General features: G+C 63.5%; 41 protein-coding genes. 20 read left to right on the forward strand and 21 right to left on the reverse strand.

Features of this window, described 5'->3' with window-relative positions; all coding sequences use genetic code 11:
* Positions 1-274: 274 nt before the first annotated feature.
* A complete protein-coding gene (locus NKK51_RS28530) occupies positions 275-547 on the reverse strand; it encodes an usg protein (protein WP_352555457.1) in 273 nt (90 codons plus the stop codon).
* 302 nt (positions 548-849) lie between these two features.
* On the opposite strand from NKK51_RS28530, the gene acs reads away from it, so the two are divergent.
* Positions 850-2805, forward strand: a complete 1956-nt coding sequence (gene acs / locus NKK51_RS28535) for an acetate--CoA ligase (RefSeq protein WP_352555459.1) — start codon at positions 850-852, stop codon at positions 2803-2805.
* Positions 2805-3548, forward strand: coding sequence for an MOSC domain-containing protein (locus tag NKK51_RS28540; RefSeq protein WP_352555461.1), 744 nt, complete (start codon positions 2805-2807; stop codon positions 3546-3548). Before acs ends, NKK51_RS28540 begins: the two co-directional genes overlap by 1 nt.
* A 1-nt stretch (position 3549) precedes the next feature.
* Here the strand turns inward: NKK51_RS28540 and NKK51_RS28545 are convergent, their stop codons facing one another.
* The 3 genes from NKK51_RS28545 to NKK51_RS28555 form a co-directional block, all read right to left on the reverse strand.
* The gene (locus NKK51_RS28545) at positions 3550-4818 is read right to left on the reverse strand and encodes a class I SAM-dependent methyltransferase (protein ID WP_352441020.1); all 1269 of its coding nucleotides are present in this window, start codon (positions 4816-4818) and stop codon (positions 3550-3552) included.
* A 382-nt stretch (positions 4819-5200) separates the two neighbouring features.
* Complete coding sequence (locus tag NKK51_RS28550; protein ID WP_352555463.1) at positions 5201-6679, reverse strand: TadE/TadG family type IV pilus assembly protein; 1479 nt, start codon at positions 6677-6679, stop codon at positions 5201-5203.
* A 341-nt stretch (positions 6680-7020) separates the two neighbouring features.
* A complete protein-coding gene (locus NKK51_RS28555; RefSeq protein WP_352555465.1) occupies positions 7021-7890 on the reverse strand; it encodes a transglutaminase-like domain-containing protein in 870 nt (289 codons plus the stop codon).
* A gap of 169 nt (positions 7891-8059) precedes the next feature.
* Here NKK51_RS28555 and NKK51_RS28560 point away from each other — a divergent pair, with 169 nt between their 5' ends.
* Positions 8060-8725, forward strand: a complete 666-nt coding sequence (locus tag NKK51_RS28560) for an HAD-IA family hydrolase (RefSeq protein WP_352555467.1) — start codon at positions 8060-8062, stop codon at positions 8723-8725.
* 8 nt (positions 8726-8733) lie between these two features.
* Here the strand turns inward: NKK51_RS28560 and NKK51_RS28565 are convergent, their stop codons facing one another.
* Complete coding sequence (locus NKK51_RS28565; RefSeq protein WP_352555469.1) at positions 8734-8955, reverse strand: DUF1674 domain-containing protein; 222 nt, start codon at positions 8953-8955, stop codon at positions 8734-8736.
* 137 nt (positions 8956-9092) lie between these two features.
* Here NKK51_RS28565 and htpX point away from each other — a divergent pair, with 137 nt between their 5' ends.
* From htpX to purH, 4 genes are all read left to right on the forward strand, one after another.
* A complete protein-coding gene (gene htpX, locus NKK51_RS28570; RefSeq protein ID WP_352555471.1) occupies positions 9093-10112 on the forward strand; it encodes a zinc metalloprotease HtpX in 1020 nt (339 codons plus the stop codon).
* Positions 10070-11500: an RsmB/NOP family class I SAM-dependent RNA methyltransferase gene (locus tag NKK51_RS28575; protein WP_352555473.1), complete on the forward strand. Its 1431-nt coding sequence runs from the start codon at positions 10070-10072 to the stop codon at positions 11498-11500. Before htpX ends, NKK51_RS28575 begins: the two co-directional genes overlap by 43 nt.
* A gap of 148 nt (positions 11501-11648) precedes the next feature.
* A complete protein-coding gene (locus NKK51_RS28580; protein WP_352555475.1) occupies positions 11649-13373 on the forward strand; it encodes a heparinase II/III family protein in 1725 nt (574 codons plus the stop codon).
* Between the two features lie 350 nt (positions 13374-13723).
* Positions 13724-15340, forward strand: a complete 1617-nt coding sequence (gene purH, locus NKK51_RS28585) for a bifunctional phosphoribosylaminoimidazolecarboxamide formyltransferase/IMP cyclohydrolase (protein ID WP_352555477.1) — start codon at positions 13724-13726, stop codon at positions 15338-15340.
* A gap of 255 nt (positions 15341-15595) precedes the next feature.
* Here the strand turns inward: purH and NKK51_RS28590 are convergent, their stop codons facing one another.
* A complete protein-coding gene (locus tag NKK51_RS28590; RefSeq protein WP_023811732.1) occupies positions 15596-16972 on the reverse strand; it encodes an MFS transporter in 1377 nt (458 codons plus the stop codon).
* Positions 16973-17326: 354 nt separating this feature from the next.
* On the opposite strand from NKK51_RS28590, the gene NKK51_RS28595 reads away from it, so the two are divergent.
* Positions 17327-19471 (forward strand): TonB-dependent siderophore receptor, encoded by a 2145-nt coding sequence (locus tag NKK51_RS28595; RefSeq protein WP_352555479.1) that lies wholly within the window; start codon positions 17327-17329, stop codon positions 19469-19471.
* A gap of 84 nt (positions 19472-19555) precedes the next feature.
* Here the strand turns inward: NKK51_RS28595 and NKK51_RS28600 are convergent, their stop codons facing one another.
* Positions 19556-24346: an NAD-glutamate dehydrogenase gene (locus NKK51_RS28600; protein ID WP_352555481.1), complete on the reverse strand. Its 4791-nt coding sequence runs from the start codon at positions 24344-24346 to the stop codon at positions 19556-19558.
* 135 nt (positions 24347-24481) lie between these two features.
* Between NKK51_RS28600 and NKK51_RS28605 the strand changes: the two genes are divergently transcribed.
* Both NKK51_RS28605 and NKK51_RS28610 read left to right on the forward strand, forming a co-directional pair.
* Positions 24482-25045: a peroxidase-related enzyme gene (locus tag NKK51_RS28605; RefSeq protein WP_352555483.1), complete on the forward strand. Its 564-nt coding sequence runs from the start codon at positions 24482-24484 to the stop codon at positions 25043-25045.
* Between the two features lie 136 nt (positions 25046-25181).
* Positions 25182-25508: a YciI family protein gene (locus NKK51_RS28610; RefSeq protein ID WP_352555485.1), complete on the forward strand. Its 327-nt coding sequence runs from the start codon at positions 25182-25184 to the stop codon at positions 25506-25508.
* Between the two features lie 9 nt (positions 25509-25517).
* Here the strand turns inward: NKK51_RS28610 and NKK51_RS28615 are convergent, their stop codons facing one another.
* On the reverse strand, positions 25518-26132 hold the full coding sequence (locus tag NKK51_RS28615; protein WP_352555486.1) for a LysE family translocator: 615 nt from the start codon (positions 26130-26132) through the stop codon (positions 25518-25520).
* Positions 26133-26739: 607 nt separating this feature from the next.
* Here NKK51_RS28615 and NKK51_RS28620 point away from each other — a divergent pair.
* A complete protein-coding gene (locus tag NKK51_RS28620) occupies positions 26740-27366 on the forward strand; it encodes a DUF1062 domain-containing protein (protein WP_352555488.1) in 627 nt (208 codons plus the stop codon).
* A gap of 17 nt (positions 27367-27383) precedes the next feature.
* Here NKK51_RS28620 and NKK51_RS28625 read toward each other — a convergent pair whose 3' ends face one another.
* Positions 27384-27590, reverse strand: coding sequence for a hypothetical protein (locus NKK51_RS28625; RefSeq protein WP_352555490.1), 207 nt, complete (start codon positions 27588-27590; stop codon positions 27384-27386).
* A 16-nt stretch (positions 27591-27606) separates the two neighbouring features.
* Entirely contained in the window at positions 27607-29436 is a 1830-nt protein-coding gene (gene typA, locus NKK51_RS28630; RefSeq protein ID WP_352555492.1) for a translational GTPase TypA, read from the reverse strand.
* A gap of 197 nt (positions 29437-29633) precedes the next feature.
* Between typA and NKK51_RS28635 the strand changes: the two genes are divergently transcribed.
* The gene (locus tag NKK51_RS28635) at positions 29634-29915 is read left to right on the forward strand and encodes a hypothetical protein (RefSeq protein WP_352442147.1); all 282 of its coding nucleotides are present in this window, start codon (positions 29634-29636) and stop codon (positions 29913-29915) included.
* A 90-nt stretch (positions 29916-30005) separates the two neighbouring features.
* Here NKK51_RS28635 and NKK51_RS28640 read toward each other — a convergent pair whose 3' ends face one another.
* A complete protein-coding gene (locus tag NKK51_RS28640; RefSeq protein ID WP_502902514.1) occupies positions 30006-31565 on the reverse strand; it encodes an alkaline phosphatase D family protein in 1560 nt (519 codons plus the stop codon).
* A 301-nt stretch (positions 31566-31866) separates the two neighbouring features.
* Positions 31867-33150, reverse strand: coding sequence for an MFS transporter (locus NKK51_RS28645; protein WP_352555496.1), 1284 nt, complete (start codon positions 33148-33150; stop codon positions 31867-31869).
* Between the two features lie 72 nt (positions 33151-33222).
* On the opposite strand from NKK51_RS28645, the gene NKK51_RS28650 reads away from it, so the two are divergent.
* Positions 33223-33840 carry a TetR/AcrR family transcriptional regulator gene (locus NKK51_RS28650; protein ID WP_352555497.1) on the forward strand — a complete coding sequence of 206 codons (618 nt, stop codon included), beginning with the start codon at positions 33223-33225 and terminating at the stop codon, positions 33838-33840.
* A gap of 45 nt (positions 33841-33885) precedes the next feature.
* Positions 33886-34479 carry a hypothetical protein gene (locus NKK51_RS28655; protein WP_127294143.1) on the forward strand — a complete coding sequence of 198 codons (594 nt, stop codon included), beginning with the start codon at positions 33886-33888 and terminating at the stop codon, positions 34477-34479.
* 320 nt (positions 34480-34799) lie between these two features.
* Here NKK51_RS28655 and ppa read toward each other — a convergent pair whose 3' ends face one another.
* The 6 genes from ppa to NKK51_RS28685 all read right to left on the reverse strand — a co-directional run bounded on the left by ppa (position 34800) and on the right by NKK51_RS28685 (position 39249).
* Positions 34800-35333 (reverse strand): inorganic diphosphatase, encoded by a 534-nt coding sequence (gene ppa / locus NKK51_RS28660; RefSeq protein ID WP_013528997.1) that lies wholly within the window; start codon positions 35331-35333, stop codon positions 34800-34802.
* Between the two features lie 113 nt (positions 35334-35446).
* Positions 35447-35953, reverse strand: a complete 507-nt coding sequence (locus NKK51_RS28665) for a GNAT family N-acetyltransferase (protein ID WP_352442145.1) — start codon at positions 35951-35953, stop codon at positions 35447-35449.
* 117 nt (positions 35954-36070) lie between these two features.
* Positions 36071-36709 (reverse strand): TPM domain-containing protein, encoded by a 639-nt coding sequence (locus NKK51_RS28670; RefSeq protein ID WP_352555499.1) that lies wholly within the window; start codon positions 36707-36709, stop codon positions 36071-36073.
* 8 nt (positions 36710-36717) lie between these two features.
* Complete coding sequence (locus NKK51_RS28675) at positions 36718-37587, reverse strand: TPM domain-containing protein (RefSeq protein WP_352555501.1); 870 nt, start codon at positions 37585-37587, stop codon at positions 36718-36720.
* A 4-nt stretch (positions 37588-37591) separates the two neighbouring features.
* Positions 37592-38410 carry a TPM domain-containing protein gene (locus tag NKK51_RS28680; protein WP_352555503.1) on the reverse strand — a complete coding sequence of 273 codons (819 nt, stop codon included), beginning with the start codon at positions 38408-38410 and terminating at the stop codon, positions 37592-37594.
* Between the two features lie 200 nt (positions 38411-38610).
* Positions 38611-39249: a LemA family protein gene (locus NKK51_RS28685; protein ID WP_023811716.1), complete on the reverse strand. Its 639-nt coding sequence runs from the start codon at positions 39247-39249 to the stop codon at positions 38611-38613.
* A gap of 162 nt (positions 39250-39411) precedes the next feature.
* Between NKK51_RS28685 and NKK51_RS28690 the strand changes: the two genes are divergently transcribed.
* The 6 genes from NKK51_RS28690 to NKK51_RS28715 all read left to right on the forward strand — a co-directional run bounded on the left by NKK51_RS28690 (position 39412) and on the right by NKK51_RS28715 (position 44704).
* Positions 39412-39663 carry a hypothetical protein gene (locus tag NKK51_RS28690; RefSeq protein WP_352555505.1) on the forward strand — a complete coding sequence of 84 codons (252 nt, stop codon included), beginning with the start codon at positions 39412-39414 and terminating at the stop codon, positions 39661-39663.
* 13 nt (positions 39664-39676) lie between these two features.
* The gene (gene pdxY, locus NKK51_RS28695) at positions 39677-40561 is read left to right on the forward strand and encodes a pyridoxal kinase PdxY (protein WP_352555507.1); all 885 of its coding nucleotides are present in this window, start codon (positions 39677-39679) and stop codon (positions 40559-40561) included.
* Positions 40558-41328 carry a DUF429 domain-containing protein gene (locus NKK51_RS28700; protein WP_352555509.1) on the forward strand — a complete coding sequence of 257 codons (771 nt, stop codon included), beginning with the start codon at positions 40558-40560 and terminating at the stop codon, positions 41326-41328. Before pdxY ends, NKK51_RS28700 begins: the two co-directional genes overlap by 4 nt.
* A 148-nt stretch (positions 41329-41476) precedes the next feature.
* Positions 41477-42121 carry a carbonic anhydrase gene (locus NKK51_RS28705; protein ID WP_023811712.1) on the forward strand — a complete coding sequence of 215 codons (645 nt, stop codon included), beginning with the start codon at positions 41477-41479 and terminating at the stop codon, positions 42119-42121.
* Positions 42118-42552, forward strand: coding sequence for a nuclear transport factor 2 family protein (locus tag NKK51_RS28710; protein WP_352555510.1), 435 nt, complete (start codon positions 42118-42120; stop codon positions 42550-42552). Before NKK51_RS28705 ends, NKK51_RS28710 begins: the two co-directional genes overlap by 4 nt.
* Before the next feature lie 97 nt (positions 42553-42649).
* Positions 42650-44704: a M3 family metallopeptidase gene (locus tag NKK51_RS28715; RefSeq protein WP_352555511.1), complete on the forward strand. Its 2055-nt coding sequence runs from the start codon at positions 42650-42652 to the stop codon at positions 44702-44704.
* A gap of 146 nt (positions 44705-44850) precedes the next feature.
* Here NKK51_RS28715 and NKK51_RS28720 read toward each other — a convergent pair whose 3' ends face one another.
* From NKK51_RS28720 to NKK51_RS28730, 3 genes are read right to left on the reverse strand one after another with little or no spacing between them, the layout of a single operon-like run.
* Positions 44851-46344 carry a M81 family metallopeptidase gene (locus NKK51_RS28720; protein WP_352555513.1) on the reverse strand — a complete coding sequence of 498 codons (1494 nt, stop codon included), beginning with the start codon at positions 46342-46344 and terminating at the stop codon, positions 44851-44853.
* 23 nt (positions 46345-46367) lie between these two features.
* Complete coding sequence (locus NKK51_RS28725) at positions 46368-47192, reverse strand: carbohydrate ABC transporter permease (protein WP_352555515.1); 825 nt, start codon at positions 47190-47192, stop codon at positions 46368-46370.
* Entirely contained in the window at positions 47189-48058 is an 870-nt protein-coding gene (locus NKK51_RS28730) for a carbohydrate ABC transporter permease (protein ID WP_352555517.1), read from the reverse strand. The genes NKK51_RS28725 and NKK51_RS28730 overlap by 4 nt, the downstream gene beginning before the upstream one ends.
* Between the last annotated feature and the right edge of the window lie 202 nt (positions 48059-48260).

Raw genomic sequence — 48260 nt, forward strand, 5'->3', positions numbered from 1 at the left:
TGGTGTTCCCAAATGGCATCGCGAACCTCCCGGCGCAAAGCACGCCAAACTGTTCGCGATGTCCTCGCACACCTGTTCGCGATGTCTCCGGTCCAAACACCCCCTTGCGGGGGAGATGTCCGGCAGGACAGAGGGGGGTGTGAAGGAACGCGACGTTGACTAGAGCCGCCATCTGCGAACGGCTTCATAATAGTTTCTGATGCTGGCGGGACAGCACCCCCCTCTGCCCTGCCGGGCATCTCCCCCGCAAGGGGGGAGATCGGCTGTACCGCGTTCAGTGCAGCACGAACTCGCCATCCACCTTGCGCCATTCATTCGGCGCGATCAGCTTCTGGTGGGTGTAGCTGATCGAATGCAGCGGCCCGTCCAGCTTGGCCTTCCAGAACTCGATGAACTTGATCAGTACCGGAAATTGTGGCGCCAGATCGTAGTCCTGCCAGATGAAGCTCTGCAACAGATGCGGATGATCGGGAAAGTGATAGAGAATCTTGGCCGTGGTCAAGCCATAGCCTTTGAGCATCAGGTCCATTTCGGCATGGTCGCGCATGACGGTCCCCAGGTTGATTCGCCTGTCCTCCCACGGCTGATTGTGCGCGCCGCTGATTAACCGTCTATTGATTTTTTCTTCATCTGACCCGGCTTTAGCATGCGAAAACATGCAGTTAGCAGCGCACCTCTTCGAGTGCTGACAGCCTTGGAGAAGCCCCCTGCGGCATCCCGCCGCGCGAATCCAACGTCTAATGTTGCCGTAACGGCGGAACTGGTAATAATGCCGCCGAATTCGCGGCCGTGCCGCTGCGATCCCGCCGGCATTTCAAGCCGGCGATTGGTTCGGGAGGAAAGTCAGGAATGTCCGAGGTTCATGTCCATCGCGTCCAGCCGGCGTGGAAGAAAAACGCGCTGATCGACAATGACACCTACCTGAAATGGTATTCCGACAGCATCAAGAACCCGGACAAATTCTGGGGCAAGCACGGCAAGCGTATCGACTGGTTCAAGCCCTTCAGCAAGGTCAAGAACACCTCCTTCGACGGCAAGGTCTCGATCAAATGGTTCGAGGACGGACTGACCAACGTTTCCTACAACTGCATCGACCGGCACCTGAAGAAGCGCGGCGACCAGACCGCCATCATCTGGGAAGGTGACAATCCCTACGACGACAAGAAGATCACCTACAACGAACTTTACGAGCATGTTTGCCGGCTTGCCAATGTAATGAAGAAACACGGCGTCAAGAAAGGCGACCGCGTCACCATCTACATGCCGATGATCCCGGAAGCCGCCTATGCGATGCTGGCCTGCACGCGTATCGGCGCCGTCCATTCGATCGTCTTCGGCGGTTTCTCGCCGGATGCGCTGGCCGGCCGCATCGACGACTGCAAGTCGACCTTCGTCATCACATCAGATGAAGGCCTGCGCGGTGGCAAGCCGATCCCGTTGAAGGAAAACACCGACAAGGCGATCGAGATCGCCGCGAAGGCCGGGACGAAAGTCGAAAAGGTGGTGGTCGTGCGTCGCACCGGCGGCAAGACCGGCTGGGTTCCCGGCCGCGACGTCTGGTACCACGACGAGATCGCGACGGTGAAAGCCGAATGCAAGCCCGAGAAGATGAAGGCCGAGGACCCGCTGTTCATCCTTTACACATCGGGCTCGACCGGCAAGCCGAAGGGCGTGCTGCACACCACCGCCGGCTATCTCGTCTACGTCTCGATGACGCACCAATATGTCTTCGACTACCATGACGGCGACATCTACTGGTGCACCGCCGATGTCGGCTGGGTCACCGGCCACAGCTACATCGTCTATGGCCCGCTCGCCAACGGCGCCACCACGCTGATGTTCGAAGGCGTGCCGAGCTATCCGTCGCAGTCGCGCTTCTGGGAAGTCATCGACAAGCACAAGGTCAACATCTTCTACACCGCGCCGACGGCCCTGCGCGCGCTGATGGGCGCCGGCGATGCGCATGTCACCAAGACGTCGCGCAAGTCGCTGCGCGTGCTGGGTTCGGTCGGCGAGCCTATCAATCCGGAAGCCTGGGAGTGGTATTTCAACATCGTCGGCAACGGCAAGGTTCCGATCGTCGACACATGGTGGCAGACCGAGACCGGCGGCATCCTGATCACGCCGCTGCCCGGCGCCACCGACCTCAAGGCGGGTTCGGCGACACGGCCCTTCTTCGGCGTCAAGCCGCAGCTGGTCGACGGCGAGGGCAAGGTGCTGGAAGGTGCCGCCGACGGCAATCTGTGCATCACCGATTCCTGGCCCGGCCAGATGCGCACCGTCTATGGCGATCATGATCGTTTCATCCAGACCTATTTCTCGACCTACAAGGGCAAGTACTTCACCGGCGACGGCTGCCGCCGCGACGCCGATGGCTATTACTGGATCACCGGCCGCGTCGACGACGTCATCAACGTCTCCGGCCATCGTATGGGCACGGCCGAGGTCGAATCCGCACTGGTCAGCCACGACAAGGTTTCGGAAGCCGCCGTCGTCGGCTATCCGCACGACATCAAGGGCCAGGGCATCTACTGCTACGTCACGCTGATGGCCGGCGAGCAGCCGGGCGAGGATCTGCGCAAGGAGCTGATCGCCCATGTCCGCAAGGAGATCGGGGCCATCGCTTCGCCCGACAAGCTCCAGTTCGCGCCCGGCCTGCCGAAGACGCGCTCCGGCAAGATCATGCGCCGCATCCTGCGCAAGATTGCCGAGGACGATTTCTCCGCCCTCGGCGATACCTCGACGCTCGCCGACCCGGCCGTCGTCGAAGACCTGATCGCCAACCGGCAGAACAAGAAGAGCTGATGCAGGCCGCGCTCGGCACTGTCAGTGAGCTTTGGCGCTATCCGGCGAGTTCGCTTGCCGGCGAGCGTCGGGAAACAATCTCGGTCGATATCGAGAGCATCGAGGGCGACCGCATGTTCGGCCTCGTCGACGCGTCCGACAATGAGATCGCGCGACCGGACCGCGACCCGAAATGGCACAAGGTGCCGCGCATCCGCACCCGGCTGTCGCCGACCCTGGAACTCGAGATTGCCGTTCCCGGGGACAACTGGCTGGCTGCGCCAAGTATCGAGAGCGACCGCGCGGTGTCGGCCTATCTCGGCTTCGAGGCCTCGATCCGACCGTTTCGCCGCGAGAATGCCGGACCTGACTATTCCGGCCCGCTGACCGCGGAGCGCTACCGCAAAGCGCCCATCCATCTGTTGACCACCGCCTCGCTGGCACGGCTCAAAGCGTTGCATCCGGAAGGGGTCGCCGACCCACGCCGCTTCCGCCCCAACATCGTCGTCGACATGACGGCAATCGAAGGGTCGTTTCCGGAAACGGAATGGATCGGCCGCAAGCTTGCCATCGGCGATCTCCTGCTGACTGTCTCCGAACCCTGCCGCCGCTGCGGTTTCACCATCGTCGCCCAGGATGGCTTCGACCATGATCCGGCGATCCTGCGCAACCTGGTCCGCCACAACGCCCACAATCTCGGCGTCTACTGCACGATCGACCGGCCGGCGCGCGTCGAAGTCGGCGACGCGATGCGCTTCGTGTAAGCTATCGATACAGATCTGCCCGCGTCGGCGGCAGGCCGCTTGGGCCGCGCGCGCGCTTGGTGACGACGGTCTGGAAAATCTGTGCCGAGGCACGTTCGAAGGTGATCGAACAGCCGGTCAGGTAGAGCAGCCATAGCCGCGCCCTGGCCTCGCCCACCTCGGCGATAGCCTCGTCGAAACGCGCGTGCAGGCGCTCGGCCCACAGGCGACAGGTGCGGGCGTAATGCTCGCGCAGATTCTCGACGTCGTAGACCAGGAAGCCGTGCGCCTCGAGATTGCCTGTTGTCATGCCGATCGTGTCGAGTTCGCCGCCGGGGAAAATGTATTTGATCAGCGCCTTGAACTCCGGCCCCTTGCGCAGGGTCTTCTTCATGTCGCCCTTGCTGCGCCTGGTGATGGCGTGATGCAGATAGATGCCGCCGGGCTTCAGCAGGCGGTGGACAGTTGAGAAATAGGTCGCGTGGTTGGCGAGCCCGAGATGCTCGAACATGCCGATCGACGAGATCTTGTCGAACGAGCCGGTGAGTTCGGCATAGGATTTGATCTCGATGGTGATGCGGTCCTCCAGACCCTCGGCGCGGATGCGTTCACGGGCAAGATTGGTCTGGGCCTGCGACAGCGAGACACCGTGGCCGATGACGCCATAGTTCTTCGCGGCATGGATGAGCATCGCTCCCCAGCCACAGCCGATGTCGAGCAGTCGTTCGCCAGGCTTCAGCCGGAGCTTGCGGCAGATATGGTCGAGCTTGTCGATCTGCGCTTGATCGATGCTGTTGGCGAAATCCTTGAAGTAGCCGCAACTGTAGACCATGCGCTCGTCGAGGAAGAGCCGGTAGAAGGCGTTCGAAATGTCATAGTGATGCTGGATCGCCTCCTGGCTCGAACCGCTGACATAGGGATTGCGCCCCGACAGATCGGTCCGCGCCGTCATCTGCCTGCGTGCCAAAAGCACGGAAGGCAGGTCGCGCAGGATCGCCATTTTCGGCAGCGATTTGAGCTTGGTTCTGAGCTTGCCTTGCGACGGCAGGGCGTAGAAGTCGAAAAACGTCCCGTCTTCGATATCGATCGTCTTGGAAATCCACATTTCGATCAGCGTCGACAGGGATGGTCGCTTCACCACCTGCCAGACGATGTCCTGGTCGTTGATGGTGAGCACCGGACCTGTGGCAGGGCCGATCCGCTCCCCGGTCCACAGCCTGACGGCAAAGCCCGGTTTCAGCGTCTCGACAACCGTCCGCACGATCCGCGCCGCTCTCTCGGCTGCTTCCATGCATTCCTCCCAAGGGGCCGACCCCGGGTTGCCGGCTCGGCTCTATGCCATGATCTTGCCTGCCCTGCCGACAGCCCGCAACCCAGTGTCGTGCCAAAAGCACCTTCCCGACTTTTTCAAACCTGCGCCTTGTCTTTTGCTGCAACGCACCCCATCATGAGTATGTGTTCAACAAATCGAAAGGAGGTGATCCGATGTCGAGTGATTTCGTTTTCCAGAACGTGGCCTCAGCGGATTGCACTTTCGGGAAGCAGTCTTCCCGTTAAGGCGCGAAATGCGCGGCGGGTGACCTCATAGGTCATCGCCATAGGGCCGCGCCACGGACGGAAACACGGAAGGCCGCCGGCTTCGAAAGAAGCGGCGGCCTTTTTCCGTTTGCGGACTACTGGGTCAACGCGACCTTTTCGGTGTTGCGGATGATTTCCTGAAAGGCGGCATCCAATTCTGCTCCGGTGGACACCTCGAAGAAATGTCTCTTGGCGGCGGAGGCGTCCTTCGATGAACAGTCCTTCAGCACCGCCTTTGCCTGGTCCCGCTCGGTTGCCGACATGTCCTTGTTGTTCAGATCGAAGCCGATAGTGAAAATCTCGATGCCGTCATTTTTCATGTTGCCGCACAGCGTTCCGGCGTTGCCGCGCGCAAGGTTGCCCTGGCTGTTGTAGCTGTCCCCAGCACCGGCGAAGGCGGTATTGAATTGGCCATCGGTCATCAGGATCGCGACCTTGGCGATCTTCTTCGGATCGGCGTCCGAGGCGCCTTTGCCGAGACCGGCATTTCTGATCGCAGTGCGCCATTGCGGCGACAGCATATAGTAGGTCCACTGAATGGCGATCGCGCCGGCCGTGTAGCCATCGGCCTGGAAGTCCTCGATCGATTCAAGCAATGCATCGGAATCGGCGGTCAGCGGGATCACTTCCGCATCAGGGCACCTGTTCATGTCCCCGTCACCGAGATGGTCGTCCCGATTGACCAGCGCATAGTATTTCTTGCCGTTCCTGTCGGTGCGAACGGTATCCGGGCCGTCGGCGCTCATATCCGCCTTGCCGTTCTTGTCCTTGCGCTCGGTGGCGCAATTGTCGGGGCGTGGCATCGCCGCGCCGACAATGGAGATGTAGTCGCTGAAGGACGGCAGCAGATTTTTGCCTGTCTTGGCGACGAGAAGCGGACTGCCGGCGATGGGTGGGAGCTCAGAGCTGGCTTGCTTCTCGGCATAGACGTTTTCCGCCAGCTTGCCGGCGTTCACGCCAGATGCATAAGGCACGATCGCGACGCGGATGCGGGGGTTCTGCGGATCCTGGTTCTGCAGCATCGTCTGGACGGCGTTTTTTGCAGCTGCTTTCAAATCGCCGATTTTGTCGACCTTGCCGAGCTTGGCCATCGACCCCGTTATGTCGAGCATCATCGCCACTTCGATGGTCTTGTCCGAATAGAGCGCCGTCGTGGAGGCGGCGACTCGTTTCATGTCGCCCGTGCCAAAAATCGGGAAATACAGCCCGACATCGACATGGGCGTCGGCCTGGACCGTCTTGGCAGTCCTGTTGACGATCAGCTTGTCGAGTACGATCTGGTCGGCCTGCAGAATCCCTGCCTGGCTGTTGGCGTCGAGAAAGGCCTGCACCGATTTGTTGGCATCGGCTTCCTTGATGACACCGGTCGTCAGGTCGCGTGCCGTCGACGTGACCGCGGCGTCGACCACGCCCTGAAGGCTCGTTTTCGCATTGTAGAGCTGCGATACGTTGACCGAAAAGCCCACGGCCAGCGCCAAGACCGAGGCGCTAAGGCCGAACAGGACTGCGAAATTTCCACCGCGATCCCTGGCGAACCCGCCAACCGCGTGAACAAGACCCCCGTAATTTCGCATCCTACAGCCTCCACTCGCCTCGGCCTCGTCGCCGCGGAAAGGGCAATGCAGGATTCCCGCCGGATGACGCCCTAGCTGGGCGGAGAGCTGGCTTTCCAGTAGCAAGTCATTGTTTTTGTTAAATCTTGGAACCAACAAAGGTGAACGGTTGGTAAACGGGAACGCGCCGTGGCGCTGGCGTTTACCGGCCGCTTACCATGACCTGGCCCCGAGGCATCGCGACGCCGTCGACGGCGTCCTGTTGCGGCACAAGCTCACTGTACCGAAGCGGACCATGTGTCCCGAAAGTTGTGCCTGGAGAGAACCTCGCTGCCACCCTGTCGCGTCGGTAGGCCTCGCGACTACGCCAGCATCTGTGCGCTGACGGTCCTGTCGATGCCGTGGTAGGGCGGGTTGAACAGATTGCCTTCCTGTTCGTAGGTCCACACCTTGAACAGGCTGAGCCGGTGGGGGCCGAAACTGTGCAGCAGCGGCACGTCGGTGGCGTCGCGGCCGCGGGCGATGACGATACGGCCGATTCTTGGCGTGTTGTGGCGAGGATCGAACGTGTACCATTTGCCGTCGAGGAACACTTCCAGCCACGCCGAGAAGTCCATCGGCGCCGGATCGGCTGGCACGCCGATGTCACCGAGATAGCCGTTCACGTAGCGTGCCGGAATATTCATGCAGCGGCAAAGCGTGATCGCCAGATGGGCGAAGTCGCGACAGACCCCGACGCGCTCCTCATGCGCCTGCGCCGCGGTGCGGGTCGAGCGCGCATAGCCATAGCCGAACGACAGCCGGTTGTGGACATAATCGACGATCGCCTGCACGCGCGCCCAGCCGGACGGGATGTCGCCGAAGAGCTCCCAGGCCAGGCTGCTCAGATGATCCGTCTCACAATAGCGGCTGCCCAGGAGATAACCGAGAACTTCGTCGGGCAGGTCTGCCACCGGCACTTCCCTGGCCAGCGTGTTGACCTCGTCCGTCTCGCCGCTGTCCTCGACGACCGCGTCATACAGGATGCGAAAACCACCGGCGGGTGCTGTGAAGCGCCGGCAGGCATTGCCATGCAGATCGTGGTACAGTCTTGTCGGCACCGCGGGCGAGGTCAACACCCGCGTCTGCCGCTTGATGTCGGCCTGCCTGTCCCGATGGATCTCGAGCACTGAAATCACCGGCGTCGCGGCTACGCATTCGATGGCGATTTCGTAGCCGAGCCGGATCAGCATCGTTGGTCCCCCCTTCGATCGTTGTTGTGAGAAGCAGTCCTTCCCAAACGCGCGGAGGATACCGTGGTTCCCTGGGCCGATCGAAAAGCCCACCCCGTGTCTTCCCCTGCCGCGGTCGAGACGTTAGGTTCGGCAACCCCACCAGCGCTCCCCGAACTCAAGGAAAATCATGTATTCAGGCAGAAAATTCGCGGCCTTCCTCTTCGACATGGACGGCACGCTCATCAATTCCATCGCCTCGGCGGAACGGGTGTGGAGCGATTGGGCACGTCGCCAAGGCCTCGACGTCGCCGCCTTCCTGCCGACGATCCATGGCGTGCGCGCGATCGAGACCATCACCGGCCTGGCACTGCCGGGCGTCGACCCGGCATACGAGGCTGATCTGCTGCTGAAGGCCGAGGCGGCCGATCTCGATGGCATTCTCCAGATCGCCGGCGCCGTGGCATTTCTCAATTCGCTGCCGCCCGAACGCTGGGCAATCGTCACCTCCGCCCCGCGCGAGCTGGCGCTGTTGCGCATGAAGGCCGCCGGCATCCCCGTCCCGGGCGTCATCGTCGCGGCGGAAGATGTCTCCCGCGGCAAGCCGGCGCCCGATTGCTTCCGGCTTGGCGCGGAACGGCTCGGCTTCGACGCGCGCGATTGCCTCGTCTTCGAGGATGCTCCAGCTGGCATCGCGGCAGCCGAAGCGGCGGGCGCGGCGGTCATGGTCATCAGCGCCACGCACAAGCACCCCTTGCCAACGCAACATGCCGCGATCGCAGGCTACGACATGGTCGGCATCACGGTCGACGAGCGTGGCTGGATCGCGCTCGAGCCGCAGCGCAACGCTGCGTAGGGAGGCATCTAGAAGTCGCTGGTCAGGCCCTTTACTTCCCAGTCGCCGTAGCGCCCTGGCTCCTTGCCGCCGCGGCCGCCGATCTCCTTCGGCAGCGCGGCCTCCTTTTCGCGGTAGTGTTCCCGCCGCGCTGCGGCCTCGGCCAACGCACGGCGTGCGGCCGGCGCTAGCTCTCTTTGCGATGCCGCTTCGGCAGGAGCGGAGCCTGTTTTACTGATTTCGTCGGTCATGCGATAATCTCGGCAGATTGAGTTCAGTCAGCAGATTGAGTCCAGTCAATTGAAACAGGAACTGGCGTTTCCCATCATATAGCCATGAACCCACGACGATCGACCCCTTTTCGCTATCCCCCGGACAGGAGCAGACGATGAACACCATCCGCACCGCCATGCTTCTTGCCGCGATGACCGCGCTGTTCATGGGCGTCGGCTTTTTGATCGGCGGAACCGGCGGCATGATGATCGCGCTGCTGATCGCCGCCGGCACCAACCTGTTCAGCTACTGGAATGCCGACAAGATGGTGCTGTCGATGAACCGTGCCGTCGAGGTCGACGAAAGGAACGCGCCCGAATATTACGCCATCGTCCAGGCAATGGCCAAACAGGCCGGCCTGCCGATGCCGAAGACCTATCTGATCGACAACCCGCAGCCGAACGCCTTTGCCACCGGCCGCAATCCGCAGAATGCGGCGGTGGCTGCCTCCACCGGCCTGTTGCAGGCGCTGACGCCTGAAGAGGTCGCGGCGGTCATGGCGCACGAGCTCGCCCATGTGCAGCATCGCGACACGCTCACCATGACGATCGTCGCCACCTTTGCCGGCGCCATTTCAATGCTCGGCAATTTTGCCTTCTTTTTCAGCGGCAACCGCGACAACAACCCGTTCGGCTTTGTCGGCGTGCTGGTTGCGATGATCGTGGCTCCGTTTGCAGCGATGGTCGTGCAGATGGCGGTCAGCCGGACCCGCGAATACGAGGCCGACCGGCGTGGCGCCGAAATCTGTGGACACCCGCTCTGGCTGGCATCGGCGCTTGACAAGATCGCCCGCGGCGCCGAACGCATCCGCAACCCCGATGCCGAGCGAAATCCCGCGACCGCGCATCTCTTCATCATCAATCCTCTTCACGGCGAGCGCATGGACAGCCTGTTCTCCACCCACCCCGCCACTGAGAACCGCATCGCAGCCTTGCAAGCGATGGCGCGCGACATGGCCGGCAGCGAAACCCGGGCTGCACCGCGCCAGGCCCCAACGTCACGCCAGGCGGACGAACCGCGGCCATCCGGCCCATGGGATCAGGCAGCGCGGCCCGAGCAGCCGGCAGAGCCCGCCAAGCCCAAATCCAACCCATGGGGTCGCAATCCGACCGGGCCCAAGGGCCGGTGGTCGTGAGCGTGGCGGACAGAGGGCCTCGACGCACGGTTTCAGGCGATCAGGAACACAGGGACGGCGGCGACTTCGTTGCCGGCCTCGCCGCCCGCAAGGCGGCGGCGCGCCTGCTTGCCGCCGTCATCGACGCCAGGACGCCGCTTGACGGGCTGACCGATCACGAGAATGGCCACCCGCAATACAAGGCGCTCGACTTGCGCGATCGCGGCCTGGTCCGCGCCATCCTGGTCACCGCGCTGCGCTATCGCATGACCATATCAGGGCTGCTGGCGAGGCGCCTGGAAAAACCGCTGCCGCCCAATGCCACCGCTTTGTCGCACATATTGCATGTGGCCGCAGCACAGATCCTGTTCCTCGATATTCCCGACAGCGCCGCCGTCGACATTGCGGTGACCCATGCCAAGTCCGATCCGCGCACGGTGCGCTTCTCCGGCCTCGTCAATGGCGTGCTGCGCACACTGGCACGGGCCAAGGAAACGGAACTGCCTGCCGCCCTTGCCGCCACCGACGAGGCGCCCAAATGGTTTTCCGACAGGCTGAAGACCACCTACGGCAACGAGAAGGCCAGACAGATCCTCGAAGCGCATCGCGTTGAGGCGCCGGTCGACTTCTCGGTCAAGGCCGATCCCGGACTCTGGGCCGAAAAACTCGGCGGCATCGTCCTGCAGACAGGCACGGTGCGTGTCGAGAATCTTGTCGGTCCTGTCACTGAATTGCCTGGCTTTGCCGAGGGCGCCTGGTGGGTCCAGGACGCCGCGGCCAGCCTGCCCGCCCGGCTGTTCGGCGATGTCACGGGATTGCGGGTTGCCGATCTCTGCGCCGCGCCCGGCGGCAAGACCGCGCAGCTGATCGTTGCCGGCGCGAAGGTCACCGCCGTCGACACGTCAAAAAACCGGCTCGTGCGGCTGACGCAGAATCTCGACCGTCTCGGCCTGTCGGCCGAAATCGTCCAGGCCGACCTGCTCAAATATGAGCCGGAAGAACTCTTCGACGCGATCCTCCTCGACGCGCCCTGCTCGTCGACCGGCACGGTGCGGCGGCATCCCGACGTGCCATGGACCAAGACTTCGGCCGATGTCGAAAAACTGGCCGACCTGCAACGCAGGCTGCTCGCCCGCGCCGTCACCCTGGTGAAGCCCGGCGGCACGATCGTCTTTTCCAACTGTTCGCTCGACCCGCTCGAGGGCGAGGATCTCTATCGCGCCTTTCTGGCCGGCACGCCTGAAGTCGCCAACGATCCGCTGCGGCAAGGCGAGATCGCCGGCATCGATCCGTTCCTGACGACGCAGCAAGGCACGCTGCGCACCACGCCCGCCGACCTGGAGCTCGGCGCGCCGGAACGCTCCGGCCTCGATGGTTTCTTCGCCGCTCGCATGCGGCGAGCCGGCTAGGAATTGAACTGCCCGGATTTACTGACTTTTTTGGGTAGGATCGGGGGCAAAACCAGGTGAACCGGCGTGGGCTCGTGGAATTCGCCTTCGCACGAATCGTGCAATCATGTAGACTCGGCGCCGGGGTAGAGGACGATCAGGAGGGGTTTTGGCACTTGCTGCCAGCAGCACGACGCGTCTGTGGACGCTTGTCGCGAAGGAGTTCTGGCGCAAAACGCGCCGGCGCCTGCGCGCCGGGCCTGTCTATCGCTGGCGATATTCCGGCCGCACGCCGGAACGTGTGCTGATCGCACCGCCGGACCTGCGCCTCGCCGACCCGCAGATCGCACTCGAGATCTATTACGGCCGCTATCCCCTGTCGGGGCACGTGGTCGAGACCGGCGGCAAGTCGCCTTTCCAGATCCACGTGCCCAATCACGGCTGGCAGAAGACGCTGCACGGCTTTCGCTGGCTGCGCCATATGCGCGCCGCCGGCACCGAGCTTGCCGCCGCCAATGCCCGCGCCCTGGTCTCCGACTGGATCACCATGCATGGCAGCCATATCTCCGGCATCGCCTGGGAGCCGGGCACGACGGCCAAGCGCATCATCGCCTGGTTGCAGCACTCCTCGGTCGTATTGCAGGGCGCCGAGTTCCCTTTCTACCGCGCCTTCCTGAAATCGGTTGCCATCCAGATCCGCTACCTCAGGTCGATGGCGCGCGAAATGCCCGACGGCAAGGACAGGCTGCGGGCCCGCATCGCGCTCGCCTTCGCTGCCTTGTCCCTGCCGGCACCGGCATCGGCCCTGCGGGGCGCGACCCGCAATCTTGCCGAGGAACTCGACCGCCAGATCCTCGCCGATGGCGGGCACATTTCGCGCAATCCGATGGTCGTCCTGGAAATCCTCGCCGACCTTCTGCCGCTGCGCCAGACTTATGCCAACCAGGCGGAAACGCCGCCGCAGGCGCTGATCGGCGCCATCGACCGCATGCTGCCGGCGCTGCGCTTCTTTCGCCATCAGGATGGCAGCCTCGCCCGCTTCAACGGCATGGGTGCCACCATCCACGACCGCATCGCCACCATTCTGCGCCACGACGACACCGCTGGCGCGCCGCTGCTGCATGCGCCGCATTCCGGCTATGAGCGCCTGTCGATGGGCGGCACCACGGTCATCGCCGACACCGGCCCGCCGCCGCCGATCGATGTGTCCAACGCCGCACACGCCAGCTGCCTCGCCTTCGAACTGTCGTCCGGCCGCCAGCACTACATCGTCAATGCCGGCATTGACACCTATGGCGCGGCTGAATTCCGGCCGCTGGCGCGCGCCACCGCCGCGCACTCGACCGCCACCATCAACGACACCTCGTCGGCGCGCTTCAGCCATTCGTTGCGCGTCAACGACCTGCTCGGTTCGCCGCTGATCGGCGGCCCGCAGCATGTGCAGTGCAAGCGCACCGACCAGAAGGGCGTTCAGGGCTTCATCGCCCGCCATGACGGCTATGTCCCGCGCTTCGGCTTCCTGCATGAGCGCGAGCTGAAACTGTCGTCGAACGGCAATGTGCTGGCTGGCCGCGACCGCTTCCAGCGCCCCGGCAATACGGCGATCCGCAACAATGGGCGCGACTTCGTCACCGTCCGCTTCCACGTTCATCCCGACGTCAACCTTTTGCAGGACGAGCATGACCGCCTGGTGCTGGCCGCCGATCAGGCCGACACCTGGGTGTTCACAGCAGCCGAAGTGGTGCCGGAGGTCGAGGAATCGATCTATTTCGCCGGCCTTGGCGGCCCGCGCCGCAGCCGCCAGATCGTGCTTGCCTTCAAGGCTTCGGAAATCGCCGAAGTCCACTGGCAGCTGACCCGCACCAGCATCGCCGGCTACCCGGAAAACAACTGATCCTCCTGACAGGGCTTCAAACTCAGGTTAACAAAAGGCCTGACGACAACCAGCTCGGGGCATCGGCAGCTTTTGTGCCGGCAGCTTTCCCACGATAGGAATTTTTTCTTGACTCCGTGCCCTCAGCTATGGTACATTTTTGCCTATGGTGCCGGTTTGCGCCAGTGGCCCGCCGCATAGGCGGGTTTTTTCGTTGGTGCTCCGTCAGCCAACGCGCCTGCGAAGTCTCCGAAGAAACCCGTTAACACGGATTCGTTGCCTTGCCCCACCTGACCGCCGGTTTGATTTCCGGGCGGCATGTGCTACGGGCGCGGGCATCCACCACACCAGTCGTGAAAGGCCGCCAGCCCATGGCCGTCGCCGCCAAGAACATTCCCGCACCAGACCTTGTTCCCGTGCGTCGCGCCCTGCTCTCCGTTTTCGACAAGACGGGCCTCATCGATTTCGCCAAAGCGCTGGCAGCGGCCGGTGTCGAACTGGTCTCGACCGGCGGCACGGCAAAGGCGATCACCGAGGCGGGCCTAGCGGTGCGCGACGTCTCCGAGCTCACCGGTTTCCCCGAGATCATGGACGGCCGCGTCAAGACCTTGCATCCCGGCGTGCATGGCGCGCTGCTTGGCGTGCGCGACGATCCGGAACATTCCGCGGCAATGCGCAAATACGGCATCGAGCCGATCGATCTCGTCGTCTCCAATCTCTATCCGTTCGAGGAGGTCCGCCGCTCCGGCGCCGACTACGCTTCGATCGTCGAAAACATCGACATTGGCGGACCGGCGATGATCCGCGCCTCGGCCAAGAACCACGCCTATGTCGCCATCGTCACCGATCCCGGCGATTACGCTTCGGTGCTGAATGCGCTGGAGATGAACATCGGCTCGCTGTCGCTGGATTTCCGCAAGAAGCTGGCGGCCAAGGCCTTTGCCCGCACCGCCAGCTATGACGCGGCGATCTCCGGCTGGTTCGCCGAGGCGCTCGAGATCGAACATCCGACATGGCGCGCCTTTGGCGGCAGGCTGGTCGAGGTGGTGCGCTATGGCGAGAACCCGCATCAGAGCGCCGGCTTCTACGTCAACGGCGACAAGCGCCCGGGCGTCGCCACGGCGCGCCAGCTGCAGGGCAAGCAGCTATCCTACAACAACATCAACGACACCGACGCCGCTTTCGAATTGGTCGGCGAGTTCGACCCCGACCTTTCCGCCGCCGTCGCCATCATCAAGCACGCCAATCCGTGCGGCGTTGCCGAAGGCGCCTCGCTGAAAGCCGCCTACGCCAAGGCGCTGGCCTGCGACCCGGTCTCGGCCTTCGGCGGCATCATCGCCGTCAACCGCACCCTCGACGCCGAGGCGGCGGAAGAGATCGTAAAAACCTTCACCGAGGTGATTATCGCGCCCGGCGCCACCGATGAGGCAGCGGCCATCGTGGCGGGGAAGAAGAATTTGCGCCTGCTGGTCACCGGTGGGCTGCCGGACCCGCGCACGCCGGGCACGACGGTCAAATCCGTCGCCGGCGGCATGCTCGTCCAGGGCCGGGACAACGCTGTGGTCGGCGACCTCGAGCTGAAAGTGGTGACCAAGCGCTCCCCGACCCCGGCCGAAATGACCGATCTCAAATTCGCCTTCCGCATCGCCAAGCACGTCAAGTCCAACGCCATCGTCTACGTCAGGGACGGCGCCACGGTCGGTATCGGCGCCGGCCAGATGAGCCGGGTCGATTCCTCACGCATCGCCGCCCGCAAGGCACTCGACGCCGCCGAGGCCGCCGGCCTCGCCGAACCGCTGACCAAGGGCTCGGTGGTCGCCTCCGACGCCTTCTTCCCCTTCGCCGATGGCTTACTGTCGGCAATCGCCGCCGGCGCCACCGCCGTCATCCAGCCGGGTGGCTCGATGAACGACAGGGACGTCATCGCCGCTGCCGACGAGCACGGCATCGCCATGGTGTTTACGGGCGTCAGGCATTTCCGCCATTAGCTGCTTTTACCCTCCCCCTTTGTGGGGGTGAGAAGCGGTTCGCGCAGCGAACGAAAAGCCAATTGCTTGGCTTTTCGAGCTTCGAACGCCCTAAGCCTGCGAAGGGCTCGGGGCTGAATTCTGAATGACCAGTCGCCGGGCCGGGTCCCCGCTGCTTCGCAGCGTCCCGGCGTTCACCGGCCTTTCATCGTGCCACTGGCACGATGAATTCGCTTCGCGAACCGGCTGCTCACCCCCACAAGGGGGAGGGTAAAGTCAATCCACCGGCCGGTCCGCCGGATAGGGCGTCTTGACCAGGATCGCCATGCCGATGCCCAGGAACAGCACGATCACCGCCATGCCGAGCCGCGCCGAGCCGCTGGCCAGGGTGACCGACGCGACCATGAACGGCGCCAGGAAACTGGTCGCCCGCCCGGCCAGCGCATAAATGCCGAAATAGCGGCCGGATTCTGCCGCCGTGACGCTGCGCGCCATGTAGGACCGCGACGACGCCTGCACCGGCCCGAAAGCCACACCGATCAACAGGCCGAAGAAGATGTAGGCCTTTTCCGCTGCCGTGCCGAACAGGCCGCCGCTGTCCGGTCCAGGCATCATCCAGAGGCCGAACAAAGTATAGCCCGGCCCGGTCGAGACGATGCCGATCGTGGCGATGCTGAGCAGGACCAGCGAGATCATGACGATGGTTTTTGAGCCAAGCGCCGTGTCGAGACGGGCTGCAACCAGACAGCCGAAGATGGCGACGACATTGAGAATGATGCCGAAAATACCAATTTCGGTGATCGACCAGTGGAACATCGCAGCGGCGAAAGTGCCACCCAACGCCAGCAGCGCGTTGACGCCGTCCTGATAGATCATGCGGGCGACCAGAAAGCGGAAGATACCGCTGCGCTTACGCACCTCGCCCAATGTCACTTTCAGCTCCGCCAACCCCTCTCGGACAGCCGGACCGATCGGCAGGCCCTTGATGGCGTCGGGGGTGAAAAAGAACATCGGCAGGATGAATAGGAAGTACCAGCCGGCTGACAAAGGCCCGGTTGCGCGCGCGTCCTCGCCGAGCTTCGGGTCGAGCCCGAACAGCGGGTCGATGCCGATGATCGTCTTGCCGGTCTCCGGCGAACCGGCCAGGCAAGCGACGACAAAGATCAGCGCGATCATGCCGCCGAGATAGCCAAGCCCCCAGGCCATGTTGGAGATCCTGCCGATCTCGCTCTTCGGCACCAGGCGCGGCATCATCGAATCGTTGAACACGGTCGAAAACTCCGCCGCCACCGACGCCAGCGAAAAGAACAGCACGACCAGGAAAAGGTTCGAACCGGGGGCCGCGAACCAAAGCATGCAAAGGCAGGTGACCTTGACCGCGGCAAAGAATGCGATCCAAGGCTTGCGCGGTCCGGTCTGGTCGGCGATCGAGCCGAGGATGGGCGACAGCACGGCGATGACAAGACCTGCCGCGGCGATGCCATAGCCCCAGGCCGCCTGCCCGGTTTCCGGGTCGCTCGCCATCCGCGACACGAAATAAGGCCCGAAGATGAAGGTGGTGACGACGGTGAAGAACGGCTGCGCCGCCCAGTCGAACAACATCCATCCCCAGATGCCGCGCCCGGACGCACGCTGCACTGTCTCTACCGTCATGATGATCCCCCCGGCACCGGTTCCGTGTCGGGCGCCATGTCTGCATGTTTCATGCGCTCATGCAATGAACGAAGCTTGGCGCCGTCCCTTGCCCCTGCCGGGGGTTCATTGTTCGAAAACCCAGCAATTGGCTTTCGTCCGCGGCGCGGGCCAAGCCCTTATTTTTTCTCGTGGGGGAAGTCGGCCCGAAGGTCCGGCACCGTCCTCCACCCCCTGCTTCGCAGCGATTGCCGCCGGCGCGAATTTCTTGATTATTAAGTTGACTCTTTTTGTCCGGTTTGACTAATTGCGCTCGCGCAGGGCCGGAAAGTCACCGGTCGAACGGCTCGATATTGGTCTGACAGGGAATAAGAGATGACGATTGGTCGACAGGCGTTGTTGCGCACTCAGGCAAGGCGATTGATTGCGAGCAGTGCCTTGATAGCGGCATCTTTTGGAGCGATGGGAGCCGGCCGGGCCCAGGACGTTTCGCCGGACGATGCAACTCAACTGGAAACGATCGTCGTCACCGGCAAGTCGGACCGCGTTGTCGGGCCCGATCAAACGATCGTCGCCGAGGATACGGCGACCGGCACGAAGACCGATACGCCCATCGTCGACGTCCCCGCCTCGGTTTCAGTTGTAACCCAGAAGGAGCTGGAGGCACGCCATGTCGAAAGCCTCCAGCAGGCCGTGGCCTACACATCCAGCGTCCTCACCGACGAGTTCGGCAATGATGACCGATACGACTATATTCGTATCCGCGGTTTCGACCAGACATCGCTCGGTACTTATCGCGATGGTCTCACGGCGCGCATCCCCGCTTGGTTCACGGCCAGCCGTCTCGAGCCTTACGGACTTCAGCGCGTGGAGGTCCTGAAGGGATCGACATCGACGCTTTTTGGTCTCAACGGCCCTGGCGGACTGGTCAATGCCATCACCAAGCGGCCGCTGGACCAGAAGCAGGGGGAGATTTACACGTCCCATGGCGACGGTACCAAGGAGGTTGGCGTTGATTTTGGCGGACCGATCGACCCCGATGGCGTGTGGACCTATCGGCTCACCGGGCTGGCCAAGGATGGCGATCAAGGATGGGATTGTTCCAACGACGATCGGCTTTACATCGCGCCCGCGTTGACCATCAAGCCCGAGGAAGGAACGTCGCTCACCATCCTGACTGACTATTACAAGCGAGATGGGACAGGCGCACGCGGCACCCCGGCTGGCGGCAATATCGACATCGGCACATTCCTGGGCGAGCCGGATTTCAACCGCTTCAACACGGAGCAGGTCGATATCGGCTACCAGTTCGAGCACGAGTTCAACGAGAACCTCACCCTCCGCTCCAATGCCCGCTACACGCATTTGAGCCTCGACTACGCCGAGGTCTACGGCGCGTCGCTTGACCCCACGGCCGACCGCACGGCATTTTCCGTCGATGGCGTGTCCAACCGCTATGCCTTCGACAATCAGTTGCAATACGATACGGGCTGGAACGGGATCGACAGCAAGACGCTTGTCGGCGTCGACTACGCCAACGACAACACCCGCGAAAACATCCTCTTCGGCACCGCCGGCCCCATCGACATCAACAATCCGACCTATTGCGGTCTGTCCTGCATCAATCTCGGCCCCTACGTGAACTGGCGGGTCAAGCAACAGGCGGTCGGTGTCTATGCCCAGGAGCAATTGACGTTTGACGACCGCTGGATCGTCACCCTGGGCGGGCGCTGGGACCGCGTGCATACGACGGCGGACTATCTCGACTCGGGAACGCAGGACGATGACACGGCATCCGCCTTCACCAAGCGCGCCGGCCTGACCTACAAATTCACCCCGAACCTCGCGGTCTACGCCAACTATTCGGAAAGCTTCCAGCCGCTCGTGGCGCCAAGTGCCAACGGATATGCGGTCTCGGGTTCGCTGAAGCCTCAAGAGGGCAAGCAGTATGAGGCAGGCATCAAGTACAAGCCCGACGGCTTCGACGGCCTGTTCACGGCCGCGGTCTTCGACCTTACCCAAACCAATGTTCCGACCTATGTCACGCCTGTTGTCCAGCAGCAGATCGGCAAGGTCGGCGTCCGCGGCATCGAACTCGAGGGCAAGGCCGCCATTGCGGAAAACCTGAACCTGACACTTGCCTATTCCTACTGGGATGCCGAGATCCTGGAAGACGGTATTGGCGGAAATGCCGGCAATCGGCCGCAACGTGTCCCTCGCCACCTGGCTTCGGCCTGGGTTGATTATACGCTTCCCGAGGAAGGACGGCGTGGCGACCTGACCATCGGCGGAGGCGTGCGCTATATCGGGCAAACTTACGGGGATGACGCGAACACGACTTCGATTGGCGGCTACGCACTGGTGGATGCGGCGATCAGCTACAAGATGACCAAGGACGTGACATTGGCCCTGAACGCAACGAACCTGTTCGACCGGAAGTATTTGACAACCAGCTATTACGGAACCGAATTCTACGGCGACCGGCTGAAAATCGTCGGCACGCTCAAACATTCCTGGTGAGCTTTTTGAACGCTAGTTTCGAAGCGGATGGCATTCGAAAAGAGCCACACGCATCCGGTGATGCGTGTGGTGATCGTCGACGGTTCACATCCCCGTCAGATCGCTCATCAGCCCCGACGCCACCGACAGCCGCGACACGGTGATGTCGCCGCCCTCGGTCAGTGCCTGCAGCCGCTCGCGGATGCGCGCCACCCGCTCGCCGCCGGCGTCCAGCCAGGCAACCACCGGATCGGCCGTCTTGGCGTGGCCGGTGAGTGCCGCCACCGCGATGCCGCGCCGTGCCGCGCCGATCGTGTCGGTGGCGCGCGACAGCGCCAGTTGATCATAGTAGTCCGAAGGCGTGATCGAGCGTGCGGCGTCCTCGACACGCGGGATGCGGAAGGCATCGCTGACGGCGAAGAACGCCTTGGCCGCGGCGACGATATCGGCGCCGGCGGTGCGCGCCGTCAGCGCGATGTCGGGGATAAGTTCCGCCACCTCGCTGAGCGCCAGTTGCCCGGCCAGCCCTTCCGGCGCGCCGCTCTTGAACAGCCCGTGCCGCTTCTCCTCGATGCGCTCGCGCGAGAAAGCCGGCAGCAGCGAAACGAGCTTGGGTTCCAGCGCCTTGCGTGCTTCCTGCAGCTCGGCGATGCGCTGGCCGAGGGGTGCCGTGCCGGCATCGTTCTTGAGATACCAGCCGCTGGTCACATAGATCAGCCGGCTGACCATCTGATAGAGATCAAGCTGCACCTGGCCGTCGATCTGGTTGTCGAGCGCATCGATCTCGCGATAGAGCGCCGGCAGCGCAAAACCGTCGCGCACCATCGCGAAGGTCCGCACCACGTCGGCGGCGGTGCGCCCCGTGGCTTCCTGCAGCCGGTTGACGAAGGACGGGCCGCCGCGATTGACCAGATCGTTGGCGACGACGCGCGTGATGATCTCGCGGCGCAGCCGGTGGCCATGGATCTCAGTGGCGTATTTCTTCGCCATCCGGTCCGGGAAGTAGCCCATCAGGTCGCGATCGAAATGCGCGTCATCAGGCACGTCGCTGGCGACGATGTCGGAAAACAGCACGATCTTGGCATAGGCGAGCAGCACGCCAAGTTCGGCCCTGGTCAGCGGTTCGCCACGCGCCTCGCGCTCGGCAAGCGATGCCGGCGACGGCAGCGTCTCCACAGTGCGGTCAAGCAGGCCGCGCGCCTCCAGCGCCGTCATGAAACGGCTCTGATGCGCGATATCGGCGAGGCCGCGCTTGCGGGCGATCGAAAGCGCCAGCGTCTGCTGGTAGTTGTTGGACAGCACCAGCGAGCCGACCTCGTCGGTCATCTCGGCCAGCAGCTTGTTGCGGGCCGGGCGCGTCAACGACCCCTTGCGCATGGCGGACGCCAGCGCGATCTTGATGTTGACCTCGACGTCGGAACAGTTGACGCCCCCCGAATTGTCGATGGCGTCGGAATTGCAGCGGCCGCCATTTAGGCCGAACTCGATGCGCGCCCGCTGCGTGACGCCGAGATTGGCGCCCTCGCCGATCACCTTGGCGCGCACGTCGAGCGCGGTGATGCGAATGGCATCGTTGGCGCGATCGCCGACTTCGGCATTGGTTTCGGTCGATGCCCGCAAATAGGTGCCGATGCCGCCGAACCACAGGAGATCGACCGGCGCCTTGAGGATGGCGGTCATGATCTCGACCGGCGTGGCGGTGGTCTTGGCCAGGCCGATCGCCGCCGCCGCCGCTGCCGGCAAGGTGATCGATTTCTGGTTGCGCGAGACGATGATGCCGCCTTCCGACAGTTTCGTCTTGTCGTAGTCCTGCCAGCTCGAACGCGGCAGCGCGAACATGCGCTCGCGCTCGGCCATCGAGGCTGCCATATCGGGATCAGGGTCGATGAAGATGTCGCGATGGTCGAAGGTGGCGATCAGCCGGGTTTTCGGCGACAAAAGCATGCCGTTGCCGAACACGTCGCCCGACATGTCGCCGACCCCGACGACGGTGAAGGACGAGGTCTGGATATCGCGGTTGATCTCGCGGAAATGCCGCTTGACCGCTTCCCAGGCGCCCTTGGCGGTGATGCCCATCTTCTTGTGGTCGTAGCCGGCCGAGCCGCCGCTGGCGAAGGCGTCGTCGAGCCAGAAGCCGTGCTTCTCCGAGATCGCGTTGGCGGTGTCGGAGAAAGTCGCCGTACCCTTGTCGGCGGCAACGACGAAATACGGATCGTCCTGGTCGCGGCGCACGACGCCGGCTGGCGGGATGACACCGTCGAGGCCGATATTGTCGGTGATCGAGAGCAGGCTGGAGACGAAGTTCTTGTAGGCCGAGGTGCCGGCCTCGAAGATCGCGTCACGGCCGGCGCTCATCGGCAGCTTCTTGGGATAGAAGCCGCCCTTGGCGCCGACCGGCACGATGACGGCATTCTTGACCTGCTGTGCCTTGACCAGGCCAAGCACCTCGGTGCGATAGTCCTGGGCGCGGTCCGACCAGCGCAGACCGCCGCGCGCCACCGGACCGAAGCGCAGATGCAGGCCTTCGACCTCGGAACCGTAGACGAAGATCTCCCGCCACGGTCGCGGCGCCGGCAAGCCCTCGACCGCGTGCGAATCGACCTTGATCGCCAGCGACTGGCCCTTTTCTTTCGTATCGGCAACGAAATGATTGGTGCGCAGCGAGGCTTCGATCAGATTGAGGTAGCGCCGGATGATGGTGTCGTCGTCGATGTTGGGAACGTCTTCCAGCGCATCCTTGATCTTGGCCTTGAGATGCTTTGCCGCCACCATGCCTTCGGCCTCGGCTGTCGGGCCAAGCCGGGCGATGAACAGCGCATGCAGGCCACGCGCGATGTCGGGATAGCGGTTGAGCGCGGCGGCGATAAAATCCTGGCTTTGCGGAATGCCCACCTGCTGCAGATAGCGGCCATAGGCGCGCAGGATGGTGATCTCGCCAGACCACAGGCCGGCGGTCTGGGCGAGGCCGTTATAGCCGTCATTGTCGACGTCGCCGCGCCAGACGGAGAGGAATGCGTCCTCGAACAGCGCGCCGCCATCGGTCAGGTCGATCGGCTTGCCGTAGCTGTTCTCCAGTTCCATGTCATGAATGAAGACTAAGCCGGACTGGTCATCGCCAACCTCGAAAGTGCGCTCGCTGATGACGCGGAAGCCGATGTTTTCCAGCACCGGCACCCGGCGCGACAGCGCCACCGGGCTGCCATGGTGATAGATCTTCAGCGCCGCTTGGTGCGGCTTCTGATCGGCGTGGCGATAATAGTCGATGGCGATCGGATTGCCGGCGCTGATCCTGACGATACGCCCGGCGTCGGCCAGCGCCACCGCCGCGCTGAACGAATCGCGGTAGCTTTCAGGCAGCCGCGCGGCGATCGCCTTCAAAGCCTGGTCGCCGCCACTGGCCTCGGCCGCATCGGAAAGGGCGTCCTCCCAGGTACGCACGATGTCGCGGATCGCCGCCTCTATCGTCGCTTGCTCGACCTTCGGCGTCTTGCCGCCGGAGCGGCCGATGATGAAGTGCACGCGCGCCAGCCCGCCCTCGGGGAAGGCCGGGTAATAGGCCGACAGCCGGCCTTCGAATACGGTCTTCAGATACGAGCCGATCTTCTCGCGCACGACGCTGTCGTAACGGTCGCGCGGCACGAAGACGAGGATCGAGACGAAACGGTCGAACTGGTCGGCACGCACCAACGCGCGCACGCGCGGCCGCTCGACCAGGCCGAGAATGGCGGCGGCGTGCTTCCTCAGGATCGGCACCGGCACCTGAAACAGTTCGTCGCGCGGATAGCTTTCCAGCACGTTGATCAGCGCCTTGCCGGAGTGATCGTGCCGGTCGAAGCCGGACTTGGCGATGATGGTTTCGGCCTTGGACCTCAGATACGGGATCTTCATCACCGAGCGCGTGTAGGCGGTCGAGGTGAAAAGGCCGACGATACGCAATTCGCCCGCAAGCGTGCCCTTGGCGGTGTAGGTCTTGACGCCGATGTAGTCGAGATAGATGCGACGATGCACGGAAGACTTGGCATTGGCCTTGGTGACAATCAGCGGCTCCGGCCCATGCAGGAAGGCGCGGATTTCGGGCGTCGTCGTCACCGCTTCGGTGCCGCGCCTCAGCACCAGCACGTCGGGATCGGACAGGATGCCGAGACCGGGCTTGTCGGCACGCTCCAGTGTGCCGCTTTCCTCGCCGCCGGTGTATTTGAATTCGCGCATGCCGAGGAAGGTGAAATTGTCGTCGCGCAGCCACTCGAGGAAGGCGATCGCCTCGGCAACGCTCTTCTTGTCAAGCGGTACCGCCGAATAGCGGAATTCCGAGATGGCCTGATCGAGGCGGGCCAGCATCGGCTTCCAGTCGTGCACGGCGGCGTGAACCTGGCCGAGCATCTTGCGCAGCCGCTCGGTCAATCCGCTCGCCTGCTCCACGGTCAGCCGCGGGATATGAACATGGATAACGCTCAGCCTGTCGTGACTGCCGTCGTCCTTGGCGAAATTGCCGTCGCCGAGGATTTCGGCGACACCACCTTTGCCGTGTCGCACCACGATGACCGGATGAGTGACCAGTGTTGGTTCGCCCGCGGTCTCGGTGATCTCGCCGAGGATGGAATCGAACAGGAACGGCATGTTGTCGTTGACGACCGTGATGACCGTCATCGGGCGGCCGTCTCGCACAACGCCGGAATCGGCATCGACGGCGACGACGCATTCGCCTTTTTTGTGAACGGCGACCGCTCGGCCGGCGAGATCGGCGGCGCGTTCGAGGTCGGCTACCTCATAGGTGGCGATGTCTTCAGCCGGCGCGCGGGCGAGCAGATAGTCGGCAAGCCTGGCTGGCCTTTCCTCCGCTTTTGTCGCTGCCGTGGCTTTTTTCTTTGGCTTGCTCGCGGATTTCACGCTGGCCATGACGCACTTCCCTCCCGTCAATGCTTTTACGACTATGGTAGCAGATGACCGCTGTTTGGCGACAAAGGTTTGACGGCTTGCAAAGAAATATCGGAATTCGGCAACAAGACATCGCCCAACGAGGAGAAATGACCCATGACCGGCAAAATCACCGCGCTTGACCTTGGCCAGGGGGAGCTGAGCGAGGCGACAAAAGCCTATTTCGCCAAATGCGAGGAGAAGCTCGGCCTGGTTCCCAACGTACTGCGCGCCTACGCCTTCGACGACAAGAAGCTGCGCGCCTTCACCGACATGTACAACGATCTGATGCTGGGTGATTCCGGCCTCTCGAAGCTGGAGCGCGAAATGATCGCGGTTGCCGTCTCCTCGATCAACCATTGCTATTATTGCCTGACCGCACATGGCGCGGCCGTACGCCAGCTCTCCGGCGACCCGGCGCTCGGCGAAATGATGGTGATGAATTTCCGCGCCGCCGATCTTTCGCCCAAGCAGACCGCAATGCTCGAATTCGCCGTCAAGCTGACGCAAGAGCCGGCTGATATCGTCGAGGCCGATCGGGCCGCACTGCGCAAGGCCGGCTTCACTGACCGCGACATCTGGGACATCGCCTCGACCGCAGCCTTCTTCAACATGTCAAACCGGGTGGCCGCGGCAATCGACATGCGGCCGAACGACGAATACCACGCCATGGCGCGGTGAGGCTGGCGGCTGGGATCAGGCCGGGTGTTATATTAGCAACTTCGCATTCTCGTTGCTTGTTTGCCAGTTTGGTCCGATGATCGGCAGGCGGCATGACCGCATGTCGGTTCGATGCCGCTGATCAAGGGAGGAGAACATGGCACAGTTTCTCTACGTCTATCACGGCTCGGGCAAAATGCCGACCACGGAGACCGAACTCAAGGCGATGACGGACGCCTGGACGGGCTGGTTCGGAAAGCTTGGTTCGGCCGTTGTCGACCGCGGCAATCCGGTTGGCATGTCGAAGACCGTCTTGCCCGGTGGCAAGATCGAGAACAATGGCGGCAGCAACCCGACCGGCGGCTACTCGATCGTCGAGGCGAAGGACATCGATGACGCTGCCAGCAAGGCCAGGGACTGTCCGATCCTGGCGGAGCCGAACTGCAACGTCGAGATCGCGCCGATCATCAATATGATGGGTTGACGCGCCGGCTCAGGACCGCGCCGCGATGGCTGCGGCCGCACCGGCCATCGTCGTGGCGCTGATGCGGTTGGCGATCTTCATGGCGCGCTTGCTCTTCAAAAGCTTGCGCGCCTGTGATGCAGCGAGCACCCAGGCGAGATCGATGGCGACCAGCACCACGGCCATGGTCGCCGTCAGCTCGACCCAGCCGACAATGCTGACCGAAGCGAGGTCGATGATGGTCGGCAGCAGCGCCAGATAGAACATCATGATCTTGGGGTTGCCGAGCGTCACCGCCATGCCGGCGAAGAACAGCTTTGCCGGCGAATCCTCGCGCGGCATCTCGCCCTCTTTTGCCTCGACCGGTGCCGTCCACATCTTCCAGGCGAGGTAAGCGAGATAGGCAACGCCGACCCACTTCACCACGACGAAGGCGAAATGGAAGGTCTGCGCCACGACAGCCAGTCCGCATACCGCCAGCGATAGCCAGATGCCCTCGCCGATCCACATGGCGAGCAGGAACGGGAACACGTCGCGAAAGCCCTTAGAGATGACGCGCGCGACGAGAGCCGCGATCGACGGGCCGGGTGAACCGGCGGCAACGAACAAAGCGGCGGCGAAGATGAGCAGCGAGGTGAGGTGCATGGCCAGGGTCTCTGGTTGGGGCTCGATCAACCACAAATACTCGACAGCTGCGGCTCTGGCAAAGGCAAACCCGATACGGGCCATTGGCGCTGACGTACCAAGGTTTGGGTTCCTCGCCCCCGCAAGGCGGGGGAGAGGTGGCCGCGAAGCGGTCGGAGAGGGGGCTGCGACGCTGGTGAGTTTGCTCCGAATTCTTGTGAACGCCGAGCCCTTCCCCCTCTCCGTCTCGGCTTCGCCGAGCCACCTCTCCCCCACTCCCGTGGGGGCGAGGAACCCAAGGCTTGCGAGGTCCCTTGCACCTCCGATATCCCGCAGCTAGAAAGGCCGCCGCGAAACAATTTTGAGCTTCACTTTGCCTACGTAACCGCCGGTCTCGTCAACTCCCCCGACACACTGCATGACGCCGCATTTGCGGTGTCTGTTTTCATGTTCATGTGTTCTTCTGGGCGGCGGTTCGAGACCGGTTTGGCACTGCTGAACCGTTGTCGCGCGCTGCCGCCCGTGACATCTGATTTCTGATTTTAGCAAGCGACCGCCACGCCGTGCCCGCATGGGCATCTCGACATCGCCGACCTGATGAACTTCCCGACGGGAAGGGCTTATCGGCATGTCTGGACTTCTGCGTATCCACTGGGCGATCGCGCCTACGACCGCACCTCGACCGCTCATCAACTGCAATCGCTGCGGCACTGTGAAGGCCTATTGCAGCAGCGGAAAGTTCCGCGTCAACGCCAATGGCAAACGCATTGACGTCTGGCTGATCTATCGCTGCATCGATTGCGACAATTCCTGGAATTTCGGCATTTTCGAGCGCTGCAACCGCCGCGACCTCGAGCCTGCCTTGCTGCAGGCACTCGAAAGCAACGATCCGGCACTCGCCCGCCGCCATGCTTTCGATGTGGTCGCGCTGCGAAACCGGATCGGGCGCGTCGAGGAATTTCCCGATGTCGCCGTTCACAAGCGCAGGCTTGGCGACATCAGGGAAGCCGTTATCGTGTTGGAACTCGAGCTGGGGCTCGAAATGCCAACATCGCTCCGGCTCGACCGTTTGCTCGCTGGCGAACTCGGCATCTCGCGATCACGGCTTCAGACGCTGGAAGAGAAACGATTGCTGATCCTCGGCCGGGACGGGGCGAAGGCTCTGCGCAAGCCGGCCCGCGAGGGAATGACGATTCGCTTCGATCTGTCCGGCGAGGCCGATCGCGAAGCCATTGTTTCCGCTGCCGGCGGATGAACGGCAGCGGCCAAGGGTCAGTCGCCCGATTCAGGGACCGGGCTGATCAACCCCTTGGCCGCTTCGAGATCGCTGTCGGCGACTTGCACGTGGATCAGGCTTTGCCCGCTCGTATCGAGATGCGCCGAGAACGCATAAATCCCATACGCGTCAAGCATTGAGATGCAGACTTCGGCCTCGGGTCGATTGTCGAATATCGCAGCCGTGACGAGTTTGCCGCTCATATGCGTGGCGGTGCCCTTACGCCGCGCCGACCGCCTTGGCTGACTTCTCGAAGCGCTTGCGCTCGTTCGGATCGAGATAGAGCTTGCGCAGACGGATCGTCTTCGGCGTCACCTCGACCAGTTCGTCGTCCTGGATCCAGGCCAAGGCCTTCTCCAGCGTCATGCGGATCGGCGGCGTCAGCTTCACCGCCTCATCCTTGCCGGCGGCGCGGATGTTGGTCAGCTTCTTGCCCTTCAGCACGTTCACTTCGAGATCGTTGTCTCTGGAGTGGATGCCGATGATCATGCCCTGATAGACCTTGACGCCCGGGTCGATGACCATCGGACCGCGATCTTCCAGGTTCCACATGGCGTAGGCCACCGCCTCGCCCTGCTCGTTGGAGATCAGCACGCCATTGGTGCGGCCGGGCAATTCGCCCTTGTAGGCCTCGTAAGCGTGGAACAGCCGGTTCATCACGGCGGTGCCGCGCGTGTCGGTCAACAGCTCCGACTGGTAGCCGATCAGGCCGCGCGTCGGCGCGTGGAAGACGATGCGCTGGCGGTTGCCGCCGGACGGACGCAGCTCGACCATCTCGGCCTTGCGCTCCGACATCTTCTGCACGACGATGCCCGCGTGTTCCTCGTCGACGTCGATGACGACTTCCTCGACCGGCTCGAGCAATTCGCCATTTTCGCCCTTCTGCATGACGACGCGCGGACGCGACACGGCGATCTCGAAACCTTCGCGGCGCATCGTCTCGATCAGCACGGCCAGCTGCAATTCGCCGCGGCCGGAGACGAAGAACGAATCCTTGTCCGGCGATTCTTCGATCTTCAGCGCGACATTGCCTTCGGCCTCGCGCAGCAGACGGTCGCGGATGACGCGGCTGGTCACCTTGTCGCCTTCGGTGCCGGCCAGCGGACTATCGTTGACGAGGAACGACATGGTCACGGTCGGTGGATCGATCGGCTGCGCATGCAGCGGCTCGCTCACCGCCGGATCGCAGAACGTGTCGGCGACGGTGCCTTTCGACAGGCCGGCAATGGCGACGATGTCGCCCGCCTGGGCTTCATCGATCGGCTGGCGTTCGAGGCCGCGGAAAGCGAGGATCTTGGAAATACGGCCGGTTTCGATCTGGGTGCCGTCATGGTGCAGCACCTTGACCGGCTGGTTGGCCTTGAGCGTGCCGCTCTCGATGCGACCGGTGATGATGCGGCCGAGGAACGGATTGGCTTCCAGGATGGTGCCGATCATGCGGAACGGGCCGGGATGAACGGTCGGCTCCGGCACATGCTTGATGACGAGGTCGAACAGCGGCCCCAGCTGCTGGTCCTTGGGTCCTTCCGGATTTTCCGAAACCCAGCCATCGCGGCCTGAACCGTACAGAATCGGGAAGTCGAGCTGCTCGTCGGTGGCGTCGAGCGCCGCGAAAAGGTCGAACACCTCGTTGACCACCTCGACATGACGGGCGTCCGGACGGTCGATCTTGTTGATGACGACGATCGGCTTCAGGCCGACCTTGAGCGCCTTGCCAACGACGAACTTGGTTTGCGGCATCGGCCCTTCGGCTGCGTCGACCAGCACGATGGCTGAGTCCACCATCGACAGGATGCGTTCGACCTCGCCGCCAAAATCGGCGTGGCCGGGGGTGTCGACGATGTTGATGCGGGTATCCTTCCAGTCGACCGAAGTCGCCTTGGCCAGGATGGTGATGCCGCGTTCCTTTTCGAGATCGTTGGAATCCATGGCGCGCTCGGCGACGCGCTGATTGTCTCGGAAGGAGCCGGACTGCTTCAAAAGCTGGTCGACCAGGGTGGTCTTTCCATGGTCGACGTGCGCGATGATCGCGATATTACGAATTTTCATGTTCTGGTCTCGGAAGCGTTGCAGGCAGCAGGCCAAAAGGCGCTGCCTCTTTCGGTTGCGCGGCTCATACAGGGTTTTTCGCAGTTGCGAAAGAGGAGGAGCGTCACCAAATACTCATCAAATCTTAAGCATCTGCGTGTGAGATGATTTTGTTAACCAAGGCGGGAACCCTTCGGGGCCCAGACAGTTCGAACGTCATGACCGATAAACTCAACCGATTTTGGCCGCTCATCGCCTCAGTTGCCTTCGCCGTCCTGCTGGCGGCCAACGCCGCGCAGTCGGCCGCGACGATGAAGGAATCACGGCCTACCTTGCCATCAGAGGCACAGTCGGCCGAGCAGATTTTCGCCGACGCGCCCGACGGCGTCGACCCGATGGTGACCGGCCCGGTCAGCGCCGCCTTCAAGCAGCGGCAGGACGCCGCCAACTGCGACAGCGCCGTCTGGCCGAATATCCCCATGGTCTGCTACCCGGACTAGTCAGCGCTTCACCCCGCCCCGTCTCGCCAGCTTCGCTTTGCGAAGCCGCCGCGCCGACCCTCCCCACAAGGGGGAGGGTAGAAAGCGCGCTTACGCCGACCGCACCGGGTCGAGCGTCACCTTGTAGAGCTCGTTGTCGTCGCGATCCATCAGCCGCACCGTCATCTGCTCGCTGGCGCCTGAAATATCGACCAGCCCGAAGAATTGCAGACCGGCCGAGGGCGGCAGGTTCTGTCCCTGTTCGGCGGTCGGCGCCTCGATGAACTTCAGCTCCGGACCGAACGTCATGTCGAAATCGTTCGGCCCGAACGTGCCGGCATGGATCGGACCCGAGACGAATTCCCAGAACGGATTGAACTCCTGGAACTGCGCCTTGTCCGGGTTGTAGTAGTGCGCGGCCGTGTAATGCACGTCGGCGGTCAGCCAGACGGTGTTGCTGATGCCGGCATTCTTTATGAAGCGCAGCAGGTCGGCGATCTCGAGCTCGCGCCCTTTTGGCAAGCCATTGTCGCCATTGCTGACCGCTTCGGCGCCAACCTTCTTGGTGCCGTCGTCCCAGACGACGAGGCCGAGCGGCATGTCGGCGGCGATGATTTTCCAGGTGGCCTTCGAATTCGCCAGTTCGCGCTTCAGCCATTTCGTCTGCTGTTCGCCCAGCATGCGTGATTGCGGCGTCATCTCATCTTGCATGTCCGGACCATTGGGGCCGCGATAGGAGCGCATGTCGAGGAAGAACACGTCGAGCAGCGGCCCGTAGGCTATTCTGCGATAGACGCGGCCCGGCTCCGAGGGTTCGTAGCGGATCGTCGTCATTTCATGGAAAGCGCGCGCCGCACGGGCCGCCAGCACGTGGATGGATTTCTCCGTGTAGCGATTGTCGGCGCTGAGATCCTTCGAATCCGACCAGTTGTTGAGCACTTCGTGGTCGTCCCACTGGTAGAAGGTCGGGCAGATGGCGCTGAGGCCGAGCACGTTCCTGTCCATCATGTTGTATTTCCACTGGTCCCGGTATTCGTCCAGCGTCTCGGCGACCTTGCGCTTGCCGTCGATCAGCACGACGTTCTTCCACTTGCCGCCGCCGGGCAGGTCGACCTCGTCCTTCATGGCGCCGTCGGCATAGATGGTATCGCCCGAATGCAGGAAGAAGTCGGGCGTGTGCTTGCCGATCGTGGCGTAGGTCTTCATGCCGGTCTCATCGATGCCCCAGCCCTGGCCGGCGGTGTCGCCCGACCAGGCAAAGCGGATGTCGCGCTTCGAGGCCGGCGCCGTCCTGAAGCGCCCGGTGATCGGCTCGGAAACGGCATTGATGTCGGCGAGGTCGGCAGCCGTCATACGGTAGAAGATGTCCTGATCGGAAGCGAGGTCGGTGAGCAGCCGCTTGACCGTGTAATCGCTGGCCGGCGAGGTATCGAGCGGCGCCAGGCGTGTCGCATTGGCGAAATTCTCCGTCGACGACACCTCGAACATGACGCGCGACGGACGGTCGGTGCGCGTCCACACCATGCCGCTGGTTGCGTCGACATCGCCCGACTGGACGCCATGGGTGAAGGCCGGCCGCTGACTGGCGCGCGAATAGTAGGGCAGCGCCAAGCTCGAAACGCCGGCCAGCCCAACGGCGCTGGCTGAGGTGACGAAGGCGCGGCGGGTCATCGAGAGCTTGTTCACGGCTGTCTCCTGGATGGCTTGAGCGGTGCCACCAAGGTCCAGCGTCAATGTTTCAGGGACATCTCGGGATGATGAAGTTTTGATAACAGCCACATCTTCCTTCTCCCCTTGTGGGGCCCGAAGGGCGGGCGAGGCCCGTGACTCGCCCAGGGTGGTGGATCGGCGCGCAGCGCCGAGACGGATGAGGGGTGTTCCAGCGGAGTGAGACGTCGGCATTCCCTGGAACACCCCTCATCCGTCGCCTTCGGCGACACCTTCTCCCACAAGGAGAGAAGGGAAGAGCAGCTCAGGCCGCTTGCGGCTCCGGATCGAACGCCGGCTTGCTGGTGTTGATCAGCAGCGAGATACAGGCGGCGGCGATTGCCGTCATGCCGGCGATCAGGAACGCCAGTTCGTAATTGCCCTGCAACTCGCGCATGGTGCCGCCAAAGGCGGCGGCAGCGGCCGCACCGATCTGGTGCCCGGCGACGATCCAGCCGAACACGATCGGCCCGCTGCGGTCGCCGAACGCCTCGTTGGCGAGCCGCAGCGTCGGCGGCACGGTGGCGATCCAGTCCAGGCCGTAGAGCACGGCGAAGATGATCAGGCTGGTCGCCGAGAAGCCGGAATAGGGCAGGTAGATCAGCGACAGGCCGCGAATGCCGTAATAGACGCCGAGCAGCTTGCGCGGGTCGTAGCGGTCGGTGAGCCAGCCGGACAGTGTCGTGCCGATCAGGTCGAAAATGCCCATCATCGACAGCAGGCCGGCGGCCTGCACCTCGCCGATGCCCATGTCGCCGCAGAAGGCGATGAGGTGCGTGCCGACCAGCCCGTTGGTGGTGAAGCCGCAGACGAAGAAGGTGGCGAACAGATACCAGAAGACGCGGGTGCCGGCGGCGCGGCGCAGGGTGTTCAGCGTGTGCGCCAGAAAATTGCCCTGTGACGCAGGCGGAGTGGGCGGCACGTCGTCAGCCTCGGCGCCGTAGCGCACCATGCCGATCGATGCCGGCCGCTCCGGCACCAGCAGCCAGACCAGCGGTATCAGGGCAGCGGTCGCGATCGCGACCGCGATGACAACCGGCTGCCAGCCGCCCGACTGCGCCAGAGCGGCGATCAGCGGCAGGAACACCAGCATGCCCGAGGCGCTGGAAGCCGACATCAATCCCATGACAAGGCCGCGATTGGTCTTGAACCAGCGGTTGACGATGGTCGCGCCGAGCACGCTGGCGACAGCGCCGGAACCAATGCCCGAGAACACGCCCCAGGTGATGAACAGATGCCAGGGCTTGGTCATCAGCAGGCTGAGCGCCGTGGAGCCCGACATCACCACCAGCGAGGCGAGTAGCGTGCGGCGCAACCCGATGCGCTCCATCAGGGCTGCGGCAAATGGCCCCGTCAGGCCGTAAAGCAGGATGCCGACACCTGCGGCCAGCGAGATGATGTCGCGCCGCCAGCCGAAACTGGTCTCCAGCGGCAGCATCATGACAGAGGGAGCGGACCGCAGACCGGCCGCGACCAGCAGGCTAAGGAAGATGACGCCGACCACGACGAAAGCGTAGCGCTGGCCAAATGGGCGGGATTGAGCTATCATGTTACTGACCGGTACGTTGCAGGTGGAGTATGTATACGTACCGATCGGTAACATTGTCAATCGAGCCACACGATGCCAACGGACAAAAATATTGATCTGACCATCAGCGACGGTCATGCGTCGGCGCCGCCGAAAGCAGCCAAGAAGATCCTCGATGTGGCCTATGACCTGTTCTACCGGCGCGGCATCAGGGCGATAGGCGTCGACGAGATCGTCAAACGTGCCGGCGTCACCAAGCCCAGCCTCTATCGCAGCTTTCCGTCCAAGGATGAACTGGCCGCCTCCTATCTCAGGCAGTACGATCTTGAATATTGGGAGCGTTTCGACGAGGCGGTCGCCGCTCATCCCGGCGAGCCGCGCGCACAGATCAAGGCTTTTCTGACCCGCATCGGCAAGCGCACGCAAGTGGCGGATTATCGCGGCTGCGGCATGACCAATGCGGCGGTCGAATATCCCGACCACAGCCATCCGGCCCGCGTGGTCAGCGAGGCCAACAAGCAGGAACTGCGCCGCCGGCTGCGCGCCATGGCGGACGCGATGGGCGCGCAAGACCCTGACACGCTCGGCGACGGCCTGCTGCTGCTGATCGAGGGCGCCTATATCAGCGGCCAGCTGTTCGGGCTCGGCGGCCCGGCCCAGGCGGTTGCCCGCAATGCCGACCTGCTGATCGAAGCCAGCTTGAAGAAATAGCGACAGGCGATACGCTAGGACAACCTCCAACGGAGATGTCCCGCGATGCGTAGCCTGCTGATTCCGCTCATCCTCGCTGGCTTCTGCCAGGCTGCACATGCCGACGGCATTGCGAGCGCCTACACCGACCTGGATTCGAAAAAGGATTGCGTGACCTACGCGCAGGCAGAAGAAGGCGACGGCGACTGGGCCGAACTTGCCTGTTCGGGCTATCGCGGCTATCCCGTGCTGATCGCCTATGACGACGCCCGTGAATCGCTGTTCTACGGCTTTCCGCCCGGCGGCGACATGACGACGGTCTGGGAAAGCTTTTCCGGCTTCAATTCGTCCGGAGCCAAGATCGAATGGCGCATCGAGACCAAGGGCGACAAGGCCGTACCCTATGCAGCCATCCATCGCCGTTCGATCAGCAATCCCGAGGACGAGAAAAAGCCGACCGAGGTGCTGCTCGTCGCCAAGGTCGGCCAGATGGACGCCCGCGACGGCTGCACCGTCGGCCTGGTGCTGGCCACCGGCAATCCCACCGCCAACGACCAGGCGCGCAAGCTTGCCGACGACAAGGCGCGCACCTTCGCCTGCGGCAAGGACAGGCGCACTGTCATCGGCAACGTGCCGGCTTTCGGCCGGGTGGATAACTAGATCAGTTGCTTAGCACGGAACTTCTGCCACATGCAGGTCGCACACGTTGGGATTGACCGAACGCCTTTGACTTCGTCATCCACGGGCGCAGCAAGGAGCGTAGCGACGCAGCGCAGACCCGAGGGTCCATGCCGCGACATCAACACCGCCGCAGCGGCGCAGAATTTTGTCCCGCCGCTCACGTCACCGAGCGTCACGGCATGGATACCAGGGTCTCCGCGACGCCGCTTCGCGGCTGCTCCGCCCTGGTATGACGAAGTCGAGGGGCCTCGCGAGGCCTAGGCCCTGCGAGGTTGATGCTCCGCAGAGCCTAAGCCCAGCTACTTGCTCGCCTTGGCCCGCTCGATCGCGTCGACGATCATCTTCTTGGCATATTTGGAATCGTGCCAGCCTTCGATCTTGACCCACTTGCCGGGCTCGAGATCCTTGTAGTGCTCGAAGAAGTGCTGCACCTGCTGGCGCGTGATGTCGGGCAGCTGGGTGTATTCGGTGACGTTCTCGTAGCGCAGCGTCAGTTTCGGTGACGGCACGGCGATGATCTTCTCATCCTGGCCGGCATTGTCTTCCATGATCAGCACGCCGATAGGCCTGACGTTGATGACGCAGCCCGGCACCAGGGCGCGCGTGTTGCAGACCAGCACGTCGATCGGATCGCCGTCGCCCGACAGCGTGTGCGGCACGAAGCCGTAATTGCCGGGGTAGCGCATCGAGGTGTGCAGGAAGCGGTCGACGAACAGCGTGCCGGCTTCCTTGTCCATCTCATACTTGATCGGCTCGCCGCCGATCGGCACCTCGATGATGACGTTGACGTCCTCAGGCGGGTTCTTTCCGCTGGCTATGGCTTCGATGCGCATGGCTTAAATCCCTCTCTCGATGGACGATCGATAGCGGGCGGCGCGCCATGGTGCAATGCGGCGAATGGTGCTGGGTGCGATCGGAAGAGGCGGGCGGCCGAAAGGCCGGGCTGTCATTCCCAGACGAAAGCGACCTTCTTGAGCGCCTTCTGCTCGAATATCTCGACGCCTTCCGCAACGTCGCGGCCACCGGCGCCGGCATAGAAGGCAAGCGCGTTCTGGTTGTCTTCCAGCGCCCAAACGACCATGCCTTTCAGCCCATGGTCGGCCAGGCGCGCCCTGGCTGCCGAAAACAGGCGGCTGCCAAGCCCGATGCCCTGATATTCCGGCCGCAGGTACAATTCGTAGATTTCGCCTTGCTGGCGCAGTTCGCGGGCGCGGTTCTTGCCGATCGTCGCATAGCCGGCGATCTTGCCGCCGATCTCGACGACCAGGACGGTGGCGGCGCGGCGAATCGCATTCGCCCACCAGTCGGCGCCTCGACGGTTGATCATCGATGTCAGGGTGCGGTGCGGAATGATGCCGGAATAGGCGCCGCGCCAGGCCTCCAGATGCACCTCGGCGATGGCACTGGCATCGCGCGGGTCGGCTTTCCGGATGTCGATCGTCAGCGTATTCATGATTTGTTAACCATAAACCCGCATCGCCCGATTGCAAGAGTCCCGGCGGCCCGCCGGCTGCTTTCTCACAGGCGGTCACCACCTAAGACAGGGCCCTCGAAGCTTCACTGGAAGGACTCAGATTTCGACCAAATGGTCGTCGAGTTCGTTGCTGTCGCCCACTGTGACCGGGAAATGCTCGGCCAGTACCGCACCCACCTGCTCGATCGCCTTGACGAAGCCGTCGGCAAGCCGGTCGTCGCCGGCATGCGCGGTCAAGTCGCGCACGACACCGTCCCAGACATGCTGGCCGACCTTGGCGTCGATGCCCGAATCGGCGACCACTTCGGCATAGCGCTCGGCGATCGAGACGAAGACCAGCACGCCGGTGCGCGCCGTGGTGCGGTGGACGTTGCGGGCAAGGAACTGCTTGACCGCGTTGGCGTGCGCCGCCTGGTAGCGCAGCCGCCTCGGCACCAGATGGATGCGCAGGCCGGGCAGCGCCCACAACAAGGCCAGCACGCAGGCAAGCGCCAGGAGCTGGGCGAGTACGAAATGCGGCAGCCGGATCGACAGCCACCAGGCCTCCAGACCGTAGCCGACCGCCAGGCTGACGATCAGCATGCACACGGTCGCCATGAAGGCGGCCGGGAAGAAATAGCCGTCGCTGGCATGGGCCACGACGCAGTAGATCTCGCCGTCGGTTTTCTCCTCGGCGCCGCGGATCGCGGTTGCGATGCGCTCATGATCCTGCGGGCTGATTGGTCGTGTTGCCATGATCTGTCTCACCAGCTTCCTGAAGAACCGCCACCACCCGATGAGCCGCCGCCACCGGAAAACCCGCCACCGCTGCTTGATCCCGAAGACCAACTGCCGCCGGAACTCCCCGACGACCAGCCGCTGCCCGATGACGAACCCGATACCCAGCCGCCGCTCGGCCCGTGGCCGTAACGAAATGTCATGCCCAGCCATTTGTACACGCCCGGCGACAGCTTTGTGCCGAACATCGGCGGCAGGAACGCCATCGCCAGGCCGCCGAAGAACAGCGTCCCCCACACGATCAGGAACACCGCGACGATGGGGGCGATGGAGGTACTGTCGTCGGCGGGATTGCGCTTGCCCCGCGCTTCCAGTTCTTCCGGATTGCCTTCCAGCACCATGACCATGTCGTCGACAGCCTTGCTGATGCCGCCGGAGAAGTCGCCGGCGCGGAAAGCCGGCACCATGTCGTTTTCGATGATCAGCTTGGTGTGCAGGTCGGTCAGCGTACCTTCCAGCCCATAACCGACCTCGATGCGCATCTTGCGGTCGTTCGGGGCAACCAGCAGGAGCACGCCATTGTTCTCGCCCGCCTGGCCAAGTTTCCAGAAGCGGAACAGCCGGTTGGCGTAGGGCTCGATCTCCTCGCCATCGAGGCTGGGGATCGTCGCGACGACGATCTGATCGGAACCTTTTGTCTCGAAGTCGGCAAGCTTCCGCGTCAGCGCCGCCTTGGTCGCGGCATCGAGGATGCCGGCATTGTCGACGACACGGCCGGTCGGCGCCGGCAGGTCGGCCGCGTAGGCCATGACACAGGAGAACAGCACGACCGCGGCAATCAGGACGGCCGAGGCGAGGCGGTCGCGTTTCGACAGGCTGATGCCGGGTATCGTCATGCCATCACCAGCTTCCCGACGAGCCGCCGCCGCCGGACGAACCGCCGCCGCCGGAAAAGCCTCCACCGCTGCTTGACCCCGAAGACCATCCGCCGCCGGAACTCCCCGACGACCAGCCACCACGGGAGGATCGCCGGCTTGGCTCGAAGGTCATGCCGAGCCAGCGGTAGCGGCCGGGACCGAGCTTCTGGCCGAAGATCGGCGGCAAGATGGAGACAGCAAGACTGCCGACCATAATGGTTATCCAGATGCCGATGAACACGGTGAAGAACAGGTCGTCGGACTCGAAGGGCGCCTGCTGGTTGCGCTCGCCGCGCGCCTCCAGCTCCTCCGGATTTCCTTCCAGCACCATGATCATGTCGTCTACGGCTTTGCTGATACCGCCGGAGAAGTCCCCGGCGCGGAAGGCCGGCACCATGTCGTTTTCGATGATCAGCTTGGTGTGCAGGTCGGTCAGCGTGCCCTCCAGCCCATAACCGACCTCGATGCGCATCTTGCGGTCGTTCGGGGCAACCAGCAGGAGCACGCCATTGTTCTCGCCCGCCTGCCCAAGTTTCCAGAAGCGGAACAGGCGGTTGGCGTAGGGCTCGATCTCCTCGCCGTCGAGGCTGGGGATCGTCGCGACGACGATCTGGTCGGAACCTTTTGTCTCGAAGTCGGCAAGCTTCCGCGTCAGCGCCGCCTTGGTCGCGGCATCGATGACGCCGGCATTGTCGACGACACGGCCGGTTAGGGCGGGGAGATCGGCGGCGAGAGCGGTGAGGGGGAGGAAGAAAAGGCTTAAAATGACCGCCAGGAATGTCAGCCTTGCGTTCCGTCGCACCCCCCTCTGTCCTGCCGGACATCTCCCCCGCAAGGGGGGAGATTGGCTGTCATCGCTGACAGCAACACTTCTGCGACGTCGAAAATTAGCGAAACCACCACGGCTGCCGATCTCCCCCCTTGCGGGGGAGATGTCCGGCAGGACAGAGGGGGGTGTGAAGGAACGCAAGGCTGATAAGAACCAGGATCATCAGTCGACGTTCACCCGCCCTGCTTCGTGCCGAAATCGACCTTCGGCGGCTGCATCTTGTCTTCGGCGACGGTGAAATTGGCGAAGGGCTCGTTGCCGCGGAACCAGAAGGTCGCCCACAGCACCGAGGGAAAGGTCCTCAGCGTCAGATTGTAGTCCCTGACCGCCTGGATATAGTCGCGCCGCGACACCGCGATGCGGTTCTCGGTGCCTTCGAGCTGGGCTTGCAGCGCCAGGAAATTCTGGTTGGCCTTGAGGTCGGGATAGGCTTCCGAGACCGCGATCAGCCGCGACAGCGCGCTGGTCAGCCCCGCCTGGGCGTCCTGAAACTTCTTGAGGGCTTCGGGATCCTTCAGCGTTTCCGGTGTTACCGTAATCTGCGTTGCCTTGGCGCGTGCCTCGACCACCGCGTCGAGCGTGTCCTTTTCGTGCGAGGCATAACCCTTCACCGTCTCGACCAGGTTGGGGATGAGGTCGGCGCGGCGCTGATACTGGTTCAGCACCTCGCTCCATGCCGCCCTGGCGTTTTCTTCCGCTGTGGGGATGGTGTTGTAGCCGCAGCCGGCAAGCAGCGGCAGCACGATCGCCATCATCAGGAAGGCGGGCAGCGTGCGGAACGTGGACGGCGAGGCAAGGCGCTGGGCAAACATGATGGGGTCCCTCGGTAGAAGTTGCACGCGAAGCATTACCACAATCAGCGCGCAAGAAAACCGCCCGGGCCGGCAGCCCTCGCCTGGCATGCCCAATGCCGCTGCAAGGCTCTGTGATTGGCCGTACGAACGCGATAAGGTCCTGCAAAACGGGACATCATCATGGCGGAGCGCCAGGACAGCGAGAAGGAATCGCGCCGTATCCTCGAGCGCATCGCGCACGAGACGAATCCGGCGGGCGACTCGTTTGCGGGGCGGGCCGCGAAAGGCATGCACGATCACGTCACCGCGGCCGATGCTGATCGCGCCGATCCGATCGAAGTCTGGGGCACCCGCTTTGGCCGCACGCTCGGCCTGCTGCTGGCGCTGGGCCTGATGGTCTGGCTCGTGCTTTACGTCATCCGGGGCAGTTAGGAATCAAACGACAATGAGCGCCGAACAAACCGACGCGCCGCGTGCGGTCATCGTCATTTCCAGCCATGTCGCGCGCGGCTCGGTCGGCAACCGGGCCGCCGTCTTTGCGCTGGAGACCCTGGGTTTCCCGGTCTGGGCGGTGCCGACCGTCATCCTGCCCTGGCATCCCGGCCATGGACGGGCAACGCGGATCGTACCGCCGCTCGACCAGTTCAAGACGCTGATGGCCGATCTCGAGCGGGCGCCATGGCTGGGTGAAGTCGGCGCCGTGTTGTCCGGCTATCTCGGCGAGGCCGGCCAGGCCGAGGCCGTCGCCTCGCTGGTCGCCGCGGTCAAGGCAAGGACACCCGGCGCCGTCTATATCTGCGATCCGGTGATGGGTGATTCGGGCGGCCTCTACGTGCCCGAGCCCACCGCCATAGCCATGCGCGACCGGCTGATGCCGATCGCCGACATAGCCACCCCCAACCGCTACGAACTGGAATGGATGGCCGGCGCCGCGTTGCCCGACCTGAAATCGGCGATCGCGGCAGCGCTCCACGCCGGACCATCGACCATGCTGGTCACCTCTGCGCCGTCGATGATGACGGGCGGCACCGGCAATCTCCTACTCGATAGCAGCCAGGCGCTGCTCGCCGAACATCGCCTGATCGACAAGCCGCCGAATGGCCTGGGCGATCTGACGGCGGCCGTCTATCTGGCACGTATCCTGTCCGGCCAGCCGCCGATCAAGGCGCTGCAATCGACGACGGCGGCGGTCTACGAGATCCTGGCGCGCACCGCCAAGCGCGGCGGCGACGAACTGCAGCTCGAAACCGATGCGCAGAGCCTGTCGCATCCGATGGCGATGGTCCAGCTTCGCCACCTCACGCATCCGGGGCGGGGCCGCCGGGCGTGACGTCGACTGAGGCCGTGCTTGTCGGCGTCGACGGCTGCAAGGCCGGCTGGATCGCCGTCCGGCGCGCTTCTGGCATGGCACCGTCGGTCGGTGTCTTTGCAACCTTCACCGCCCTGCTCGCATCGCTTCCCACAGATACTGTCATCGCTGTCGACATGCCGATCGGCCTGCCCGAGTTTTCGGGCAAGGGCGGTCGCGGCCCCGAAGCGCTGGTGCGGCCGCTGCTCGGGGCACGCCAATCCAGCGTCTTCTCGATCCCCTCCCGCGCCGCGCTCTATGCCGACACCAACGGCTTCACCACCATCGAAGCCTGGTATGCCGCGCACATCAGGGCAAGCGAGGTGGCCATGACCACATCCGACCCGCCGCGTGGCGTCTCGATCCAGGCCTTCGGCATTTTTGCCAAGATTCGCGAGATCGACGCCCTGCTGATCGCGCGACCCGATTTGCGCGGCCGCGTCTACGAATCGCATCCGGAAGTCGCTTTCTGCTGCTTGAACGGCGATCAGGCCATGCAGCTGCCGAAGAAGATCAAGGGCAGCGTCAATCCGGCCGGCATGACGGAACGCAAGGCTCTGCTTTGCCGGCATGGCTATGAGACGGGCTTTCTCGACCAGCCGCCACCGCGCGGCGCAGCCGCCGATGATTTCCTCGACGCGGCCGCAATGATGCTGATCGCCGGTCGCATCGCCAGCGGTGAGGCACGGCCGCTGCCCGACCCGCCGGGCCGCGACAGCTTTGGCATTCCTGTCGCCATCTGGGCGTAACGCTGTTGGCCAAGGTTGCGCTCGATGCATGGCATTTCTAGCCAGCCCTCATAATTCTGCATTGCTCGCGACCGGCTTTTGCCGCTAGAGCCTCTCTAGACCGCAACGAGCTGCCGCATCCAACCCGGAAAGGCTCCAGACGCCGCCCATGTCCCATCTCCCTGAACATCTTCTCGCCGGCTACCGCAATTTCATGAATGGCCGCTATCTCACAGAGAGCGGGCGCTATCGCGATCTCGCTCGGGAAGGCCAGGCGCCGGAGACGATGATCGTCGCCTGCTGCGATTCTCGTTCGGCGCCCGAGGCGATCTTCGACGCCGGGCCCGGCGAACTCTTCGTGCTGCGCAATGTCGGCAATCTGGTGCCGCCCTATGCTCCCGACGGCGAGTTCCATTCGACCTCGGCGGCGCTTGAATTCGCCGTGCAGAGCCTCAAGGTCAAGAACATCGTCGTCATGGGCCATGGCCGCTGCGGCGGCATCCGTGCAGCGCTCGACACCAATTCAGCGCCGCTTTCGCCGGGCGACTTCATCGGCAAGTGGATGAGCCTGATCGCGCCGGCGGCCGAAACCGTCTCCTCCAGCACCTTCATGACCGCGTCGGAGCGCCAGACCGCGCTGGAGCGCATCTCGATCCGCTATTCCATCGCCAACCTCAGAACCTTTCCCTGCGTCTCGATTCTCGAGGGCAAGGGGCGACTGTCGCTGCATGGGGCCTGGTTCGATATCTCGACCGGCGAACTCTGGACGATGAACAAGGAGACCGGCGATTTCGAACGGCCGGAGCTGGGATGAACACAGCGGCGCGCAAGGTGGTGAACATCCGGTCGATCATCTTGACGGCGGCCGCGCTGCTGATCGCGATTATTGCCGCCCGCGCCGATGATCGTGCCCTCATCAGCCGCTGGTATTCGGCGCTGCTGGTCGCCGACCGCACCGAGCTGTCCGACCTGCTCGCCGACGATGTCCACATCAAGCTGGACGACCTCGGCATCGTGCAAAGCAAGCAGGAATTCATCGCTTCGATAGACGAGTGGAAAGGTGCGGTTGCCGGTGCGGCAATCCGGCACAGGGTCGAGAAAAGCGAAGGCGGCGTCACCACGGTGGTCGCCTGCTACGATTTCCCCAACAACGACATGCTGATGCACGAAACCTTCGCGGTAAGCGACAACCGCATCACCGCCAGTTCGCAAGCCACGATCGCCGAGAACTGCGACGGCTTCTGAGGCCGATATCGGCCAAATCCGCATATTGCGGGCCCGCCAGCCGCGCCCTACATCGGGTACCACCCACCTGCCTGCCCTCACCAGCGAAAGACTGTCCATGCCTTCCACGAAAGCCGTCGACCTCGCCGCCCATCCGCTGACCGCGTGGCAAGGGCCGCTCGGCCTGCCCGATTTCACGCGCATTGGCGACGGCGACTTCTCCCCGGTCTTCGACGCGGCGCTGAAGGCGCACGAGGCCGAGATCGAGGCGATCGCCGGCTGCAAGGATGCGCCGACCATCGAGAACACGCTTGCCGCGCTGGAACTCGGCGGCGAAGCGCTCGACCGCGTCTCGTCGATCTTCTGGTGCCGCGCCGGCGCCTACACCAACGAGACGATCCAGGCGCTGGAGCGCGACATCTCGCCGAAAATGTCCAGGCATTTCTCGGCGATTTCGATGAATGAGCGGCTGTTTGCCCGCATCGACGATCTCTACCAGCGCCGCGAGAGCCTGAAGCTCGACGCAGAGACCCTGCGGGTGCTGGAAAAGACCTGGAAGGGCTTCGTCCGTTCCGGCGCTAAGCTCGACGCCGACGGCAAGAAACGGCTGGCACGCATCAGCGAGGAATTGTCCTCGCTCGGCACGGCTTTCGGCCAGAACGTTCTGGCCGACCACCGCGACTGGGCGCTGTTCCTCGATGACGCCGACCTTGCCGGCCTGCCGGACTTCGTGAAAAGCTCCATGGCCGAGGCCGCCGAAATGCGTGGCCAGAAGGGCCGCTATGCCGTCACCCTGTCGCGCTCGATCTATGAGCCGTTCTCGACCTTCTCCGAACGCCGCGATCTGCGCGAGATCGCCTTCCGCGCCTTCACCATGCGCGGGCAGAATGGCGGCGCCACCGACAACACGAACGTGGTGCGCGACATGCTGCGCCTGCGCGCCGAGAAGGCAAAGCTGCTCGGCTACGCCTCCTTCGCCGCGCTGAAGCTCGATGACACCATGGCCAAGACGCCGAAGGCCGTACACGCGCTGCTCGATCCGGTGTGGGAAAAAGCGCTTGAGAAGGCAGCAAGCGACCAGATCGAATTGCAACGGTTGGCGACGGAGGCCGGCAGCAACGAAAAATTCGCTGCCTGGGACTGGCGCTTCTACCAGGAAAAACTGCGCGCGGAAAAATTCGCCTTCGACGAGGCGGAACTGAAACCCTATCTGCAGCTCGACCGCATCATCGACGCTTGCTTCGACGTGGCGACACGGCTGTTCGGCGTCACCTTCGAGGAGAAGAAGGGGATCGCGGCCTGGCACCCCGACGCCCGCGTCTTCGTGGTGAAAAATGCCGACGGCAGCGAACGCGGTCTGTTCCTCGCCGATTATTTCGCCCGGCCGTCAAAGCGCTCAGGCGCCTGGATGAGCGCGCTGCAATCCGGCTACAGGCTCGGTCGCGGTGCGAGCCCGGTCATCTACAACATCATGAACTTCGCCAAGCCGCCAGCCGGCGAGCCGGCGCTGCTGTCGGTGGACGAGGCGAAAACGCTGTTCCACGAATTCGGCCATGCACTGCACGGCATGCTGACCGACGTCACCTGGCCCTCGGTTTCGGGCACCTCGGTCAGTCGCGATTTCGTCGAACTGCCCTCGCAGCTCTATGAGCACTGGCTGACCGTGCCGGCAGTGCTGGAAAAACACGCTTTGCATGTGAAGACCGGCAAGCCGATGCCCAAGGCGCTGCTCGACAAGATGCTGGCCGCACGCACGTTTGGCGCCGGCTTTGCAACTGTGGAATTCACGGCCTCTGCCTTGATGGACATGGCCTATCATGCGCGGCCTGATGCACCGCAGGAGCCGCTTCGTTTCGAAACCGAAACGCTTGAGAAGCTTGACATACCGGATACCATCGCGATGCGCCATCGCACCCCGCATTTCGGCCACGTCTTCTCCGGCGAAGGCTATTCGGCCGGCTATTATTCCTACATGTGGTCGGAAGTGCTCGATGCCGACGCTTTCGCCGCCTTCGAGGAGACCGGCGACCCCTTCAACCCGGCGCTCGCCGAACGGCTGCGCAAGAACATCTACGCCGCCGGTGGTTCGAAGGATCCGGAGGAGCTTTACACGGCGTTTCGCGGCAAGATGCCGTCGCCGGAAGCGATGATGGTCAAGCGCGGGCTGGTATAGCACCGAATAATCTCCCCCCTCGAGGGGGAGATGGCCGCGAAGCGGCCAGAGGGGGTCGGTCCGACCGGGCTCGACCTCCCGCGGCAGAAGAAGGTTGGCGCTTCACGAGAGACGACCCCTCTGTCGCCTTCGGCGACATCTCCCCCTCAAGGGGGGAGATTACCAGCATCCTTCCAAGGGTCAGCCACCCTTGGCCACACCGGCCGCGTCAGCTTCTTGTAATCGGTCACCGCCGGATTGCTGGGATATGAACTTGGCGCCGAGACATAGATGATCTCGGCGGCGATCGGCTCGAAGCCGGCGTAGAAATGGTTGGTCGACTTGATCAGCAGCACGTCCTTGGTCATCGGATCGACGCCGATGTTGGAAAAGATATCCGGCTCGAAGGTCTGTGTGCGGTTGGTGTTGAGGATGATGTCGACCTCGGTGCCTTCGAGGCGGACCAGCGCCGTCGGCCCCAGCGTCACCCGGCTTGGCCCGAAACTCTGCCAACCCTCCGCAACCGCCTTCAGCACGCGCACGCGCGCGTCGATCGGCTCGCCGGCCTGCGGCCCGGCCTTGCCGCCGAAGCGCAGGTCGATGACCGCACCCTCGCCCGCCGCCAGGCAGAAGGTGACTGCAATCGGATCCCAGATTGTCGCCACGGCGAATTTGTCCAGGCCGCGCGCCAACATCTGGCGCAGTACGAAGGTGCCGTCGCCTGGAACGCCGCCGCCGGGATTGTCCCAGATATCGGCGAGGACCACCGGCTTGCCCGGATTTCCGGCACACACGGCCAGCGCCCGGTCGATGCCGTCACTGGTGTTCAGCATGGTCATCGCCGTCTTTTCGCGCAGCGCGTAAAGTTCCCGCCCCAGCCGCTCCGCCAGCGCGTCGCCTTTGGCCTTGTCATTGTCGGTGACGACCAGGATGCGCGTGCCCATCTCGGGCACGTCGGCCGCCATGAAGCCGTGAATGACCGAGACCGACAGCACGCCGTCCTTGCCGTGCAGCGCCTTGATGCGGTCGACGAAGGAGCGCATCGGCTCGCGGCTGGTCGGCAGCACCTGGATCATCCGGCAGTCGAAGGTCGAGATGACCGGCTTGATCTCGCCGCGCGCTGCGGCAAGGCCAAGCTCGACGACATGTTCGCCGCGCTCGTAGAAATCGGTGTGCGGAAATTCGAGGAAGTAGGCGAGGATGTCAGAGGCCGCCACGCGCTTCGGGGTCAGATGGCTGTGCGGATCGAGTTCTACCGCGATCACCACATCCGGCCCGACCATTGCGCGAACGCGTTCGAGCAGATCGCCTTCGCAATCGTCATAGCCTTGCGCCACCATGGCGCCATGCAGGCCGAGGATGACGGCATCGACCGGCAGCGCTGCCTTGAGCTGGCCCAGAATCTCGTCGCGCAGCGCCTCGTAGGTCTGCCGTTGCACCAGACCGCCGGGCTCCGCCCAGGTGGCGGTGCCCTCGATGACATCGAGGCCTTCGGCGACCGCCCGCCGGCGCAGCGCGACCATCGGCGACGAGCACAGCGTCGGTGTTTCCGGATGTTTGCCGGGGCCGGCATAGAAGGCCATTTCGAATGAGGCCCGGTCTGTCGGCACCGGCGAGAAGGTGTTGGTTTCCGTCGCCAGCGAGGCGGTGAAAATGCGCATGAAAGCTCCGTCGTGAATAGACGCTATTTGACTGCCCCGAGCGCCAGCCCGCGAACGAGGTAGCGCTGCAGCCAGATGAACAGGATGGCCACCGGCAAGGTCGCCAGCAGCGTCGCGGCCATGACGTGGTGCCATTCGATGGTGTAGCGGCCGGCGACCAGCGAAAACACCTGGATCGGCAGCGTGTAGCTTTCCTGGCTGCGCAGCATGGTGAGCGCGACGACGAATTCGTTCCAGGCGTTGATGAAGGTGAAGATCGCCGTCACCGCGATCGCCGGCAGGCAGAGCGGCAGGAACACCTTGCGCAAGGTCAGCCAGCGGCCGGCGCCTTCCATCCAGGCCGCCTCCTCGAGATCGCGCGGAATGGTGTCGAAATAGCTTTGCAGCATCCACACCGTGAAGGCGACGTTGAAGGCCATGTAGATGAAGCCGAGCGCCGTGGTGCTCTCGACCAGGCCCCAGGCCGCCATCAGCCGGAACAGGCCGAGCACCAGCACGATCGGCGAGATCATCTGCGAGATCAGCAGGAACTGGCGCAAGGCGCCGTAGCCGGCAAAGCGGAAGCGCGACATCGCATAGGCCGCCGGAACCGAGATCAGGATGGCGCCGACGGTGGCGATCACAGACACGTAGAGCGAATTGAGCAACGCCTGGCCAAAGCCCGTCGCCACCCACATGTCGGAAAAATTCGACCAGCGGAATTCGCTCGGCCACCAAGTCGGCGACAGCACTTCCTGTCTTGGCTTGACCGCGGTCAGGAACATCACGGCAAAGGGAAAGAGCGTCACCACGATCAGCGGCGCCAGCAAAAGCCAGGCGATGACGGAACGCTTCAACTTGCTCGTCATGCGCGTTGCTCCCGCATCGCCAGCCGCACATAGATCATGGTGAAGACCAGCAAGATGGCGAACATCACCAGCGACACCGCCGATGCTTCGCCGAGTTTGCCGATGCGGAAGGCCAGCTTGTAGAGATGGGTGACCAGGATATCGGTCGAGTTGGCCGGCCCGCCTTGCGTCATCACCCAGATGATCGGGAAGGAATTGAAGACGTAGATGGTGTTGAGCACGATGGCGATGTTGATGAACGGTTTCAGGAGCGGAAAGGTGATCTCGCGGAACTGCTGCAGCGGCGTCGCCCCTTCGAGCGCCGCCGCCTCGTAGAGGTCGTCCGGGATTGACGAGAGGCCGCCGAGGAAGATCGTCGTCGTGAACGGCACCGTCACCAGGATGCCGATCAGCACCTGCATGGGAAAGGCGGTTTCGGCGCTCGCCAGCCACTGGATGTTGTGGTCGATGAGGCCGAGGCCGATCAGTGCCGAGTTCAGCATGCCGCTTTCGCCGCTCAGCGCCCAGCGCCAGACCACCGCGGTCATGGTCAGCGACACCGCCCAGGGCAGCATGATGATGACGCGGGCGATGCCGCGGCCATAGAAATCGGTGTTGAGGATCATCGCCACCGGGACAGACAAAAGCAGCGCGCCGCCGACGACCATCACCGTCCACTGGCCGGTGCGCCAGAGCGCGGCCATGAAATCGGGATCGGCAGCGAGTGCCCCGAAATTGGCAAAGTCGTTGAAGTCGCGAAGCTGGCCGAAGCGGCTGACATCGTGCGTCGATATCTGGATCAGGTCCCAGACCGGCCAGAAGATGACCACCGCCGCCAGGAACAGGCTGGGCAAGGTCAGGAGATAGGGCAAGAAACGGTTTTGCATCGGCTGGCCTGCAACCTCGGCGCGCTGGATCAGAAGGTTCTGCTTATGCGAATTTCGGATCCGCCGCACCGGGCCGGGAACCAAGGGGGTGGCGGGGGGGCGCGGGGCCGGGGGGGGCCCCCCCGCGCGGGGGGAGGCCCCCATTTTTTTAAAGCGGCCGCGGAGTTTGTATGGTGTGTTTTAAAAGAAAGCCCCCCCCCCC

It is taken from the genome of Mesorhizobium sp. M0011 (genome assembly GCF_040324155.1).
GTDB lineage: Bacteria > Pseudomonadota > Alphaproteobacteria > Rhizobiales > Rhizobiaceae > Mesorhizobium.

Coding starts and splice junctions, on each gene's coding strand:
- NKK51_RS28530 (WP_352555457.1), bottom strand. CDS start 547: ATGCGCGACCATGCCGAAATGGACCTGATGCTCAAAGGCTATGGCTTG.
- acs (WP_352555459.1), top strand. CDS start 850: ATGTCCGAGGTTCATGTCCATCGCGTCCAGCCGGCGTGGAAGAAAAAC.
- NKK51_RS28540 (WP_352555461.1), top strand. CDS start 2,805: ATGCAGGCCGCGCTCGGCACTGTCAGTGAGCTTTGGCGCTATCCGGCG.
- NKK51_RS28545 (WP_352441020.1), bottom strand. CDS start 4,818: ATGGAAGCAGCCGAGAGAGCGGCGCGGATCGTGCGGACGGTTGTCGAG.
- NKK51_RS28550 (WP_352555463.1), bottom strand. CDS start 6,679: ATGCGAAATTACGGGGGTCTTGTTCACGCGGTTGGCGGGTTCGCCAGG.
- NKK51_RS28555 (WP_352555465.1), bottom strand. CDS start 7,890: ATGCTGATCCGGCTCGGCTACGAAATCGCCATCGAATGCGTAGCCGCG.
- NKK51_RS28560 (WP_352555467.1), top strand. CDS start 8,060: ATGTATTCAGGCAGAAAATTCGCGGCCTTCCTCTTCGACATGGACGGC.
- NKK51_RS28565 (WP_352555469.1), bottom strand. CDS start 8,955: ATGACCGACGAAATCAGTAAAACAGGCTCCGCTCCTGCCGAAGCGGCA.
- htpX (WP_352555471.1), top strand. CDS start 9,093: ATGAACACCATCCGCACCGCCATGCTTCTTGCCGCGATGACCGCGCTG.
- NKK51_RS28575 (WP_352555473.1), top strand. CDS start 10,070: ATGGGGTCGCAATCCGACCGGGCCCAAGGGCCGGTGGTCGTGAGCGTG.
- purH (WP_352555477.1), top strand. CDS start 13,724: ATGGCCGTCGCCGCCAAGAACATTCCCGCACCAGACCTTGTTCCCGTG.
- NKK51_RS28590 (WP_023811732.1), bottom strand. CDS start 16,972: ATGACGGTAGAGACAGTGCAGCGTGCGTCCGGGCGCGGCATCTGGGGA.
- NKK51_RS28595 (WP_352555479.1), top strand. CDS start 17,327: ATGACGATTGGTCGACAGGCGTTGTTGCGCACTCAGGCAAGGCGATTG.
- NKK51_RS28600 (WP_352555481.1), bottom strand. CDS start 24,346: ATGGCCAGCGTGAAATCCGCGAGCAAGCCAAAGAAAAAAGCCACGGCA.
- NKK51_RS28605 (WP_352555483.1), top strand. CDS start 24,482: ATGACCGGCAAAATCACCGCGCTTGACCTTGGCCAGGGGGAGCTGAGC.
- NKK51_RS28610 (WP_352555485.1), top strand. CDS start 25,182: ATGGCACAGTTTCTCTACGTCTATCACGGCTCGGGCAAAATGCCGACC.
- NKK51_RS28615 (WP_352555486.1), bottom strand. CDS start 26,132: ATGCACCTCACCTCGCTGCTCATCTTCGCCGCCGCTTTGTTCGTTGCC.
- NKK51_RS28620 (WP_352555488.1), top strand. CDS start 26,740: ATGTCTGGACTTCTGCGTATCCACTGGGCGATCGCGCCTACGACCGCA.
- NKK51_RS28625 (WP_352555490.1), bottom strand. CDS start 27,590: ATGAGCGGCAAACTCGTCACGGCTGCGATATTCGACAATCGACCCGAG.
- typA (WP_352555492.1), bottom strand. CDS start 29,436: ATGAAAATTCGTAATATCGCGATCATCGCGCACGTCGACCATGGAAAG.
- NKK51_RS28635 (WP_352442147.1), top strand. CDS start 29,634: ATGACCGATAAACTCAACCGATTTTGGCCGCTCATCGCCTCAGTTGCC.
- NKK51_RS28640 (WP_502902514.1), bottom strand. CDS start 31,565: ATGACCCGCCGCGCCTTCGTCACCTCAGCCAGCGCCGTTGGGCTGGCC.
- NKK51_RS28645 (WP_352555496.1), bottom strand. CDS start 33,150: ATGATAGCTCAATCCCGCCCATTTGGCCAGCGCTACGCTTTCGTCGTG.
- NKK51_RS28650 (WP_352555497.1), top strand. CDS start 33,223: ATGCCAACGGACAAAAATATTGATCTGACCATCAGCGACGGTCATGCG.
- NKK51_RS28655 (WP_127294143.1), top strand. CDS start 33,886: ATGCGTAGCCTGCTGATTCCGCTCATCCTCGCTGGCTTCTGCCAGGCT.
- ppa (WP_013528997.1), bottom strand. CDS start 35,333: ATGCGCATCGAAGCCATAGCCAGCGGAAAGAACCCGCCTGAGGACGTC.
- NKK51_RS28665 (WP_352442145.1), bottom strand. CDS start 35,953: ATGAATACGCTGACGATCGACATCCGGAAAGCCGACCCGCGCGATGCC.
- NKK51_RS28670 (WP_352555499.1), bottom strand. CDS start 36,709: ATGGCAACACGACCAATCAGCCCGCAGGATCATGAGCGCATCGCAACC.
- NKK51_RS28675 (WP_352555501.1), bottom strand. CDS start 37,587: ATGACGATACCCGGCATCAGCCTGTCGAAACGCGACCGCCTCGCCTCG.
- NKK51_RS28685 (WP_023811716.1), bottom strand. CDS start 39,249: ATGTTTGCCCAGCGCCTTGCCTCGCCGTCCACGTTCCGCACGCTGCCC.
- NKK51_RS28690 (WP_352555505.1), top strand. CDS start 39,412: ATGGCGGAGCGCCAGGACAGCGAGAAGGAATCGCGCCGTATCCTCGAG.
- pdxY (WP_352555507.1), top strand. CDS start 39,677: ATGAGCGCCGAACAAACCGACGCGCCGCGTGCGGTCATCGTCATTTCC.
- NKK51_RS28705 (WP_023811712.1), top strand. CDS start 41,477: ATGTCCCATCTCCCTGAACATCTTCTCGCCGGCTACCGCAATTTCATG.
- NKK51_RS28710 (WP_352555510.1), top strand. CDS start 42,118: ATGAACACAGCGGCGCGCAAGGTGGTGAACATCCGGTCGATCATCTTG.
- NKK51_RS28715 (WP_352555511.1), top strand. CDS start 42,650: ATGCCTTCCACGAAAGCCGTCGACCTCGCCGCCCATCCGCTGACCGCG.
- NKK51_RS28720 (WP_352555513.1), bottom strand. CDS start 46,344: ATGCGCATTTTCACCGCCTCGCTGGCGACGGAAACCAACACCTTCTCG.
- NKK51_RS28725 (WP_352555515.1), bottom strand. CDS start 47,192: ATGACGAGCAAGTTGAAGCGTTCCGTCATCGCCTGGCTTTTGCTGGCG.
- NKK51_RS28730 (WP_352555517.1), bottom strand. CDS start 48,058: ATGCAAAACCGTTTCTTGCCCTATCTCCTGACCTTGCCCAGCCTGTTC.